The organism is Roseibium sp. RKSG952 (assembly GCF_009711355.1).
The window spans coordinates 1-48,890 of the sequence record NZ_SMMF01000961.1 but is presented as its reverse complement, the minus strand read 5'-3'; the positions used below and the strand labels follow the sequence as shown (position 1 = coordinate 48,890).

Genomic DNA, 48,890 nt, shown 5'->3' with positions numbered 1-48,890 from the left:
GGGTAGGGGTGCACGATCCGGCAGGGCAGTGTCGTGGCGGTGGTCAAGGTAGTCTCCGGCCTCGATATGATCTGCAAACAGGCGCAACTGGCCCACGGTGCGACCACGTTCACCCTGCAAGCGTGCCTCGGGCAGTCCGGTTTCCTGTGTTCCGATTTCGGTGATCGCATCTCCTCGCGCATCAATTTCATCCGCGATTTTTCGCAGCAGCGCAGCGCGCTCGGCGCGGGTGGACCAACCAAAACTGGCAAAGGCATCCTCAGCGGCTTTCACGGCTCGGGCGACAAGCACGGGGGTTCCCAGGGCAAAGTCATGGCTGGGACCATGCGCGGGTTCCGACGCAAAGGTTGCTTCTGCGCCGACCCATTCGCCAGCGATCAGGTGTTTTCCAGTCAACATGTTAGTTCTCTCTTACAGCAGGCCGCGATGGGCGAGGTTTCGCATCAGGTGAGACGCCCCGAAGGTCCATTCGGGGCATTCCGTCGACAGGCGCACCGTGTTTGTCAGCGCCCCAAGTTGTGCGTTGGCAATGGTGACGACATCGCCAAGCTTATGAGTAAATCCACCACCGGGAGTATCGCGGTCCTGGGTTGGGGCGAATAGAGTTCCGAGAAACAGCATCAGCCCGTCAGGATATTGATGATGGCGTCCGATGGTCTGCTTCACAAGATCTACTGGATCACGGCTAATCTGGGACATCGACGAACTACCGTCTAACACAAACCCATCTGGTCCTGTGACGGTAAGCGTTAGTTCGGCCTGGCGTATATCGTCCAACGAAAACTTCTCGTCAAACAGCCTTATCATCGGCCCGATTGCGCAAGAGGCATTGTTGTCTTTTGCCTTGCTCAGCAACAGGGCTGAGCGGCCTTCGACATCACGCAGGTTTACGTCATTCCCAAGTGTTGCACCCTTAATTTCACTTTGCGAAGTCACGGTCAGAACAATTTCGGGCTCGGGATTGTTCCAGGTTGAAATGGGGTGAAGCCCAATATCCGCACCAAACCCGACTGAGGACAAAACCTGTGCTTTGGAAAACACTTCGGCATCGGGGCCAATCCCGACTTCCAGGTATTGGCTCCAGAGATCTTCGGCGATCAGGGCCTCTTTGACCTCAGCGGCATCGCTCGATCCCGGTACGATGTTCGAGAGGCTTTCCCCGATCCGGTCCCCGATACGCGCTCTGATCGCATCTGCCTTGGCAGGATCGCCTGCAGCCTGTTCCTCGATCACGCGTTCGACCATAGACCCGGCAAATGTGACACCGCAGGCCTTTATGGCCTGCAAGTCGCACGGGGCGAGCCATCGGTGGTCAGTGTCCAGCGGGCCGATATCTTGACCTTGAGCTTTTTGTACATAGTCCGCTGTATCGTCGCGTTCCAGGATATCCCGGACAGTTGGTGCCGTATTCGACGTGATATCTACAACTCGCCCATGGCGCAGTGTTACCACGCTGGGGCCGATCCCGGCGCGTTCAACACGCCCGAGCCACAGCCCGTCTGAATCCAGTGTGGGTATATTCATTTCAGTCCCTGAGGTTATAGGCCCGGGCGGCATTCCCACCCATTATTGCTTGGCGTTCTGCGTTGCTCAGTTGGCTTAGCAGCATATCGGTGGTTTCAAGCCAGCGCTGGTAACTGCAGGCCAAGGTGCAAACTGGCCAGTCACTGCCCCAGATCAGGCGCGACGGACCGAAGGTGTTCAGTAAATGATCTACGTACGGACGCAGGTCTTCGGTCGTCCAATCTGCGGCAGCCTCGGTTACCAGGCCCGACAGTTTGCACCAGGCGCAGGTTTCTCGGGCTAATGCTGCCATGTTCTCGAACCAATCACCCAAGATCGCGTCTTTGATCAGTGGCTTCGACCCATGGTCGATGATCACGCGCATATCGGGCCGGCGTTCAAGAAGTTGCCTAAGCGGGCCCAGGTGCTGGGGCAAGGTCAGGGCATCGAATGTCAGGTCATGTCGCTGAATTGCTTCGAAAGCCGGTGTCAGCGTACCGCCCAGCATCCACAGAGGGTCAGCGATGTCCTGTATCATCGGGCGAAGGCCGACCAGTGCTGGGTGTGTGGCCAAAGCGGCGATCTGTGCCGGCGCATCACCGGCTTCAAAGTCAACCCAACCCACAACACCTTTGATGAACGCGTTTTGATCCGCCAGAGAGAGCATGTATTCAGTCTCGGCCGAAGTCGGTGCCGCCTGCACAAGGACTGTGCCATCAATCTCAGCAGCACAGAGCAGAGGCACTATATCGTCTGGAGTAAAATCCCTGTAGATCGCGCCCAGATCGGGCGTCAGCCAACCATAGTCGCCGCGCGCCAGAGCCCAGAAATGCTGATGCGCATCGATCATCATCCGATCACACCTTTTTTCAGAATGATGTTGCCATAGAGTCTGCGCTCGCCTGTCTGGACGATGGCAAAAGCGTTGGTGGCACGCTCGTAGAAAGCAAACCGTTCCATCCCTTGAATCTTTGCTGGAGTGTCCGCGGTCGCGTCGATGATGCGCTGAAAGTCCGCCACAGCGTCAGGAATTGCGTCCGGGTCTCCGACAACCTGCATGGTCAAAGCCGGATCAGGAACGAACGTGTCCAAGGGCATCACGGACAACACGGCCTGCAATATTTCGCTGGCCGAAGACCCATCCGCCCGGATGCATTCCGGCCCACTGCTAGACCCCGGGAAATTCGCATCTGCGATAACGATCTCATCCCCGTGGCCCATGGCCCTCAGGGTATAGAGAAGATCCGGCGAAAGTATCGGGTTGATGTTACGCAGCATCTGCAGCCTCACTTGGTATAGGTGCGTCCGGACGGATCAGGCCCTCGGATTTCAGATCCGACCAAAGACTCGGAGGTATGTCGCGCTCCATCAGCGCAACATTGGACTGCACCTCGGATGCGTTGACGGCTCCGGGTACCACTGTTTTCACACAAGGATGACCCAGAACAAATTGCAGCGCTGCAGCGATCAGCGGAGTTCCGTGGGCTGCGCAAACGATTTCGATCTTGCGGATCCTATCCAGAATGTCCTCGGGCGCGTCCGCGTAATTGTACTTGGCACCGGGCACTGCCCCAGTTGCGAGAATGCCCGAGTTATACGGCCCGCCCAGGATGATCCCGACATCGCGCTGCTCGCAAAGCGGAAGGAAACTGTCGAGGGCTTCCTGTTCCAAAAGTGTATACCGCCCGGCCAATAGGAACCCGTCAAAGTCACCAAGCCCAAGAAGCTTTTCGCAAACCTGCCATTCGTTTACGCCTGCGCCGATTGCGGCGATCTCACCCGCATCGCGCAGTTCGGTCAGCGCTTTGTATCCCCCGCCATCAAACAATTCGCGCACCTTGGCGTCCGACAATTCCTGACTGCCTTGGCTGAAGACACAGACATCATGGACCAATAGAATATCAGAATTGGCGACACCGATCCTGTCGCGGCTGGCCTCGTAAGACCGCATTACCCCGTCATAGGTATAGTCAAACACGATCCTCTTTTGGGGCACGTCGACGAAGGCTTCGGGTGTCACCTCATGCGGTTCGCAATCCAACAGAAGGCGACCGATCTTGGTCGAAAGCTGTATGTTCTCGCGACCGAACCGGGCAATCGCTTCGCCAAACCGGTTTTCGGACCGGCCAAGCCCGTATTGCGGCGCAGTGTCGAAAAAGCGGATGCCAGCGTCATATGCCGCCTGTAACGCCGCTTGAGCGTCAACGTCGGATACTTTGCGGTAAAGGTTTCCCAACGGCGCTCCGCCAAAACCCATCCGGGTCAGCGGAACAGGCCGCGCAGTACGATTGTTCAATGGCTCTGTCTGAGAAACGGTCATCCTGCCTCGCTATCCGGCTGTGGCGTGAGGTTGAACAAATGAGGCTTTTGCCGCTCCAGTTGCTCGATACGCGGCATCAACTGCCCAAGGTGAATGCGCATGGCGTCCTGCGCAGCTTGTTCATCACGGTTGCTGATCGCCTCGAAAATTGCCCGATGTTCGGCCAGTGTTTCAGCGATCCGGCCCGGTGTAGGCAACAGCAGCATACGTGCGCGACTGACCTGCAGGGAAACGGTCTGGGCTACGTCCGCGAGGCGTCGGAAGCCGGTGAATTCCATCAGCAGAGCATGGAACTCTTCATCGGCCTGATAAAAGCCGGGGATGTCCTCATCCTCGATCAACAGTTCTTGCAGGCGCATATTGCGGCTTAACCGTTTGCGCTGATCGTCGGTCAGATCGCGTGCAACCTTGGCGACGGTTGCGAGCTCAAGTGCCTCGCGCAGGAAAACGCCTTCGCGGATTTCGGCCATCGAAAAGTAGGACACGCGGGTTCCAGATTGCGGCACCACATCCACCAATCCTTCCGAGGCCAGTCGTGCAATCGCATCGGCAACAGGGGCGCGCGAAACGCCCAGTCGCTCACACACAGGTGCCTTTCGCAGATTTGCGCCGGGTGGAAAATCCAGCGACAGAATCGCCTGCTTCAGTGAGTGGTGGACCCGTTGAGTCAGCGACCCTTCGGTTGTCGTGATCTCAGGCAGCAAAGCGGCGTCTATGTCTTGTTGTTTGTTCATGCTTGGCAATTTAGCATTCTAACATGTTAGTTGACAAGTAACGATTTTGAGCTTAGCAACATTGGCCATGCAAGCGGGGAAGACATGCAAGCACATAGCGGCATAAGTGTATTGGAGGAGGCGGCGCGCGACGTCGTGAAGCTCAATCCACAAGACAATATCGTCATAGCTTTGCGGGACTTGGAGGCGGGTGAGCAGCCCACTTCTGCTCCAGTGCCGTTAGTCTCTTCAGTCCCCCGCGGTCACAAGATTGCTGTGGCTCCAATTCAGGCTGGCGCGAATATTATCCGTTATGGCCAGATCATCGGGCAGGCCAAGCGCGACATCGCGCCGGGTGAACATATCCATGTGCACAATCTTGGTATGGGGGCGCACCAGCAGGACTATGCGCATGCAAGCGCGAACACGCCGCTGTCTGCTTTGAACGAAGGTCGGACGTTCGACGGTTACCATCGAACCGACGGCAGAGTGGGCACACGCAATTACATCGGCATTTTGACCACAGTGAACTGCTCGGGCTCTGTTGCACGTTTCATTGCCGAAGCTTCTGAAAAGTCTGGGTTTCTGGACTGTTTTCCCAATGTCGACGGTGTAGTTCCAATCGTGCACGGGACCGGCTGTGGAATGTCCGGTAAAGATGAAGGCTATGCCACCTTGTTTCGGACGCTGGCCGGTTACGCGCAGCATCCGAATTTCGGAGGTATCCTGCTGATCGGTCTGGGATGTGAGGTCATGCAAGTGGCCGATCTTGTCGGAGGGCGTCCAATCCGCGCTGACGGGGCGCTTCGCTATATGACCATTCAAAACGAGGGTGGGACGCGCCGCACTATCGAGCGAGGGCTGGAAGAGTTGCGCGGCATCGCGGAACTGGCCAATCAGGCCCAGCGGAAACCAGCACCGATTAGTGCCATCACGGTTGGCATGCAATGTGGGGGATCAGATGGATACTCGGGGATCACCGCGAACCCGGCATTGGGATATGCCTCGGATCTGCTGGTGCGCCACGGCGGCACAACGATCCTATCGGAAACCTCAGAAATCTACGGGGCGGAACACCTGCTGACCCGGCGCGCCGAGACGGTAGAGGTCGGTGAAAAGCTAATCGACCGCATCCACTGGTGGGAAGATTACACTTCCCGCAACGGCGGTGAGATGGATAACAACCCGAGCCCCGGCAACAAGCGCGGCGGGCTCACGACAATTCTCGAAAAATCGCTGGGCGCTGTCGCTAAAGGAGGCACCGCGCCGCTACGAGATGTCTACAAGTTCGGTGAGATGATCGACAAGCAAGGTTTTGTCTTCATGGACAGTCCCGGGTTTGATCCATGTTCGGTGACCGGACAAGTGGCCTCGGGCGCGAACCTGATCGTGTTCACCACCGGGCGAGGATCAGTGTCGGGGTACCAGCCGACGCCCTGTATCAAGCTGGCCACCAATTCCGAAATGTACGCACGCATGGCGGACGACATGGACCTGAATTGCGGCGACATCGTCACCGATGGGGTCAGCATCGAGACTAAGGGCGAAGAACTGTTCGAAATGCTGATCCGCGTCGCCTCGGGGAACAATACAAAAAGCGAGGAACTTGGCTTTGGGGGCGTTGAATTCGTTCCCTGGCAAATCGGCGCGGTGATGTAATCCGCGTTTGGCCCAAGGGAGAGGGGCACATGGGAGGAAGCATGACTAAACTGGTCGAAATGACGGGGATTGATAAATTCTTCCCCGGCGTGCGCGCACTGAAATCCGTGCAGTTCGATCTGGAACCGGGCGAAGTTCACGCGCTTATGGGTGAAAACGGGGCCGGGAAAAGCACGCTGATGAAGATCCTGTCGGGTATCTATCAGCGCGATGGCGGGATCTTGATGATCGAAGGGCGTGAAGTCAGCCCGACAACCCCTCGTGAGGCACAGGATCTGGGTATTGGGATCATTCATCAGGAACTGAGCCTGATGAACGACCTGACCGTTGCTCAGAATATCTTTATCGGACGCGAACCTCGCAAAAGTTTTGGCCGTTTGGACGAGGCGGCACTGAATACGCAGACCGCCGAAATCTTTGCCTCGATGAACCTCAGCCTTGATCCCAAGGCGTTGGTGGGCAGCCTGACCATTGCGAAACAGCAAATGGTCGAGATCGCCAAGGCGCTGTCGTTCCGATCCAAAGTGCTGATCATGGACGAGCCCACGGCGGCCTTGAATGACGCCGAGATTGCGGAGCTGTTCGTGATCATCCGCCGCCTCAAGGCCGAGGGCGTGGGCATCGTTTACATCAGCCACAAGATGGACGAGTTGAAACAGATTTCAGATCGCGTGACGGTCATGCGCGATGGGGAATATGTCGGAACGGTAGGGGCCGCCGAAACCCCGATCAGCCAGATCATCGCTATGATGGTTGGACGTGAGGTCAATGAAGAGCCGCTGGACGTACCTGATCTAGGCGACGCTGAGTTGTCTCTGCAGGTCACCGGACTGAACCGGGACAAAGAAATTCAAGACGTCACCTTTTCGGTCAAAAAGGGCGAAATTCTGGGCTTTGCTGGTCTGATGGGCGCAGGTCGTACCGAGGTTGCACGGGCTATCTTCGGGGCCGATCCCAAGGATAGCGGCGAAATCCGGGTACATGGGCAGGTGGTGTCGATCAAATCACCAACTGACGCCGTCAAAGCGGGGATTGGATACCTGTCCGAGGACCGAAAGCATTTCGGTCTCGCCACCGGTATGAACGTACGCGACAACATCGCGCTTGCCTCGATGGACCTATTCACCGGCGCAGGCGGGGTTCTACACGATAGTGAAATCAGCGACACCGCCAAAAGCTATATCAAGCAGTTGGGCATTAGAACGCCATCGGATGTGCAAGAGGTTCGCCTTTTGTCAGGCGGCAACCAGCAGAAGGTTGTCATAGCCAAATGGCTGCTACGTGACTGCGATATCCTGATTTTTGACGAACCCACGCGGGGTATCGACGTCGGCGCTAAATCCGAGATCTACAGACTACTGGAAGACCTGGCGGGGCAAGGCAAGACGATCATCGTGATCTCATCGGAACTGCCCGAAATCATGCGCCTCAGCCATCGCATCGCCGTGATGTGCGAAGGCCGACTGACCGGCATTCTACCCGGCGGAAAAGACACCACTCAAGAAGACATCATGCATCTGGCCACGCAGCGCGCGGCGGCGATGCAGGTAACAGGGACAGTCCAATGACCACAGCTACGGATATCGACAAGAAGAAACCCCTCGCGGGTCTGTCGGAAAGCGGTGCCTACCAAAAACTGCTGGCGTTCGCGAGTTTGATCGCCCTGCTGATCGGCTTCTCGATCGCGTCGCCGAATTTCATGCAGACCTCGAACATGATCGCGATTTTGCAGGCGACCTCGGTCAACGGGGTGCTGGCGGTGGCTGCGACGCTGATCATCATCACCGGCGGGATCGACCTATCGCTGGGCACATTGATGACCTTCTGTGCGGTGATCGCGGGCGTTGTTCTGACCTATCTGGGGATGCCCTTGCTGTTGGGTGTCGCAGCGGCCATCGCGGCGGGGGCGCTTTGCGGTCTGTGCTCGGGTACGTTTGTGGCCAAGATGAAGATCCCGCCCTTCATTGCGACTTTGGGCATGATGCTAATCCTCAAGGGTATGTCGCTGGTGATCTCGGGCACAAGGCCGATCTATTTCAACGACACGCCGGGCTTTGACCAAATTTCGCGCGGGTCACTGATCGGCGAGGTTTTTCCGTCTCTGCCCATCCCCAATGGTGTGTTGATCCTGTTCCTTGTGGCTATCGCAGCCTCATACATTCTGGGGCGCACGGTTCTGGGCCGGTACACCTTTGCGCTTGGTTCCAATGAGGAAGCAGTGCGTCTGTCCGGCGTAAACACCGACATGTGGAAGATGCGTATTTACGCGCTAGCCGGCGCGATCTGCGGCATCGCCGGCATCTTGATCGCCTCGCGTCTGAATTCCGCGCAACCGGCATTGGGACTTGGATACGAACTGGAGGCGATCGCCGCCGTGGTGATCGGTGGCACGTCGTTGTCCGGTGGGCGCGGGACGATCCTGGGTACGCTGATAGGTGCCTTGATCATGGCCGTGTTGACCAACGGGTTGCGCGTGCTGTCCGTTGCGCAGGAATGGCAGACCGTTGTGACCGGGGCAATCATCATCCTGGCCGTCTATGCCGACATGGCACGGCGTAAGAAAACGGGATGACTAAGGCATTAAAACAAAGACCAAAACGACCAACTGGAGGAGAAAACATGTTTTCACGTCGTTTCATTTTGGGTGCGCTGAGTGCAGTCACCTTGGCAGGGCCCGCCTCGATGGCGGCAGCAGAAGAAATTTACATTCCGCTGGTATCCAAAGGCTTCCAGCATCAGTTCTGGCAGGCAGTGAAGTCCGGCGCGGAACAAGCAGCTGACGAGTTTGATGTCACCATCACATTCGAAGGTCCGGACAATGAAACAATGGTGGACCGTCAGATCGACATGCTGGCTGCCGCTTTGGCCAACAACCCCAAAGCCATTGGTTTTGCCGCTTTGGATAGCCAAGCCGCAATCCCGTTGCTGAAGCAGGCCAATGAAAAGGGCATTCCGATCATCGCTTTCGACAGCGGCGTTGATAGCGATATTCCGCTTTCAACCGCGACAACGGATAACCTGGCGGCAGCCGGGCTCGCCGCTGACAAGATGGCAGAGAAAATTGGCGGCAAGGGTAAAGTCGCGGTTGTCGCGCATGATCAGACCAGCCGCACCGGAATCGACCGCCGCGATGGCTTCGTCAATCGCATGGCTGAGAAGTACCCGGATATCGAAGTTGTCACGGTTCAGTACGGCCAGGGCGACCACCTGAAGTCGACCGAAGTCACCAAGGCAATCCTGACAGCAAACCCTGATCTGAATGGCATTTTCGGCACAAACGAAGGCTCTGCCATTGGCGTTGTAAATGGTGTTCAGGAACTGGGCACCGAAGGTCTGGTCATCATCGGTTATGACAGCGGCAAGGCCCAGAAAGACGCAATCAAGAGCGGCTTGATGGCGGGCGCTATCACGCAAAACCCTGTGGGCATCGGCTATGAGACGGTGAAGGCGGCGGTTGCGGCTCTGAACGGGGAAGAGGTTCCGGGCCTGATCGACACGGGCTTCTACTATTACGACGCCTCGAACATTGATGACCCGAAGATCGCAGCCGTTTTGTACGACTAAGAAATTTTAATTGATTGAGCGGTCCGGCCTGCCTTTTAGGTGGGCCGGATGCTTTGATCTGAAGTCTACCAAGCGAATGGATGCGAAGGCGTACTGGGTAGGTACATTCGGCTTGTCCTTCCGATTTGAATTTTCCAACATGTGGTTTCCGGAAACGGATCGTTTGTCGAACAAATAGGCTCTGCGATGTACACGGTAGAGAGCTCGGGCAATGCCGTTCGCACACTGGGAATTCATCCTTATGTATCTGAGCTCCGTTGCATCTCTTCGAGCAGCACTTGTACCGCTTCCGACAGAGAGACCGCTTGATTTGTGATCAGAAAAACAGTTGCGCTTGGCTCGTTCTCATAAGGCGGAACAGGTCGCCTCTTGCTTCGTAAGGGTCAGCTAAATGAACTGGAAGGAAGCCAATACCCAATCCGCATTCGATCATACGTCTGACTTCGTTCACATGACTGGATTGCCCCTTCAACGGTCAGGCTTGAGCCATTGTGGGTTTCGACCGATGCGTTCGAGTAAGAAGTCCATGAAAACGCGCACTTTGGTCGAGAGAACATTTGTCTGCGGATAGATTAGCCAAAGCGCAGTATCTGCGAAACAAGTGTAGTATGGAAGTACACGAACGAGGCTTCCGGAAGAAAGCTCACTATGGACGCTCCACAAAGAATGTGGTGCGATACCTGCTCCTGAGAGTGTCGCGACCTTGTGGCTATGTCCGTCATCAATGATAAGTTTGCAGCTTCCGGCGTTTGGATCAAACTCAGAAAATGTGCCATCATCTCTGACCAAGCGTTGCGGCGCATCGTTTCCGAATGCAACAAGGTGGTGGTGCCGAAGATCTTCAGGCGTTTCTGGATAGCCGTGTTTTTGCAGGTAGTCCGGCGAAGCACAGAGAATGCGGGTGTCGTCTGCAAGTTTGCGACCACGTAGCGTGGAGTCTTCCAGGACGGCATTGCGAATTGCCAGGTCAAAACTTCCTTCGATCAGATCAAATTGCTTATCCGACAAACGCATATCTAGGCGAAGCTTGGGTTGCTTCGCCATGAAATCCGGCAAGATGGGCGCGATATAGAGCTGCGCGAATGTACTGGGAGCGGTAAAGCGCAGGGTGCCTGATACCTCTGCACGACCTTGTCCAAGGGCCGCCCTGGCTGCGTCTTCGCGCGCAATGATATCTCTGGCGTAGGGCAGAAACTCCAACCCTTCGGTCGACAGGGCGACTTTCCGAGTGGAGCGGTGGAGGAGGTCAGCGCCGATGCTTTTCTCAAGTTTTGTCATCCACGCGCTGGCCACCGAGGGTGCAAGACCAAGCTCGCGGCCGGCTGCGCTGATGTTAAGCTTGTCGGCGGCAAGAACAAACAGTCGAAGGGTGTCCGTTTCCATTTTATATCCAAAACCAGAATTCTGCTTTCAAATTAGCCTCGGTTTTTTCTGGTTTTGCAATAGGGCATATCTCCTTCGAACGACACGAACCTCAAGGAGGCACCCCATGACCTATTATTCCATATTGGCAGTCACACCGTCCAGCGAGGACTGGATTCCCGATTATCTTCCGACAGCGAACAAGTTGGTTGCCAAGCACGGTGGCAGGTATCTGGCGCGCACGGCATCACACGAGCAGGTAGAAGGCAGTGAGCAAGCTGCTGCGTTACGCATCATTCTAGAATGGCCGTCTAAGGAAGCTGCCCTGAGCTTTATGAATGACCCGGAATACAGGCCTCATCTCGACGCTCGCACCAAGGGCTCGGAAAGCTATCATTTTGTGATCGAAGGTAAGGACGACCTGGCCTGATGTGTTGCGCAAGCCTTATTTTTCGAGGAATCTGGAGATGATCCCAAAGGCGACCGTCAACTACCACGTTCACGCACCTGCGCGCCAAGCTTACCACATTGATGCCGGTGGTGTCGTGGGAGAGCTGATCTCGCCCGAACAGGTTGTGACCGAAGTTGAATTACGTGATGTCCGTGCCGGTGCCAGTGTGAACTTCGCAGGGGATAGTGTTGGGTTTTTCAACTCTCGCTCTGAAGTGAGCATCTTTGGTAAAGACCGCGCTTGGCAGCCGGTTTATGATCAGGAGTTGACGGATCTTCTGACCCGTGAGATTGGCGCGAAAGAAGTCATTGTTTTCGACCATACCGTCCGTGTGGATGATCCCAATGCCATCCGGAAACCAGCGCGTAATGTCCACAGTGACTATAGCCCCGCAGGTGCGCAACAACGATTGACCGACATTCTTGGCGAAGAGAAAGCTAGGGAATGGTCAGATGGTCATTATGGTTTCATCAATGTCTGGCGCCCGATCGAAAACCCGATCAACTCAGCCCCCTTGGGCTTTGTACGGCCTTCAAGTGTGCCGGAGGAAGACTGGCTTTTGCTTGATCTGATCTATCCGGATCGGCGTGGGCAAATCATTGGGCTTGTAGCGAACCCGGACCACGAGTGGATTTACCAATCACGCATGACGCCCGACGAATTAGCTGTGTTCAATATCTATGACAATCGGGGCAAGCCCTCGATTGCCCATTCTGCGCTCGACATGGTGGAGGATCCAAAGATTACCACCCCGCGTAAAAGCATCGAAAGCCGCACCTTGGTGCGCTATTGGGGGAAACAATGACAGACCTTCAAACCACGTTTGTCGCAGACGAACCTGCCACGTTCCCGAAGTTGAACCGTGCCTACAACACTGTATTCCAGCCGGGTGCATTGAGCGTTGGGTTGGTTGTCCCGCTGGACGCGTACCACACCGACCCTGTGCCCGATATGGCGCGGCATCTCGAACGGGCGAAGCTGGCTGATGAGCTTGGCTTTGCCGCGCTGTGGCTACGGGACGTGCCGTTCAATGTACCGAGTTTTGGGGATGCGGGGCAGACGTTTGACCCGTTTGTATATCTTGGTCATTTGTCGGGTGTGACCCGTGACATCGCTCTTGGGGTTGCCAGTATTATCCTGCCCCTGCGCCATCCTGCCCATGTGGCCAAGGCTGCGGCATCTGTCGACCAACTGTCTGGTGGGCGTCTTTTGCTGGGTGTTGCCTCTGGTGATCGACCGGAAGAATACCCCGCGTTGGGCATGAGCTTCCCCGACAGGGGTGCACGGTTCCGCGAAAGCCTTGCCTATATCCGTGCAGTGGGCACTGACTATCCGAGCTATAAAGGCGATCATGGTTCCCTGAATGGTTCGATGGATATGCTGCCCAAACCGACAGGCGCACGGGTGCCCATCCTCATCACAGGAGGTTCACAACAATCCCCTGATTGGGTCGCTGCACATGGTGACGGCTGGATGACCTATCCGCGCGATATCGCATCACAGGCGCAGATTGTCCGGGATTATCGTGCGCGCGGTGCGGAGGCAGGCGCGCAGGCCAAGCCGGTAATGCAGTCGCTCTACGTTGATCTTGTCTCAGATGACAAGGCAGAGCCCCGGCCCATACATCTGGGGTTCGGTTCTGGGGTTGCCTTCCTAAAATCCTATCTGTGCGAGTTGCGCGAGCACGGGATCAACCACGTCGCCCTGAACCTGCGGTTTAATCAGGCTGATATTGAAAACACGATGAAGCGCCTCGCCGACGAGGTACTTCCGGAATTTCCAACTCAAGGAAACATGCAATGAGCAAAACCATTCTCATCACCGGATCAACCGATGGCATCGGCTTGCTGACGGCAAAGACCCTTGCCGCCAGAGGTCACCGGGTCATTCTACATGGTCGCAATGCCAGCAAACTGGAGGCTGCTGCCAAAGACATTGGAGGTGAAGTCGCTGCCTACGAAGCAGACTTGGCGTCTCTTGAAGCAACTCGGGAGTTGGCCAGGACAATTGCGGCCAATCACGACAGGATCGACGTTCTGATCAACAATGCAGGCGTTTATAAAACACCCAATCCGATCCTGCTAAACAGGCAGGACGTTCGCTTTGTCGTCAACACCTTGGCACCGCATGTCCTGACCACTGCGTTGCTTCCGCTTCTTCCAAGCGATGCTCGTGTCATCAACCTGTCTTCCGCCGCGCAAGCTCCTGTCGATGTCGCGGCCCTATCAGGCAAAAGACATCTGGATGACATGGGGGCATACGCACAGAGCAAACGCGCAATTGCTCTTTGGTCTGCTGAGATGGCAACGGCGCACCCAACAGGCCCCACATTCATCGCAGTCAATCCCGGTTCACTGCTGGCGTCCAAGATGGTGAAAGAGGGTTTCGGGGTCACAGGGAATGATATGCAAATCGGTGCAGATATCCTGTGCCGCCTTGCCCTGGATGATGACTTTGCCACTGCCTCAGGCCGCTATTGGGATAATGATGTTGGTACCTTTGGCTCCATCGATTTGGGGCAGGCCAAGGAAGTTGTGAAGGCAATTAGTGCCTTAACCATCTAAGTGCCCACTTGGTTGATGAACCAGCCCAACGACTGTTGGCTGACAGTGTATCGCTGAAGATTCGAATTCGTGGCCAGCTGCGGCCAATTCTGTGGTACTAATCCCGTCAGATGATCTGGCCGCAGTTGGAACTGACCCAAGACACGGCCTTGGCAGATAAATGTGAGCCAATTCGTTGCACTAACTCGGCATGATAGCTGTTGAGCCAAGACCGTTCGGCATCGCTCAGTTTGTCGAGCAGCAGCATGTCGGTCTGGATTGGTATCCACGTGAGGTTCGAGAACCCTATGAAACCGTCTTCTGCTTGGACAATTTCGAAAAGGTTCTCGATGCGAATGCCAAATCGGTCTGTCTCATAGTATCCCGGCTCAATCGACAGGATCATGCCCGGAGCCAGATCGACGGGGTTGTAAGGTTTTCCTATACGTTGAGGGTGTTCGTGAACCGATAGCCTATGACCGATCCCGTGACCTGTACCGTGATCATAGTCCAGTCCCAGATCCCACAGCGGTCGCCGACAGATTGCATCAATATGGTGGCCCTGAGTACCGGCAGGGAATCGCAGGGTCGCTATGGCATGAAATGCTTTGAAGACAGCTGTATAAGCACGGTCGTAACCCTCGGGCCTGTGTGTCCCAAAAGCGAAACTGCGCGTTGCATCCGTGGTTCCCGTCTCATATTGCCCACCTGAATCCAGCAGATATGTGCCGTCCGACGAGATCGGCACCTGATTGTCCGGGCCTGTCGCGTAGTGGCACATGGCGGCGTTTCCCGCAGCTGCAGAAATCGTGTTGAAGCTTTCGTAGATAAAACCCGGCTGTTGGCGACGGAAGGACAGTATCTTTTGCTCTGCCTCCCGTTCGGTCACCGGATGACCGGACGTGGCGCGTGCCGGAACCTCGTGTGCCAACCAGGCGCAGAATTCGGTCCAGGCGACCCCGTCCGCTATATGACAAGCTCTTAGGCCTTCGACTTCTATTTGGTTCTTTCTGGCCTTCGCCAGCGTTATGAGACCGCCTTGTGCGTGCTCTTTTGCACCTTTCGTTCGTAATACCGACCGCACAGCTTCAGGCGAAAAGTCGGGATCGAACAGAACACCCTGACCAGCTTGCGCCTTATCAGTGAGCGTTGTCAGGAGTGCTTCCATGGGTAGCAGGTGAACGTGTGCCGGCAAATGATCGGTAATGTCCGCGTTCACCTTACGATCCGCCACAAACCAATACACTTCTCCGGATACATCCACCAACAGGAAGGAAAGTGGTATCGGATTGAAGGCCACATCGGACCCCCGCACATTGAGCAGCCAGGCAATATTGTCGGGCTGGGTTTCAACCAGCAGCGCCGCGCCTTGAGCCCGCATTTCAGAGACCAGTTCTGAAATTTTATCTGCTGCACTCTTGCCCGCGAATTGTAATGGAAATGGCTCGATCTTTCCCATCGGAGGGGCTGGTTGATCAGGCCAGACGACATCGACCGGGTTGGTTTTTGTCGCAACCAATTCGGCACAGGTTTCTGTTAGCGCGGAGAAAAACCGATCATACCAAACTGGTGGCAAATGCATTGCGTCATAGCCAATTTTCCAGTCTGAACTTGCAGCCGATGCCAACCAGTTTTCTGGTGGCTCATTGTGCAAATGATGATGGGAAAAGATCGGATCAGCGCACTGGTTTGCGGCTTGCACCACATAGCGACCATCAACAAAAATTGCGACGGTATCCGGTGTCACAATCGCCATCCCCGCCGATCCGGTGAAGCCTGTGACATGCGCCAGTCGCTCATCATGTGGGGCGACATACTCTGCCTGATGCGCATCATATCTGGGCAGAATAAATGCATCCAACCCCTGTTTGGCCAATTCATCACGCAAAGCTGAGACAATGGTTCTGTGGTCGGGTGCATCAAGCATGGGTATTTATCTCTTCGACATGATGACAGGCAACTTCGCCGCGACCTTCAAAGGGCAGCAGGGCAGGTACCGATTGTTTGCAGACGTCCGTGGCGTGGTGGCACCGGACATGGAATGGGCAGCCTGCGGGCATGTTCAGGGGTGAAGGCAACTCTCCCTCCAGCCGGGCCACTTTGCCCCGATCATCGGGGTTGAGGGTGGGTGCCGCAGAAAGAAGCGCCTGACTGTAAGGGTGGGCCGGAGCTGAGAACAGGGTCTCGCTGTCCCCGATCTCGACGATCCGACCCAAATAGATCACGGCAACCCGATTAGAGACATGGCGAACCAGCCTCAAATCGTGGGCAACGAACAGGATCGTCAGATCCAGTTCTTGCTGCAACTCCAGCAGCAAGTTCACAACCTGTGCCTGCACCGAGACATCCAACGCAGAAACCAGTTCATCCGCAATCAGGACTTCGGGCTCAACTGCCAGCGCGCGTGCGATTGCGATGCGCTGACGCTGACCGCCGGAAAACTCATGCGGAAGCTTGTGCTGTGCATCCTGAGGAAGGCGCACAAGATCCAGAAGCTCGACTACCCGAGCCGGAATCTCGGCCTCGGGGCGCATGTTATGAACGCTTAGTGCTTCGGCCAATATCTGGCCTGTTGTCATGCGTGGGTTGAGCGAAGAATACGGATCCTGAAACATCATCTGGACGCGTCGGTTATACGTGCGATCAGAGCGATTATCGTCTCCAAAAACATCCTGACTTTCGAACTCGATCGTTCCCTCGCTGGGCGCATGTAGCCGCACGATGCAACGTGCCAGCGTGGATTTCCCACAGCCTGATTCACCGACAACACCCAAAGCCTCGCCCTTGATCAAATCCAGGCTGATACCGTTCAACGCTTTGACCACGCGCCCCGGCCGGCCCGCTGCATAGTCCATCAGACTGCGCCCCAGAGGGAAATGCAGATGCAGGTCACATATTCGTAAAACAGCACTCATGCAGCATTTCCTTTGGCGTCGATCACCGGGTTGAAGCAGGCCACATGCCGCGTGTCAGAAATGTGCGACAGATCAGGCCGGCCCTGCACACAAGCCTCAACGCAGGCAGAACAGCGAGGTGCGAAAGCGCATCCCGAGGGCAATGTGTCTAAACTGGGGGGAACGCCCGGGATCGAATAAAGCGGTGTTCGAGGCGGCAAGTTTTCGGGCACCGATCGCATCAGGCCAACGGTGTATGGATGGCGAGGTTCACGCAGCACATCGCGTACTGACCCTTGTTCGACAATACGCCCGGCATACATGACCGATACATTGTCACAGGTCTGGGCCACCACGCCCAGATCATGGGTGACCAGAACGACCCCCATCTCCATTTCTTCAGCCAAATGCAGGATCAGGTCGAGGATCTGCGCCTGAATGGTCACGTCCAGAGCGGTAGTCGGTTCGTCCGCCAGCAGGAGTTTCGGATTTGCGGCGAGTGCTATGGCAATCATAACTCGTTGCCGCATCCCACCGGAAAATTGATGAGGATAGTCTTTCAGCCGTTGTGCTGCCGAGGGGATACCAACCAAATCCAGCATCTCGATTGCCCGGTCTCGCCGCGCCGCACGAGACAGATCGGTATGCGCAAGCAAGTTCTCTTCTATTTGCAGGCCAATGGTCAGCAGCGGATTAAGCGAGGTCATGGGCTCTTGAAAAATCATCGCGATTTCACGCCCCTGTATGTGGCGCAATTCACGATCCGGCATTAGCACCAGATCACGCCCCTGCCAACGCACCTGCCCCGAGACGTCCCCATAGCGACGTGCAAGCCCCATGATCGATCGTAAGGTGACGCTTTTGCCTGACCCACTTTCACCAACCAGTCCAAGTACTTCGCCCCGCGCGACAGAGAAGCTGACCTCCCGTACTGCAGGCAGCGCCTGCCCGTTGCGATAGAAGGTGGTGTTCAGCCCTTCGACTTCGAGGATCGGCGTTTTGTCGTACATACCCATCCCTTATCCCCGCGGCCTAAGCAGATCGGCGAGCCCATCACCCAACAAAGAAAAGCCAAGACCTGTCAGCACGATAGCGATGCCGGGCATCAAACTCAGCCACCATGCGGTTGAGATGAAATTGCGCCCTTCGGCAATCAATACGCCCCATTCCGCCTGAGGAGGTTGCGCGCCCAAGCCCAGATAGCCCAGCGATGACCCGAGCAGGATTGCCAGTGCCATATCGGTCATCCAATAAACGATGACCGGGGTAATCGCATTGGGCAGCAAATGGCGAAAGATGATGCGTCGGTCGGAATATCCCATGACGATCCCGGCAGCTGCATAATCATTGCCCATCTGGGCAATCACCTCGGCCCGCATCAGGCGGGCATAGTAGACCCAGCCGACAACTGTGATGGCGATGTACATATTGATCAGACCGGGGCCCAGTACGGCGACAACGGCGATTACCAACACCAGAAAGGGGAAGGTAATTACCGCATCGACAACCCGGCCAAAGATGAGATCGGCAATGCCGCGATAGTAGCCTACCAGCGCCCCAACCACGACGCCGATAACCAGGGCAAATACGGTGGCAAACACGGCCATCTGCATATTCACCTGATATGCCCAGATCACGCGTGACAGGCTGTCTCGCCCCAACAGGTCGGTGCCAAAGGGATGTGCCCATGATGGAGGTTGCCGCACTGCCAGGTAGTCGATCGCGTTTGGATCATAGGGCGCAAATGCTCCGGGAAAAACAGCGAGCATGATCGAAAACCCGATGATCATCAGGCCGGCCACAAAGCCTGGCTTGCGCAAAGCCTGACGCCATCTGGACGGGTTTTGGGCCACGGAATTGAAGGTTGCATCGCTCATTGCAGGCGCATCCTTGGGTCAAGGCGGCTTTGGAAAAGATCCGTCAGAAGGAAAACCAGCGAAACGAGGACTGCGAATGTCAATGTCAGCCCCTGAATCAACGGATAATCGCGGGCAAAGATGGCCTCGAGCATCAGTCGACCCATGCCCGGCACAGCAAACACGGTTTCAGTCACCAGCGTACCGCTCATCAGATTGCCAATAGACAGGCCTAGCAAGGTAACTGTTGAGATGAGTGCGTTTCGCAGAACATGTCGCCCGAGGATCAGACGCGTGGGCAGGCCTTTGGCACGGGCGAACTGAACGTATTCCGCATCCAAAACTTCGATAATTGCGCTGCGCAGGTTCCGCATGATGATGGCTGAAGTGTAGAGCGCGACTGTGATCGAGGGCAGAAACAGATGGTACAGACGCTCTCCGAACGTGTCGCCATATCCGCCGACTGGAAACAGGCGCAGTTGTGCTGCGAGAAAGGTCAGCAAGACCAGACCGATATAGAAAACTGGCATGGAAAGCCCGATTTGGAACACGGTGCGAATGACGGCGTCCGGCCAGCGCCCTCGGTTGAGCGCGGCAACAAATGCCAGCGGTCCTGCGATCAGCAGGGACAATACGACCGAATAGAGGGTAAGAAACACTGTGATAGGCAATCGATCCGCGATCACGTCAATCACATCCGTACGCATGAGGATCGATCGGCCGAGATCGCCGTGAAGCGTGTTGCTCAGAAACAGCCAAAACTGCACCAGCATCGGCTCGGTCAGACCCAGCCTTTCCCGAATAGCCGCGATATCTGCGTCCGAAGCCCGGTCACCGGCCATCGCGATGGCAGGGTCGCCAGGCAGAAGGCGCACGAGCAAAAAGATGATGACCATGACCAGAAAGAAGGTCGGGATCATCAGCAAAAGCCGTTTCAAAATGTAAGTCAGGCTGGACAAGTCTACGCTCCGCAAAGGGCCCCGCCGCATCCGGCGGCGAGGCAAGAGGTCAGCTCTTAACGGCTGATTGTAGCTTCATCGAAGATGTTATTGCCCAGAGGCGTCTGAACATAGCCCTCGACTGCATTTCCAAGCGCGACTGCAAAGGGTGTTTCATACATGAACAGCAACGGGGCAGCCTCGGCATAAAGCTCCTGCATCCTTGCAAACTTGGCCTCACGCGCGGCCGGGACCATCTCATTTGCGGCTTCTTCGAACAAAGTGTTGAACTCGGCGTTCTCCCAGCCTGTGCCTACGGCCTTAGCGGTGGGGGTATAGCCCAGCCATCCGACAACCTGACTTGGATCGTTCACGTCATTGACCCAGCCATATGTGTGGATGTCGAATTCACCAGAACGGTTCTTGGCCCCGCGGGTTGCTCCGTCCACCTGTTCGACGACCAGATCGATACCCAAAGGCGCCCACATCTGTTGCAGCGCGGCGAAGATCGTCGCATCATCCGCCGAACCGGCCAACGTGGTCAGGGTGACTTGTGTCCCGGGTTCAACGCCAGCTTCGCTGATCAGCGTCTTGGCCTTGTCCATGTCGTAGGTGTAGAGCGGACTCAGATCTGCTGCATACTGTGTCGCTTTCGCCATCAGGGGCGAACTCATGGGCTGGCCGGCACCATGTAGAACGACGCCAATCAGAGCGTCCTTGTTGGTCCCGTAGTTCAGAGCCTGACGAACGCGGGCATCGGCAAGCGGATTGGGCGATCCATCTGCGCGTGTTTCCCGCGTGTTAATCGGCGAGTAGATAATTCGGGTCGAAGGATAAAGCTGCATGCTGATATTCGGATCAGCTTCCAATTCGGCCACACGGCTAAAGGGGATAAATTCGGCAGCGTCGACCTCGCCCGCCTGCAGGCGCAGGATACGTGTCGCATCATCCGGTACAATTTCGAAATGCACGCTTTCGAGATATGGCAGCGGTTTGCCGTCCGACCCCGTGCGCCAGTAATGTTCGTTGGCACAGAAATCCATTGAGGCGCCCTGTTCGAAGCCGCACAGATAGAAGGGGCCGGAACCCACTCCGGCGGCCGTCGCTGCAAAGATTGCTGCTGATTTGTCCTGATCTGTTTCGCCGGATGCGGCATCAAACGCGGCTTTGGAAACAATCGCGGTGTTGAAAGTGGCCAACATCGAGAGGATCGTAGGATCAGGATCATTCAGTGCAATGGTGATGGTGTTTCCATCCGCCGTTACACCACCAATAGATCCCAGCAATCCCGCCCATGGGCTGAGGTCAGGGTTACGCGCGCGATCCAATGAGAAGACAACATCCTCCCCGGTCATGGGTGAACCATCTGCGAATTTGATACCTTCGCGCAGGGTAAGCGTGACACTCTTTCCGTCATCAGAGACCGAATGGCTTTCCGCCAGTCCCGGTTCTACTGAATTTCCATCCGGGCTGCCGCGCAGCAGTGTGTCGAACAGACTGCCCACCATCCAAATGTCCGGATTGCGATCCGCATAGATCGGATCGATCAGGCGCGATCCATCGTAGCGTGCAAAATTGAGCGTACCGCCCCGTTCCTGCGCAAACACTGGCATCGCCAGTGTTGCGGCAACGGTCACTCCCAATACCGTTCTCAGCTTCATCATCTTCTCCTCCCGCAAAGTCTTTGCTTTGTGAGGGGGACAATAAGCGATTCTTAGTTTAACTAAAGTTTTTTTTAGTAATAAGATAAAAAATCTTACTGCCCATCAGATTTGAGGCGGCTGAGAAGCAGAACTTGGAGGGGTCAGCCTGCCTCTGTCATTGGTGATGTGGTCACCCAAAGCTCAACCGCTTCGACCTCGCCAAGTACGACGGAATAATGGCGTACCGAGGTGTCATGGTGAATCACATCTCCTGGCGACAGGATGAACACCTTATCCCCAAGGTGGTATTCCAACTGCCCAGACAGCAGGTAACAGAACGCCTCGCCGCCATGACACATCTTTTCTGACACATGCCCCGGAGGGCGATGCACGATCTGCGGGTGAAACAATGCACCGGCAAATCCAGGGCCCAGCTTTTCGTAGAACCGGCCTCGGGTACCAAGAGAATATGTCTGCCTGGCATCTTTGGCGACATATTCCGAAAACACTTCGGGTACACTCAGCAACTGCTCGATGCTGGTTTGCAGGGCTGCGGCTATAGCCATCAGAGACGTCAGTGAAGGTGAGCTTAGTCCGCGTTCCACTTGCGACAGAAAACCGGTCGTCAGATCTGTTGCCTTGGCAACTTGATCCAGGGTCTGCCCCATGGCCTTACGTCGCCGCCGGATCGCCGCACCCAGTTCGGTAGGCCGCCCTTTGGCTTTGGTCTTGGTATGTGCGGTCGGAGCTTGCATCCGATCTCTCCTGCTTCTTATCCGGCTTGAACCATTCAATAGGAGATTTGCATGAAGATCAAAATTAATTTTAGCCAGAGTAAAAACACGTACGTAACAATCGGTCTTTGGTATTCTCGTACAAGGCAAGGGTCAGCGTGATTGAGTTCAGTGTTTTGGAGGCCGCTCATAGTGCGTTCTTCGCTTTTGCTGCACATGCCACGGTGACCTTCAGGCAGGTCCATTTGTCCTGAGCCCAGGTCCTGACATTCAGATGTTAAGGGTGCTGCCGGTTTTGATTGCATCCATGGCGACATATGTCCTGAATTTCTTGATATTCTCGTTCGCGAAGAACATGCGCCGCGTGAAATCTTCATACGCCGACATGCACTCTACGACCACAACGAGCATGAAATCGATTTCCCCAGTCACATAGAAACACTGCTGCACCTCTGGGGCATCGCGGAATGCGAGCTTCGCGGCATCTATCTCAGTAGGTGTCTCGCTAACCAACTCCACCTCGACAAAGATCGTGAGCGCTAAACCCACCAATGCAGGGTCGACAACCGCTGTATTGGTTCGGATCACACCTTCTGCTTCCATACGCCTGATACGTCGCTGCACCGATGGAGCAGACAGATTTACAGCAGTGCCAATCTTCTGCTGTGGCGTGCGGTTGTCCTTTTGCAGGATGCGGAGGATTGCCCTGTCAAAGTCGTCCAGTTGTATCATGTGAAATATTATTGCGTCAGCTAGCGCAATTTCCAGCGGATTTTTCCCTAGAGATGAAATAAAAACCCTCATCCTCTTAGGAGATATCGAGTTCATCGAATTGGAGCTGCATGAATGGGTGATTTTTCAGAGAATCTTCGTGCCTTACGTCACGAATTTCACGCTAACCCAGAGTTGGGGTTCCAGGAGGAATGGACAAAATCCCGTATTGCCAAGCACTTGCATGATCTCGGGATAGAAGTGCACGAAGGTGTGGGCATAGTCGGCATCCTCCGAGCGGGCAAAGGCAATCGCGCCATCGGATTGAGGGCTGACTTCGATGCGCTCCCCATTACCGAAATCAACGACTTCCCTCACCGTTCCCGAAATGAAGGGATAATGCATGCATGCGGACATGACGGGCATACAACTATGTTGCTTGGCGCGGCTGAGTTACTAGTCAAAGACCCGGATTTCGATGGTACGGTTGTCTTACTGTTCCAGCCCAATGAAGAGCATGGTTTAGGTGCCAAGGCGATGATCGACGAAGGTGTATTGGAGCGCTTCCCAATCCAAGAGGTTTATGGCGCACATAATTTACCCGGCGAACCGGTGGGGCACGTGTCAACACGAGCAGGCGTTATTACGTTTAGCGAAAACTTGTTTGAAATCGAAATCAAGGGGCAGGGTGGTCATGCTTCCATGCCACATGTCGGGCGGGAGACCATAACTCCTGCCTCTGAACTCGTTCTTGCGTTGCAGACCATCGTTTCGAGGAGATTGCCACCCTCGTCCGGCGCGGTGGTTTCAGTGACCGAGTTCATTACGGATGGTCAGCGCAACGTCCTGCCTGGCTGCACGGTATTGAAGGGTGATGCTCGCGCAGCTTCGCCTGAGGACCGGCGCTTGATTGAGGACAGTATGCGCCAGATTGCTGCTGGCATTGCGCTGAGTCACAACGTTGATGTTAATGTGGAATTTCGTACTGAGTTCGTCGAGGCTGTTAACAATGTCGACGCGGCAAACCACGTTATTGCAGCCGCTGAAGCGCTTCAACTTGACACTGACGGCAATCGCCCTTCCATGACTTTCTCAGAAGATTTTGCCAATTTCGCGGCGGCGGTGCCGGGATGTTTCCTGCTTATCGGCAACGGGACAGAAGGGTCTCATGGCCGACCGTTGCATTCTGCGGATTACGATTTCAATGATGAGCTTCTTCCGATTGGCGCAAATTTGTGGGCTGAACTTGTTCGCCAACGGCTACCCAAACGCGGCTAATCTAGGAATACAAAAGTCTCAAATATCTTCCTGCCATTCAGGCAATCCCGATTTCGGCCCGACAGCTCCGTGGGCGCTTGGTGGATTTGCGCGCTCTGAAGCGCGAGACTTCTCGACAGCTAGCCAGAACGTTCCGTCGGAGGGTGTCCGTGAATATCTTGGTCGAAGGTGAGCGCCAGGATCCGCGGGTATCTGCAACGGAGTTGAAAATAATGTCTGGTTCGAAGTCGATGACAGGTGTGACGATATAGGACGCGAGAATGAGATTGGTGAATTCGCTTACGGCCTCTGCCGTTCAAACGGCTCGCTGGCCTAGCTATCTGACTCTGATGTGATCGCTAAACCCACTCACCGTGCTCAAAGTTCTGCAAAGCCTCCGCTTTCTCATTGCTGCTTGATGCCTTGCCACTGCAACACGGCGCAAAACGTAGAAGTACAAAACTGGTCTCTTATGGCTCTGGCTATCCGTCCAAGCGCGTTAACTCAAAACTGTCAGCGACATTAGCTTACTCCGTTCTTCTGTCCTCCAAAACCAAAGTGCTGCATTTCTCGCCGATCATGATCGATGGTGCATTTGTATTGCCGCTGACGATGTCTGGCATGATTGAGGCATCCGCCACACGCAGTCCACGGATGCCATGGACTCGAAGTCGCGGGTCAACGACTGCGCGGTCATCTGTGCCCATCTTGCAGGTCGAGGTGGGATGATAGATCGTCTGCGCCATGTTGCGGGCGGCTTCGAGGTGCTCTTCATCCGTTTCGATTTTGCCTGACGGTACATGTTCACGCACGATGAAAGGCGAAAGGGCGTTGGTCCTCGTCATTGCACGGGCAAATTTCACGGCCCGGATCGCGCAGAGTTGATCGCCGGTTGTCGAAAGATAATTTGGCACGATCTTGGGATAGGCATGCGCATCAGGCGAAGAGATATGGATGTGGCCGCGGCTTTCAGGTCTCAGTTGGCAAACCGAGGAGGTGAAGCCCGAGAACGGATGCATTTCGATCCCCGGTTTGTCAGCAGATAGCGGCTGAAAGTGGAATTGAATGTCTGGCGTCGCCAGTCCTTCCATCGATTTGGCAAAAATTGCGACTTGGCTGGCGCCTAGGCTCATAGGCCCTGTTCGACGCAAGGCATATTCGATGCCGATCCCTGCGCGATGGAAGATATTGTTGATCGCGTCATTCAAAGTGGGGACGTTGACTTCATAGACTAGGCGGATCTGCAGGTGGTCCTGAAGATGCTCGCCAACGCCGGGCAGGGCGTGACGAACGTTTACACCAGCGGCCGTCAGGACATCTGGGTCTCCGATGCCCGATAACTCCAGCAGCTGGGGTGAACCGATAGCGCCGGCAGACAAGATGACTTCACCGCCCGGGTTCAGCATCGCTTGTTGTGCGGCGCCTTTGACGTCGTAGGAAACTCCCGCCACCTGCTTTGGTGCGTCAGAGGCAAAGATGAGGTTGGTGGTATGTGCGTGCGTGACAACGTCAAGGTTTCTCCGCTTGCCTTTGATGGGCGTTAGGAATGCCTTGGCCGAAGAGCAGCGGAAACCTTTGCGCGCGGTTTGGTGAAAATAACCTGCGCCCTCTTGTTTCTCGCCGTTATAATCGTTGGTTCGAGGCACGCCCATTTCGACGGCGGCCTCGATGAAAGCCTCGGATATAGGGGATTTGGCACGGATCAGAGATACCGCCAATTCGCCATCTTTACCGTGCAGATCGGGGTCTGCATCTTCGTGACATTCTGATCGCTTGAACAATGGCAACACATCATCCCAAGACCAGCCGGTGTTCCCCAATTGCGCCCAGCGATCATAGTCCTCTTTCTGGCCCCGCACATAAAGTAAGCCGTTGATCGAAGACGACCCACCAAGGGTCTTTCCGCGCGGCCAATCCAGTGCGCGCCCGTTCAGACCGGGATCGGGGTCGGCCCTGTAGCACCAATCGGTGTTTGGATTATGCAGGGTTTTGAAGTACCCGACCGGAATGTGAATCCAGGGATTTGTATCCTTTCCCCCGGCCTCGAGAAGCAGAACCCGGATTTTCGGGTCGGCGGACAATCTGTTTGCGATGACGCAGCCAGCAGAGCCTGCGCCAACGATAATATAATCATACGACATTTTTATACTCGGTCAGGCTTGGCTGGAGCCACATAGGGAAGGCGCGCGCGCGCTTTAGTATCCGCAGCACCAGCATTCCGGATATAGCGTTCATCGTCGTCTTTGCGGACGGTGTATACGTAGGTGGGATCGCCTTCGGTTACCTTGTGTATGGCAAGGCGACGGACTTGGCTGGCACGGATCGTGTCGCGCAGTTCGTCCGGATTCCAACCATCAAACAAGATCGCTTCAAGTTCGGCTCTGATATCCGCACATTCCGGATCGGCGGCGCGGTTGGTTACTTCGTTGGGATCTTCTTCAACGTTGTAAAGAAGCGTATCGACCCCTTCGAGCCACATCAGTTTCCATGGACCCTTTCTAACCATGCGGCTGGGGCCGGTGGACCCGTCTGCGGCGAATTCCGAGATCACAACATCTGACAGTCCAGACGTGTCACCGTTCAGGGCAGGAACCAGAGACTGGCCGTCGATAGGAGCAGCATAGTCCTCGAATGAACCCTCAGCTGCGAGGTCCGTGAGTGTCGGCAGAAGATCTATGAGTGAGATATTCTCCTTCACTCGTGCCGGTTTGAAACGATCCGGCGCGTATACGATGAAGGGCACGCTGGAGGCCCACTCGAAGAAGTGTTGTTTGAACCACATGCCGCGCTCACCCATCATCTCGCCGTGGTCGGCGGTCAGTATGACGATGGTGTTGTCGATCTGGCCGGTCTTTTCCAGAACATCCACAAGGCGACCGACTTTTTCGTCTATATACGAGATCATTCCGTAATAGCCGTGGCGGGCTTTGCGGCGGTCTTCGGGTGTGACCGTGAACTCGTGCCGGGACTGACAGTAGTGCAGGTTGCGGCTGAGATGATCCATCTCATTCAATTCCAGAGGTGGGACCGCAGGGTATTCGATCTCATCATGATCGTAGAGGTCCCAGTACTCTTGCCCAATTACGAAAGGTGAGTGCGGAGACGTGAAGGACACCGTCAGCATAAAGGGGCGGTCGTCACCTTTGCGGGCCAGATCATACAGGGCCTGAACGCCGTGGTATTCGACCTCATCGTCATAATCCATTTGCATGGTACGGATCGCGGGGCCACTTTCCAGGATCGGGGCCATTGTCAGGTTGGTGGGCTTGTATTCGCGGCCCTTGGACCAATCTACGGTCCAGGCAAAGTTGGCCGGGTAGATTTCGGTCGTGTGACGTTTGTCATAACCGTGTAGCTGATCGGGGCCCACAAAGTGCATCTTGCCAGACATCTCGACCCGGTAGTCCATGCTACGCAGGTAGTGTGCGAATGTCGGGATGTCGGCGTGGAATTCACTGGCGTTGTCATACATGCCAATCGAGAACGGAAGCTTGCCTGCATGCATTGACGCGCGGGACGGTCCGCACATAGGCAGGTTGCAATAGCAGTTTTCAAACACCACTCCATTTTCCGCAAGCCGGTCAATGTTGGGCGCTTTGACGGTCTTGTTGCCATAGGCCGCCAACGCGTTCGCCGCAAGCTGGTCCGCCTGAATGAATAGGATGTTTGGACGTGCCATATTCGTTTCCTGAGAAATAAGGAGATTAAGCCCGGGCGGCGATAAGAGGGGAGGACCGCCCGGGACGCCGAGGTTGTTACTGGATTACCATTCCCAACTTGTCGGCTGTGTCGCTGAAGGTTTTAACCTGACCTTCAACGAATGCTTTTGTGTCGTCTGGTGACAGAACTGTTGGGACTGAGCCCAGTTTTTCTGTGGTCTCGACCCAGCTTTCATCAGCTGCAATTGCCCCAAGCACCTCGACCCATTTTGCCACGACATCCTCAGGCAGGTCTTTGGGTCCCCAGACACCTGTCCAGCCGACAACATTTTCCAAGTTAGGGTGCCCCAGTTCCTGTGCGGTTGGCGTGTCAGGAATGGCTGCAAAACGTTCGGGTGTGGTGGTCAGCAGGGGGCGGATCTGGTCAGATTCGATCGCACCGGACAGGCCCGAGAGATTGTGGAAGATCAAGTCGGCATGCCCGCCCACCACGGCTGCGGTCGCCTTGCCGCCGCCTTTGAACGGGACATGGATCAGCGCTTCGGAGTCGACGCCGAGATCATCCAGCATGATGAGCATCGCCATGTGCAGGAGGGTGCCAACACCGGCAGACGCATAGGACAGGCGCTCACCGTTTGCGATCGCTGTCTTCAGCTCATCAAAGCTCTGATACGGCGAGTCCGCGCTGACGCCCAATACAAACGGGTTCTTTTCGATCAGACCCAGAAAGGTAAAGTCGTCCCACTTGTACGGAATTGTGCGGTTAATCGCCGGAACGGTGGCCTGAGATCCAACGCGCGCCATCAGGAGGGTGTAGCCATCGGGGCGTGATTTGGCGACCTGAGTCGAGCCAACAACACCTCCCGCACCGGTCTTGTTTACCACTAGAATGTTCTCGCCCAAGTAGTCCGGCGCCTCAGTGCTGAGGGTACGCGCGGCCAGATCAGCAGCGCCGCCGGGGCCATATGGCACCACTAAAGTCACTGGTTTACTTGGATAATCTTGCGCGGACGCTCCCATCGGGATCGCGAGCAGAGCAAGGCTGCTCAGCGCTGCGGTTACTGTGTTTCTGACTGTCATTTGTTGCGTCTCCCTGAATCGAGTGGGACTCACCATAATAAAATACTTGCAGTAAGTAAATAATTAAGTAAAGATACATTCAGGAGGTGCAAAATGGCAGGTTGGTCACAGGAAGAGATCGGTCGCGGGAACCGGCAAAGGGTTCTGGGTGAGATACTGGGATCAGGCACGATTTCGCGAACGCAGATCGCAGATAACCTCGCGCTGAATGCCGCTAGCGTTTCGAGAATTACGCGAGAGCTGATCGAAGCGCGGCTGGTTCAGGAGGTTGGCGTGTCCCAACCCGAAGGGCGCAGGGGGCCAAGAACTAAAAAACTGACCATGGACCGATCCGGGGGTTATGTGATCGGAATCGGTATCAATGCGTATCAGCAGGTAGTCACGCTTGCCGATCTGTCGAATAATCGCATCGCATCTTGGGATGCGGGCGGGGCGGGTCTAACCGACGGCACCAGTTTCATAAGGGCTTGCTGTAAGCAGGCAAAAGCCTTGATTGAAGAGCATGTCCCAGAAAAGGATCGGCTTTTTGGGGTTGGCCTGACGATCGCCGGCAATCTGGACAAAGCCCGCGGGATTGTCATTTCCGCGCCCACACTCGGCTGGGCAGAAGAAACCAATGTTTGCGGGATCGTGAGACAAGAGCTTGGTGTTCCAGTTGCGCTTGAAACACCAAGTGCTGCGATCTGCCAATCCGAAGTTGCTTTTGGTGCTGCGCGGAACATCGAAAATGTCGCTGTGATTTACTGCGCAATGGGTTTCGGTATCGGGCTACAGGTCAACGGCCAGCCCTATAGTGGGATTGGTCGGGTTGGTGGCGTTTTAACCGAGGCCAGGACCACTGAAGGAGTGGGATCCAACTCAGCCGTTTCTCTGTCTGATCTGTGTGGCGGAAAGGCGTTGTTACGTCAGCTGCTGACACCAAAGATATTTGATGCGCTGTCCGATCAGGAGAGAGCCCAGAAAATCCGGGATGTTGTTTCAGCGGCCAATGACGCGGATGGAGAATATAGATCTGTCGTGGAAGATTTCGGGGCCAGGGCGGCAAACTGCTTTTCGCTAAGCCTGACGGTTCTGCAGCCTGAACTGGTTTTGCTCGCCGGCCCTTTGGCGCAGTCGCCATACTATCTGGAGGCATTTCGAAAGCAGATCGACAATCTGAAAGCCGACCTGCAGCAGCCGATCAAAATCAAATCCAGCGCGATGACCCACATGGGGGCGGCACGTCTGCTGTCGCTTCACGAAAACATCGCAAACGCAGAGCTGGATCTGAATCTGCTAAAGGGAGGAAGCTGACAGTGGATAGTTCAAAGAAACTCGACCTGTTTGCAGGGGCGTTATTCCTTGTCCTGGGCATTCTGACGCTGATTGTGCTTATTCCCGTAGGTGTCGATTCACCGGGGTCTGTTGAAATTTCAGCATTGTCGCCGGAATTCTGGCCAAGAGTGATCGCTATTGCGGTTGTGGTCGTCGCGCTATGTCTGATGGCCGAGTCCTATTTTTTGAAAGTACCTGAACCCGATGCGGACGAAGATGCAGAAGCTGATGCTGTCTATAAGCTGGACACGCTTCCCGGGACTCTGCGGACGATCATCCTGATCTTCGCGTTGTTCCTGTTTTACTTTGCTTTGACGACCCTGGGCGTGGTTGCAAGCTCGATCGTTCTGATGCTCGCCATGATGCTCTTTTTTGGCGAACGCAAGTGGTACTACATCGTCCCGATCAGCATCATTCTACCTATTCTTCTGTACCTGTTCTTTCTGCACATCGCGGGTGTGCCGATGCCGCTTGGCATGTTCGAAACGCTAGGCTGAGGAGACCTTGAGCATGATCGAGAATATTTCTACAGCTTTTCAGCTATTCCTTAGCTTTGAAAACATTCTGGTGATCGGCATCGGTGTTTTGATCGGCACCATCATTGGTGCAATACCGGGGATGACCACACCTATGGGTGTGGCTCTGGCCCTGCCGTTTACATTCACGATGCAGCCAGTGACCGGCATTCTATTATTGTTGGGTGTTTACAAGGGCGGTTTGTATGGCGGGTCCCTGACCGCAATCCTGATCAAGACACCCGGGACTCCGGCTGCGTCCTGTACCATTCTGGATGGTTATCCACTGGCGCAGAAGGGGCAGGCGCGAAAGGCGTTGGATATTGCGCTTTACGCATCCTGTGTGGCCGATTTGATCTCAAACATCGCTCTGATCATGTTCGCTGGTTTTCTGGCAACCTTCGCATTGCGTTTTGGGCCGCCGGAGTTCTTCACTCTGATCGTCTTTTCCCTGACGATCATCGCCGGTGTTGCGGGACCCAGCCTGACCAAAGGTATCCTGTCCGCCTGCCTGGGCCTGATGCTCGCCACCGTTGGACTTGATCTCATCTACGGTACGAACCGGTTCATCTTTGGCAATTATGAACTGATGTCCGGGCTGAACTTTATTCCGGTGCTCATCGGCCTGTTCGCGATCCCTGAAATCCTTGACCGCGCCACGCGTCGGCCTCGCCCTCCGGGAGCGCAACGTCAGGAACTGGGTAGCGGTGCAAGCTTTGCCGAGTTTCGCAAGACTCTGAAATCGGTCATCCGTGGCAGTTTCATCGGTGTAATTCTGGGGGCCATTCCCGGTATCGGTGGCGCCCCGGCCGCTTTCCTGAGCTATAGCGAAGCGCGCAGAAACTCAAAGCACCCGGAAAACTTCGGTAAAGGTGAGCCAGAGGGCGTCGCCGCAGCAGAGGCGGGGAACAACGGCGTGGCCGGCGCGACGATGATCCCGCTGTTGGCGCTGGGTGTTCCCGGTGACGTGATCACGGCAGTGATCCTGGGTGCGTTCATGATCCACGGGTTGCGTCCGGGACCCATTCTCTTCGCTGAGAACCTCCCGATGATTTACGCGCTGTTTATGGGTATCCTACTCAGCTCGGCCTATCTGTTCATCGTGGGCAAGGTTGCCATCAAGACTTTCAGCCGTGTTGCCCTGATCCCGAACCGCATCCTTTACCCGATTGTCTTCACGCTGTGTGTCTATGGCGCTTATGCGGTGAACAACAACCTGTTCGATATTCTGGTCATGCTGTGCATGGGCCTCGTTGGTTTCGCGATGCTTCGGTTGGATATCCCGGTCGCGCCGTTCTTGATCGCCTTTGTTCTTGGACCGCTTCTTGAGGACAACTTCCGCCAATCGTTACTGTTGTCTGACGGGAGCCTGTCGATCTTTGTCAGGAACGCGATTTGCTGGCTTTTCTGGTTGCTCACGGCCTTGTCGATCTTTGTGCTCATTCGCTCCCGTATACGTGCCTCACGCACGGGACAGGTATCAGTGCTGACGACTGGCGGATAATCTCAAAGACAAGGACAAGACCATGGCTAACGCAGACAATGCTGGTCTGGGGCGCTTTGCATACAGTTTTGCAGTGATATCGGATACGCATGTCAATCCGGATGAAGACAAGTGCAATTCGCCTTTTCCGGTAAACGCACGCGCCAATAGACGCTTTCGTTATGTCATCGCGGACATCAATCGCAGAGAGGTGGACTTTGTCGTCCACCTCGGCGATCTGCTTCATCCGGTCCCCGAAACCGGAGCGCTGTATGCGCAGGCTGCCAATGCCTACCGCGCGATCGTGTCTGACCTGACGATTCCGATCCATGTGCTGCCGGGCAATCACGATATCGGAGACACTCCGATTAGTGGCGGGCCGGCAAGCCCGACCACGTCGGCGATGATCAACGCATGGGAAGGTGAGTTCGGCGCACATTACCAAAGCTTCGAAAAGGGTGGCGTTCGCTTCATTCTATTGAATGCGCAGTTGATAAATTCCGGTCTGCAGGCAGAGGAAGATCAAAAAAACTGGGTCGAGACCGAGTTTGCGGCCGCACAAGGTCAGCGCGTCATGCTGATGCTCCACCACCCGGCCTATCTGTGTTCCCCGGATGAGCTTGACCATTATGACAACACCGATCAGCCGGGCAGGAGCTGGCTGTTGGGTTTGCTCGAAAAGCATGGGGTCGAGGCCATGTTCTCGGGTCATGCCCATAACTTTTGGTATGACCGCTACGGCGAGACAGATTTCTACCTTGCCCCGGCGACCAGCTTTGTCCGGCAGGATTACTCGGAAATGCTGCGCGCCATTCCGCCCGATGGCAGCGAATTCGGCCGCAATGATGCGGCCAAGCTGGGGTACTTTGTGGTGAACGTTTACGAGAACGGACACGTCACCAAGTTTGTTCGGACAAATGGGTCGGAACTTGCTCGGGGTGAAAAACCCGTAGGCAAGATGTTGAAGCTCGCGCCGGAACCACGGGAAAACACCAACCCGCTGATCGGTTTCGACCTGCGTCAGAATTGGGCCGAAATCTCGGAAGTGCTGCCCAGTGGTGGACTGGATGAGTTCGATCGAAAACCTGTGCGCAACGACTACCACCTGCTAGCTCTGCAAGAGATGGGTGTGCGCGATATTCGTATCCCTCTGCACGACCTTCTCGATCCTGCACGACGAGCACGGATTGGTGTGCTGAAGCATCTTGGGTTCCGGATTACTCTGTTCGGATTTGGTGTTCCGGAGAAACACCTGGATATGATCACTTCCGAAGCGGACAAACTGACCGATTGGGAAATCACGTTGAACTGGAGCGATGTGGGGCCAGCGACTGATGCACTGGTCAAAGCTCACGCCGCGACTGGCCTGCCAATCTACATATCCCGGATGCGTAAAAAGGACGATATCAAGGCCGAAGGTACGTATTTCCATGTTATCAATCACGGGTTCAACGCCCAGGAATCCGAACAACTTGCCTTCCTTGCTGCGCTACCAAAGCCTTGCGGCGTTGTCGGCGCTGTTTTTCGTCTCGGCAACAGTGATCCGGTCAGCCAGAAGTTGGATACTGCAGATCGCGCAGTCGCGGCCCTCGGCTTGAAAGCATCGGTGCACCTGAGGGTCGCCGGCGACAACCCAGCCGTACCGCACGTGGATGATAACGCAACGGTTGCGCGGGTCCTTGAAGCGATGGACACCCGCGCGAAGCTCAGGAATACGCGTGTTTTCTGTGACACTCTGGTTGATGTGGATCGGGGGTATTTCGTGCGCAACGGAGCCATTGATCGCTGTAATAATCCACGGCCACTGCATGATGCTGTTCGTACGCGGCATGCACGGAATGCCTGAAATCCTCAAGACTTGGCCCTCGCCTGACTTTCCGGTGAGCTCTTCTTCTTGGGGTGCCGCCTCGCTGAACCCGCTCCCACGGGTCAACTCTCGGTTTCAAGCCTAGGTAGGACTATGTAATGGAGACCTTCGGCCTTACGACAGAAATGATTGTCGTATTGATCCTGTTAGGCGTAACCGTCTTCCTCTTCGTCTCTGAGATCGTTCGGGTCGATGTGGCAGCTATATTGATCATGGTCACCTTGGGAGTGCTTTCGGCCATACCCGGACTGCAGGGTCTTGCCGATCCCCGGCATCTGTTTGACGGCTTTGCAAGTAACGCGGTGATTTCAATCATTGCCGTCATGATCATCGGCGCCGGGCTGGATCGGACCGGTGTCCTGTCACATGTGGCCCGCTGGATCATGCGCGTGGGCGGTGCAACAGAGACCCGGATCATGTTGCTGATTTCGTCGATTGTGGGCGCAATCTCATCCTTCATGCAGAACGTCGGCGCCGCGGCCTTGTTTCTGCCGGTCGTGTCGCGCATTTCGGTGCGATCCGGCCTGTCAATGTCGCGGCTTCTGATGCCGATGGGGTTTTGCGCCATTCTGGGCGGGACCATGACAATGGTTGGATCGTCACCCCTGATCCTGCTCAATGATCTTATCCTGACTATCAACAACTCGCTGCCTGCTGAGCAACAGATGGAGACCTTTGGCCTGTTCGATGTCACGCCAGTGGGTGCAGCATTGGTCGTGACCGGACTTGTTTATTTTACCGTGATTGGCCGCTTTCTGTTGCCGACAAGGCAGGATGTTGGCGGTGCCGAGGGTCTCAGCGTCGAAGACTATCTCAACGCAACCTACGGGATTGTTGGAACAATCCATGAATTGACGCTGCCAGAAGAACACGAACTTGCGGGGCAGACGGTCGATGAAATCCAGCGCAGCAACCATATCCAGATCATTGCTGTTCAACAGGGTGCAAACACCATCATGGCACCGCCGCGCGACATGGTTATCGAAGTTCCAGGCGCGTTGGCGGTCATTGCGGATGCTGAAACGCTGAAACAATTCACGGCGCGGTATGGTCTTTCCGCGCTGAAAAAGCTGGATCGGTTTTCAGATGCTTTGGAGCCGGGTAAAGCAGGTATTGCCGAGGTCGTGATTCCTCCGGGGTCCGGTATGATCGGCGAAACGGGGCGGTCAAGCTGGCTGCGCAAAGTCTATGGCTTGGCCCCGCTGGCGATTTACCGGGGCGGTGAGACGCTTTCCAGCGACCAGGAAGATATTGGTGAAATTCCGTATCTGGCTGGTGACACGCTGGTGTGCCACACGCCGTGGGACGCGCTTGTGAGGTTAGAAAAGAACCGGGATTTTGTTGTCGTGACCTCGGATTTTCCACACGAGGAACTGGTTCCTCAGAAAGTAGGTTGGGCTTTGTTGTTCTTTGCGATCACACTTGGGCTGGTACTATTTTCGGATTTGCGGTTGTCGATCTGCCTGCTTGTCGGGGCCGCGGGTATGATCGTCAGTCGCGTTCTGACGATAGATGACGCTTACAGCGCCGTCAGTTGGAGCACGGTGTTCCTGCTGGCCAGCCTAATACCTCTCGGGGTCGCCGTGCAGTCGACAGGAACGGCTGAGTGGATTGCACAGCAAGTGCTAAAACTTCTTGGCGACGCCCCGATCTGGGTGTCTCAGGCCGCGATTGCTGCGCTTGCGACCGTGTTCACACTGTTGATGTCCAATGTCGGCGCAACAGTTCTTCTGGTGCCTTTGGCAGTGAATGTCGCAATCGGTTTGGGCGCCGATCCCGCGCTATTTGCAATTACCGTGGCGTTGGCGACCTCAAATTCGTTCCTGATCCCAACCCATCAGGTCAACGCACTGATCATGGGACCGGGTGGATACTCTGTTGCAGACTTCTCAAAAGTGGGCGGTGTCATGACACTGCTGTTTCTGATTGTTCTAGTGATCGCCGTTTAACGAGTTCGATCAGCTAGGCTGGACATGGCTGAGCGCGGGTGAAACCGAGCATCGAGCGGAACCGATATTTGGTGTTCGGGTTTCAGTCCTTTACATCTGCGTCGGCATCCTAGGCGGGTCTTGAAATCGCGCACGTGATCCGAAACCCGGATACATTTGAGCGTTCATCATCCGATATAACGGGTTCTTCAGTAAGCTGTAGTGATAGCTTTGAGGACGGGCGTGATCTCATGGCGAGGATCACCCACAACAACTCTTTCCCTCTTGGATCGGTGGGCAGGCGACGGTCCCATAAGAGCAGAAAACGCAGCAATCCCCGGGCAACGGCTTCAAAATGGTGCGGCAAGCAGCGCACTCGTAGAACCACTGGCACGCATCGGTAGGCATGGTTTCGACGGTTGAATGGCCGCACTCAGAACAAGTGATTTTACTTTCTAGGGTCACATTCAGGTCATTCATATTGTCACTTTGGAGATACGAGACAGACGTGAATACGGGCTTCGTAGAACACGATAATCTAGGTCAAGGCAGTTGGTATACTGGTTTCAGTGAGCGTATCCATTTAGATGCGCCAATGTTTTCTTTATGTATTTCCAATACTCAAGCAATCAGCACCATGATAAAGACTATGGCGAGCAGGTAGGAATTCGCTGCCGCAATCTTTCCGAACACATCCAGCCAACCTCTGCCCTGGCCGATGATCTAAACGGCAATAGGCGACCTGCAGTGAGAAGGACGCACAAGTGCAAACAGGCCCATTGCGCCAATCAAGGTGCAGCTTGAGCCCGTGGCGCTTGCTCCCATTCGTGCTGCTATGCATCCCCTAGTAGCTGAGGGTTGATATGAAAAATGTTCGCATAACCGCGGTTGGTGAAGCATCAAGGCATGGCGGGGCACCGATAGAGACAATCCGCTACTACAAAAGAATTCTGTCATGCCGCCTAACTCAATTTCTCTTTTGCTCGGCTCCTTACCCAATCAGCGAATAGGTTGGCCATTGGTTGAGCATCAGAGTTAACCTCAAGCCGGTAGCCCCGGTTGGAGCGGACAGACTTTGTTCCTACGTGAACGAGCCGCCCTTGTTCGAAGAACTTGTCAACAAACGGTAAAAATCCGATCGCAACCCCCCGCCCAAATGCTGCAGCTTCGAGAACGATGTGTGGTTCTTCCAGTACTTCCCCGCGTTCAGCATATTCCGCTGGAGCACCTGTAGCAGAAAGCCAGTGGCGCCATGCGGTGCGATCACGGTAGTGAATTGGTGGTAGCTTACCTTCCCAGAAATTTTCACCGACGTTCAGACCGGGTGCTGCAACAGGGACAGCTTTGGTGTTAAAAAGCAGAGTTGTTCCGGTCGCAGGATCATCCAATTGGGCCCATGTGATCGAAACATCTGCCAAGCGCACATCCGGCTGCCCGATCACATGGATCAAATCCACTCGCAATCCGGGATGCTGGGCCTCGAACGCGCCGATCCTCGGTAGCAGCCACTGCGATGACAGATAAGGTCCAACCGAGACGCGCAGCACCTCCTGGGTCGTTAATTTGCCAGTGATTTCTTTGAGTTCATTCCAGATCACTGCGGTAGCACGCGCCAGCTCGGCGCCATCCTGCGTGAGTCTGACTTCTCGCACGCGACGCTCGAACAACCGTTTTCCAATGGCGTTTTCAAGCGCCGTAATGCGGTGGCTGACAGCCGAGGGTGTCACGTTCAGGATTTGAGCCGCGCGGGAAAAGCTCAGGCTTTCGGCGGCATGATGAAAATAGACCAAGGCACCTAGATAAGAGGGGTCTTTGGGATCGGCCAGCATGTGAATTCCATAAGTGAGCTTAGCTCAATCTTCCTGTGTTGAATTCGAATTTGTCAAACAAAATCGAAGTAGTCCTTATTGCAGACAGGAAACCCACAGGGAACAGACCAATGCCAACCGCCCGCCACAGCATTCGCTCCGCCGCCACCGAAAATGGCCATTTGAACGTAGTCTGGGAAGACGGCCACGAAAGCCGGTTTCATCCCATCTGGTTGCGGCATCAATGTTGGTGCCCGGACTGCGGCACTCCGGAGACCGGTGTTCGCGGGATTCGTCTACATCACATCGACGAAGGGATCTCGATCCAGAGTGTCGGGGTGGAGGGCAGTTCCGTTCACGTGATCTGGCCAGACGGACATCGATCCGAATATGGCGCGCGCTGGCTGCGCAATCACTGCTACTCTGACGCCGAGCGTGCCCGCAGGCGGGTGCAGCCAATCCTGTGGGACAGAACTCTTGGCGACAATCTTCCGATTGGATCGCTGACCGAGGCCGAGGCTGATTCGACCGCCCGTTTGAAAATCCTTGAAACTGTGCGGGACTATGGGTTTTGCAAGATCGTGGACGCGCCCACCGATCAGGCCGAAAGCCAGCGAATGATCCAACTGGTAGGGGCGCAGCGACAAACACATTACGGCACCTATACGCTGAAAAAGAAAAAGACCGTGACCAATGTTGGTGATACTAGCGGTCCGTTAGATCCGCATGTGGACGAACCGTATCGCTATGCCGCGATTGGCATCACTGTGTTTCAGGTTCTGCGACCCAGTTCGAACGGAGGCGCTTCGATGCTGGTTGACGGGTTCGAAGCCGTCCGGCGCCTGAAGGAGAAGTGGCCCGAGGACTTTGATCTGCTCTGTAACATGCGGGTGACGTGCCAGCGCTTTGACCCCGGTGACAACAGCCATGGCAACATGCGCTGGTACAAATCCCGTTTACCGATCATTCAGCGGGATGATCAGGGTGAGGTTTGCGGTGTACGGATGAACGAGCGGCAAATCTCTCCGCTGGATGTTCCCGCGGATCAGGTGGCCCTGGCGTACCGCGCTCTGAAGAGGCTCTTTGACCTGCTGTATAGTGACGATCTGCGCCTCACGCTGGATCTGAAGGCGGGAGAAGGGCTGTTGTTTGACAATCAGCGGCTGTTGCACGGTCGAACCGGGTTCACGCCTGAAACGCCGCCGCGTGCAGTCCTGACATCATCGGTCGATCTGGACGACTTTCATTCCAGCCTGCGTCTGCTTCAGCGGGACCTGGACTCCGATGCCATGCATATGGTGCTGCAGCAGGGGATGGCGGGATGAATGGCCCATTCAAGGTGCTCGCTCTTGGCGGTGACCACATTGGCCCCGAGGTTGTCGCCAGCGGGCTGGAGGTGTTGCGCCAGGCTGCCAATCAATTCGATGTCGCGGTCGACATCGGCGAAGATCTTCTTGGCGGTGCGTCCTGGGACGTGCATGGAACGTTCTGCACGGATGCGGTCGTCGCCAAGGCGCGGGCCGCGGACGCTATTCTGGTCGGCGCAGTGGGCGGGCCGGAATGGGACGACATCAGGATTGACAGACCCATTACCGAAACCGATGGCCTGACCCGTCTGCGGATCGAATTGGACGTGTACAACGCCCTGCGTCCTGTGCGTGCCTGGTCGGCGCTCTTGCCGCAGACACCGTATCGGCCAGAGGTCGTGGAGGGGGCTGATCTGCTGGTTGTTCGGGAAAATTCAGGCGGCATCTACTATGGTGAACCTCGCGGGCGCGAGGTGCTGAATGACGGCCAAGTCCGCGCTTTTGAGATCAGCGAGTACCGCACGGCAGAAATTGAACGCATCGCCCGCTGTGCCTTTGAGGCAGCGCGCGGACGGCGAGGGTATGTGACCTCTCTGGACAAGTCCAACGTGATGGAGAGCGGCAAGCTCTGGCGTGAAACGGTGGCGCGGATCGGGCACGACGAATATCCCGATATCGAGCTCAACCATTTGTTGATGGACTACGCACTCTTTGCTGTGGCGCGCGCGCCTCGGGACTTTGACGTACTGCTGGCCGACAACCTGTTCGGGGATCTCATCTCGGATCTTATCGCTGTGGTTTCCGGATCGCTGGGGATGCTGCCTTCTGCGACGCTTCCTGCCGCTGTTCGGGCTGGACATCCGGTCAAGGGAGGGCTCTACGAGCCGACCCATGGCAGCGCGCCGGATATCTCCGGACGAGGTATCGCTAACCCGATCGGCGCGATCCTGTCTGTGGCGATGATGTTTGAGCACGGCTTTGGGCATCTTCACGCAGCGCGTGCGATAGAGCGAGCAGTGGATAACGTTTTGTCAGCTGGGCTGCTGCCGCCGGACTTGGGTGGGGTGGCCGACACGGCCGCTATTACGCAATCGGTTTTGAGTAGTTTGAGGTCTAACACTTAATGACCGGAACGGCCCGATTGGTCGTCATTACCAGCCAGAGACAGGCTGATCCCGTCCAATCAGAGTAGATTGTACCATGAATTGCAGTTTGCTAACTTCATGCACGCGCTGGGGAGGGCGTGCATACCATAATGTTGGACTATTCGCATAACGCGTGGCTCGTGGCGGCCTCATTGGCCGTGGCGCTGATGGCTGGGTTTACCGGCCTCTATCTGACACATGGCGCGTCCAAACTTGATAACCAAAAGCGAAAGTTCGTTGTTGCGCTTGCAGCCGTCATTCTGGGCGGGGGCATCTGGTCGATGCATTTTGTTGCGATGCTGGGATTGCAGCTGCCGATCCTGTTCTACTACGACGCGTTGGTTACCCTGATTTCAGCTTTGGTTGCCATTCTGATGGTTGGTTTGGCACTATTGCTATTACATTTCCGTCCCAGAACCATGCCAACCATTGTGGGGGCCGGTGTTATTGTCGGGCTGGGCATCGTGGTAATGCACTATGTCGGAATGGCGGGGATGGAGCTTTGTCGACCGGTCTACAATGCGCTCGACGTGGTAATTGCGACCCTCGCCTCTGTAGTGCTGTCCGTGCTTGCAATCTGGGTTGCTTATGACAACCGGACACAGCGCAATATTCTGCTTGGAACGGTCTGTTTTGGTTTGGCCGTGTTTACTATGCATTTTGTGGCGACCGGTCTGACTGATTTTGTTGCCAGTGATAACGCCAGTGGGGCCGGACCTGCGCTGAACAACCAGGTTCTTGCCATGGGCGTTACTATTGCAGTTTTCCTGATCTGCGGGGCGTTTCTTCTGACAGGTGTTACCTTCCTTGGATTTGAGACAGAGGTAGCAGCACAACCTGACACGTCTGAGCCGGAACCCAACGCGCCAGTTCAGATGCGTGCGGGTGTCCCTTTCGAGCGAGAAGGGCAAACGTTCTTTAGTGAATCCGGCAAGATCGCGGCCATCCGCGCCGAGGGGCACTATACCGTTCTTTATATCGGGTCCGAGAAGCTGTTCTGCCCCTGGTCGATTACCGAAGCCGAAAGCCGCCTGAAACCGGATGGCTTCCTGCGGGCGCATCGTAGTTATCTGGTAAACCCGAAACATGTGACAAGTTTCGAGCGACACAAGGATAATGGCACCTGCTATTTCGACGGAATCGACGCGTTGACAAAGGTTCCGGTCAGCCGATCCCGTCTAACGGATGTCCGAGAGGCACTGGGTCTCTGATCGTAACTCGTGCAGCTTATTCGCAACTCGTGAAACAAGCGACGCGCCCCGTTCCCGCCTGCTGGAACGGCTGATCTCGTCGTCTTTTTCTTACCCTAGGTCCCCCAAGGCATTTCGTCCGGACCCAGGGAGGAAAAACATGATACCAGCCGGTTTTGAGTATCACCGGCCAGGCGACATCGCCTCGGCCATAGGTATTTTACAGGAACACGGAGATGAAGCGCGTGTGATCGCGGGCGGGCACAGCCTGATCCCGATGATGAAGCTGCGCATGGCCGAGATGGGTCATCTGGTTGATCTGCAGGCCATTGAGGAACTCAAGGGCATCGAGGTCGGCGCTGATACCGCGACACTTGGCGCGATGGTGACCCAGCATGAACTGATCACCCATGACGGTCTGGCTTCGGCCATTCCGTTGATCCGAGAGGCGGCATTGCAGATCGCTGACCCTCAGGTGCGTTATGTGGGCACAGTCGGAGGCAACGTCGCCAACGGCGACCCGGGCAACGACATGCCAGGGCTGATGCAGTGTTTGAACGCGACATTCGAGCTTTCCGGTCCTGATGGCAGCCGCAGTGTTGCGGCTCGGGAATTCTATGAGGCCGCTTACTTCACTGCGCGCGAGGATGAGGAAATCCTGACCCGGATTTCGATCCCCGTGCCAGGCTCCGGGGTGGGTCAGGCGTACGAGAAGCAGAAACGCAAGATCGGCGATTACGCGACGGCCGCAGCTGCGGTGATGGTTGGCAACGGTCAGGCCTCGGTCGCGATGACCAATCTTGCGGACACGCCCGTCTGGTCCGAAAGCGCAAGCAATGCGCTGGCCGACGGAGACGTCAGCGGCTGCGTCGCCGCGATGCTTGAAGCAATCGACCCGGTGGCCGACAATCGCGGCCCAGTCGAATTCAAAAAACACGTGGCCGCTGTGATGCTGCGCCGTGCCATCGACCGTGCGCAAAGCCGCGCGAGTTGAGGGGAGGAACAACAATGTCAAAAATGCACGTCAAACTCACCGTGAACGGCAAACAGGTCGAAGGTCTGGCCGAGCCGCGCACGCTGTTAATCCACTTCCTGCGGGAAGATCTGAAAATCACCGGCCCCCACATCGGGTGTGAAACCAGTCATTGCGGCGCCTGCACCGTGGATATTGATGGCAAGTCGGTCAAATCCTGTACGACATTCGTGGCGCAGGTGAACGGAGCCGATGTTACCACTGTCGAAGGCCTGACCAATGACGACGGCAGCCTTGGTGTTCTGCAAGAGATGTTCCGCGAACATCACGGGCTGCAGTGCGGTTTCTGCACGCCGGGCATGATCACCCGCGCGCATCGCCTTCTGCAGGAAAACCCGAACCCGACCGAGGAAGAAATCCGCTTTGGTATGGCTGGAAACCTGTGCCGCTGCACCGGATATCAGAACATCGTCAAGGCGATCTCGGCCTCGGCTGACATGCTGAACGCTCAGAAGGAGGCTGCGGAATGAACGATCAAACCATGACCCCCGAAGAACGCGCTGCAAATCTCAAAGGGATGGGCAGCTCGCGCAAACGCGTCGAGGATGTGCGCTTCACCCAAGGCAAGGGCAACTACGTCGATGACATCAAACTGGACGGGATGCTTTTTGGCGCGTTCGTCCGTTCGCCTTACGCCCACGCTCGCGTTGTCAGTGTGAACAAGGACGCCGCACTGGCCGTGCCGGGTGTGGTTGCCGTGTTGACCGCCGAAGATCTGGCTCCGCTGGGTCTGCATTGGATGCCGACGCTGGCAGGTGACAAGCAGATGGTGCTGGCCGATGGCAAGGTTCTGTTTCAGGGCCAGGAAGTCGCCTATGTCGTCGCCGAAAATCGCTACATCGCGGCCGATGCGGCAGAACTGGTCGAGGTTGAGTACGAAGAACTACCCGTCCTGACCGACCCGTTCGAGGCGCTGAAATCGGACGTTGTCCTGCGCGAAGACCTTGCGGGTCAGACCGAGGGCGCGCACGGGCCGCGCAAGCATCACAACCACATTTTCACTTGGGAACAGGGCGACAAAGATGCGACGGAAGCCGTGCTGGGTGAGGCCGATGTCGTGGCCGAAGAGATGGTTTATTACCATCGGACCCACCCTTGCCCGCTGGAGACCTGCGGCTGTGTCGCTTCTATGGATAAGGTCACCGGCAAGCTGACGCTCTATGGCACCTTCCAGGCCCCACACGCGATCCGGACGGTTGTGTCGCTGATCTCTGGCCTTGCCGAACACAATATCCGGGTGATCAGCCCCGATATCGGTGGTGGCTTCGGTAACAAGGTTGGTGCCTATGCCGGCTATGTCTGCTCGGTCGTCGCCTCGATTGTCACCGGCCAACCGGTGAAATGGGTCGAGAACCGGATGGAAAACCTGATGTCCACCGCCTTTGCGCGTGACTACTGGATGCAGGGCAAGATCGCGGCGACCAAGGACGGCAAGATCACTGGCCTCTGGTGTCATACCACGGCGGATCATGGTGGATTTGACGCCTGTGCCGATCCGACCAAATTCCCGGCCGGATTCATGAACATCTGCACTGGGTCATATGACATCCCGACTGCTTATCTGGCTGTGGATGGGGTTTACACCAACAAGGCACCGGGCGGTGTTGCCTATCGTTGTTCCTTCCGCGTGACCGAGGCGGCCTATTTCATCGAACGGATGATCGAGGTTCTGGCCATCAAACTGAACATGGACGCGGCCGAGCTGCGCCGGATCAATTTTATCCGGAAAGATCAGTTCCCGTATCAGTCCGCGCTGGGTTGGGAATATGACTCGGGCGATTATCACACTGCGTGGGACAAGGCGCTGAAGGCCGTGGACTATGAAGGTCTGCGGGCGGAACAGGCGCAACGGATCGATGATTTCAAGGCTGGCAAGACGCGTAAACTGCTGGGGATTGGCCTAACGCACTTCACCGAAATCGTTGGGGCCGGACCGGTCAAGAACTGCGATATCCTCGGTCTGGGTATGTTCGACTCCTGCGAAATCCGCATCCACCCGACCGGCTCCGCCATCGCGCGGCTGGGGACGATCAGCCAGGGTCAGGGCCATGCCACGACCTTTGCCCAGATCATCGCCAGTGAGATTGGCCTGCCTGCCGATGACATCACGCTGGAAGAAGGCGACACTGATACCGCGCCTTATGGTCTTGGCACCTATGGGTCTCGGTCGACACCTGTGGCCGGTGCGGCAACGGCGATGGCCGCCCGCAAAATCCGCGCCAAGGCGCAGATGATCGCGGCTTACCTGCTTGAGGTCCACGATGACGACGTCGAATGGGATGTGGATCGCTTCGCCGTCAAAGGCGCGCCCGAGCGGTTCAAGACCATGAAGGAAATCGCTTTCGCTGCCTATAATCAGGCGATCCCGGGGCTGGAACCCGGCCTTGAGGCTGTCAGCTACTATGACCCGCCGAACATGACCTATCCGTTCGGGGCCTATATTTGTGTCATGGAGATCGACGTGGATACCGGTGAATGGGACGTCCGGCAGTTCTATGCGCTGGACGACTGCGGAACCCGCATCAACCCCATGATCATCGAAGGGCAGGTCCATGGTGGCGTGACCGAGGCGCTGGCCATCGCGATGGGTCAGGAAATCGCCTATGATGAGATGGGCAACGTGAAGACTGGCACTCTGATGGACTTCTTCCTGCCCACGGCATGGGAGACGCCCAACTACACCACCGATCATACGGTGACGCCGTCTCCACATCACCCGATCGGAGCCAAGGGCGTGGGCGAGAGCCCGAATGTCGGCGGAGTGCCCGCGTTCTCGAACGCGGTGCATGATGCATTCCGCCCATTTGGCCTTGTTCAGAGCCACATGCCGCATGACCATTGGCGTATCTGGAAGATCGCCAACGGTTTGGGAATGCACGTCTAACAGGAAAAGCCGCCGCGTCGAAACTTGGTGCGGCGGCAATCCGGGAGAATGGCATGAGCTTGCATGACATACAGCAAGGCCTCGCCGAGGTGGGCTATGTTGCCGACGACCGATTGGCTATGGCGTTGCATCTGGCGCAGACGCTTGGGCGTCCATTGCTGCTGGAAGGCCCGGCTGGGGTCGGTAAAACCGAGGTCGCCAAGGCGTTGGCAGCAAAGCGCGCGGCGCGGTTGATCCGGTTGCAGTGCTATGAAGGGCTCGATGCCAGCCACGCGATTTATGAGTGGAACTATCAGCGCCAGTTGCTGGCTATTCGCGCAAGCGAGGCACAGGGCGGCACCAGCGAGGCGCAGTTATTCACTGATGATTATCTGCTAAAGCGACCATTGTTGGAAGCAATCAGCGAAGAAGAACCGCCTGTTCTGCTGATCGATGAGATCGACCGCGCGGATGAGGAGTTTGAGGCTTACCTGCTTGAGATTCTGTCTGACTTTCAGATCACCATTCCTGAACTCGGCACCATCAAGGCGCGTTCGCGGCCCATCGTGATCCTGACGGCGAATGGCACTCGAGACCTGTCGGACGCGCTGCGGCGTCGGTGCCTGTATAGTTTCCTCGACTACCCGTCGCGGGAAACGGAAATGGCGATTCTGAAAGCCCGCATGCCCGAAGTCGAAGGGCTGCTGGCGCGCCAGATTGTTGGCGTCGTGCAGGCGCTCCGCAAAGAAGATTTGGAAAAGACCCCCGGCATCGCCGAGATGCTGGACTGGGCGGCGGCCCTTTCGGGGCTGGGTGTCAACGATATGGCGCAATCTCGTGAAGAGGTTCAGGCGACCCTTGTTTGCCTTCTGAAAACTGCCGCGGACTATGACGCTGCCCCGCCCGAAGTGATGGATCGCCTGATCGGAAAGGTGGCATAATGCAGTTCACCCGTTTCCCCTCTCGTGCGTCTGGTTTGGCGGATCGCATGTCCGGCTTCATCGCACATTTGCGTATGAACGGAATGCGTGTGGGACCGGCTGAAACGGCGGATGCGTTGGCTGCGCTGGCGGCGGTTGAGGCAACGGACGTCAGACAGGCCCAGCAGGCACTTTGCGTGTTGCTGGCTGGCGACGCCGACGATTGGCGGCGGTTCGATGACCTGTTCGAAGCCTATTGGTACAATTCAGAGAAGCAACGCACGGGAACCGCCCAAACGACTCATGTACGGGTTCAATCCGCAAGGCCGATGATCTGGCAGCAGGAAAACCAGGATGCTCAGGAAACCGAGACGGGTACGGACCAGGCCGCCGCACCTGATACCGATGATGGGGAGGCCGTGGGGAGAGACGGGAAGCTTATCGCAACCCGTACGGCCAACCTGTCGCGCCGGGATTTGCGTGAATTGATGGATGAAGACGCGCTGCGTCAGGCCGAACAAGCCGCAACCGCCATCGCACGCGCTATTCGCGACCGGCGCTCGCGCAGGCGCAAACAGGCGCTGCGAGGCCCTGCTTTGGATATGCGTCGCATACAGCGGGCCAGCCTTGCGCGGGGCGGAGAACCTATGGACCTGTACCGTCTCGCCCGACCTCCTCGTCCGATGCGGATCGTGGCACTGTGCGATGTCAGTGGATCGATGACGGTCTATTCGCGGGTTTTTCTGGCCTTCCTCAAAGGTCTGATTGGCAGTGGAACAGAGGCGGACGCCTACCTCTTCCACACCCGCTTGATGCGCGTCACGGATGCGCTGCGCGATCACGACTCCATACGTGCGGCAGGGCGGTTGTCGCTGATGGCCGAGGGATTTGGCGGCGGCACGGACATTTCGGGCAGTCTTGAGCACTTTCTGAACGGATACGGCGCGCGGGCTTTGAACGGCCGTACTATCGTGCTGATCCTGTCCGACGGGTATTGCAGTTCTGACCCGCAGGCCTTGGGAGATGTTTTGTCCCGGATACGGCGAAAAGCGCGACGGATCGTTTGGCTGAACCCGCTGAAAGGCTGGCGCGACTATCAACCCATCGCAGCTGCGATGCAGGTGGCTGAGCCCTATTTAGACGCGCATCTGCCCGCCAACACGCTGGCAGCGTTGGCGGCGTTGGAAACCGAATTCCGAAAACTGTGAAAGGACATGGCCATGGCAGGTTTCGATATTTTCGACACGATTGAGGAGTTACGCAGCAAAGATGACGCCTTTTGTGTGGCAACGGTCCTCCGTACAGCCGATGCCACCTCGGCCAAAGCTGGCGGTAAGGCGGCAATCACGCGAGATGGGCGGATATTGGGCCATCTGGGCGGTGCATGCGTACAGCGCGCCGTTCGTGCATCCGCACAAGAAGCATTTGCGAGTGGAACTCCGAAAATGATCCGCGTGAAACCCTCGGACAAGGTGGTGGCGATGGCAGATTCCGATGGTGTTCAGACTTTCAAAAGCGGGTGCCCATCAGGTGGCACAGTCGATTTGTTGATCGAGCCATATCAACACGCTCCGCGCCTGGTTATTTTTGGAGAATCTCCGATAGCCCGTGCTCTCGCGTCTCATGCAGTGTTGACCGGATTGCGCGTTTGTTTGCCTGGGGGTTCTGAAAGTTCGGTAGATTTTGTCAGCTTTGATCCTGACGATGTAACCGCATTGGGCGTCGAACCGCGCGACTTCGTTGTTGTCGCCTCGCAGGGGCAGGGGGATGGCGCTGCGTTGAAAGCTGCCTTGGAAACTCCGGCACGCCGGGTGTCCATGGTTGCAAGCCGCCGTAAGGCTCAGGTGTTGTGCGATAGACTGGTCGCACAGGGGTTGGCCCTTGAAAAAACCAAACGGCTCAAATCACCGGCAGGTCTCGATATCCGCGCCATCGATCCGCATGAGATCGCACTGTCGATCCTTGCGGAAATTATCCTCTGGCGAAATTCAGACAAATCCGAGGAGACTTCGCATGATGAAAAAATGGCGTGATTGGTTGCGCGCCTTCAGGGCTGCGCAACCCAAAATGACCCCGGAAGAAGCGACCGAAGCTGCGCTTCGCGTTTATCCCAGATGTTGTTGAGAAAAGGACCCTCAGATGGAACTAAATGACGAAATCCGCATCGCTGCCCCGCGAGATGTCGTGTATCGCGCATTGAACGATCCGGATGTGTTGCGGGAGTGCATCCCTGGTTGTGAGGAATTGATACAGCATTCTCCCGAGCATCTTGAGGCCAAGGTCGTGTTGAAGATCGGCCCCGTCAAAGCACGCTTCAGCGGGGAAGTGACATTGGACAACTCCAAAGCGCCAGAAGAGTTTTCCCTGACTGGTGAAGGAAAAGGAGGTGCAGCGGGATTTGCCAAAGGCGGTGCTGATGTTTCTCTCTCTCCGGATGGGGAAGAAACTGTGCTGTCTTACACAGCGAAGGTTGAAATCGGCGGAAAAATTGCACAGCTGGGCAGTCGATTGATTGCGGGTACGGCGAAGAAGCTCTCGGCCAAGTTTTTCGACAGGTTTGGTGAAATAGTCGCCGAGCAATTTGCCGACTAGAAGAGCTTGCCTTGCATTGTCTTGGACCATCGGCACAT

At 56.0% G+C, this 48,890-nt stretch carries 44 protein-coding genes; 24 read left to right on the top strand and 20 right to left on the bottom strand.

The genetic code is table 11. The features are described from left to right. From E1297_RS42870 to E1297_RS42845, 6 genes are all read right to left on the bottom strand, one after another. A partial coding sequence (locus tag E1297_RS42870) for an aldehyde dehydrogenase family protein (protein ID WP_155149660.1) occupies window positions 1-399 on the bottom strand: 399 nt, incomplete at its 3' end. A gap of 12 nt (window positions 400-411) precedes the next feature. After that, window positions 412-1,524 (bottom strand): fumarylacetoacetate hydrolase family protein, encoded by a 1,113-nt coding sequence (locus E1297_RS42865; RefSeq protein WP_155149263.1) that lies wholly within the window; start codon window positions 1,522-1,524, stop codon window positions 412-414. Between the two features lies 1 nt (window position 1,525). Then, the gene (locus E1297_RS42860; protein ID WP_155149260.1) at window positions 1,526-2,356 is read right to left on the bottom strand and encodes an amidohydrolase; all 831 of its coding nucleotides are present in this window, start codon (window positions 2,354-2,356) and stop codon (window positions 1,526-1,528) included. After that, window positions 2,353-2,781: an RbsD/FucU family protein gene (locus E1297_RS42855; protein ID WP_155149259.1), complete on the bottom strand. Its 429-nt coding sequence runs from the start codon at window positions 2,779-2,781 to the stop codon at window positions 2,353-2,355. Before E1297_RS42855 ends, E1297_RS42860 begins: the two co-directional genes overlap by 4 nt. Beyond that, entirely contained in the window at window positions 2,771-3,823 is a 1,053-nt protein-coding gene (locus tag E1297_RS42850) for an aldo/keto reductase (RefSeq protein ID WP_155149257.1), read from the bottom strand. The genes E1297_RS42855 and E1297_RS42850 overlap by 11 nt, the downstream gene beginning before the upstream one ends. Next, a complete protein-coding gene (locus E1297_RS42845; protein WP_209016337.1) occupies window positions 3,820-4,557 on the bottom strand; it encodes a GntR family transcriptional regulator in 738 nt (245 codons plus the stop codon). Before E1297_RS42845 ends, E1297_RS42850 begins: the two co-directional genes overlap by 4 nt. Window positions 4,558-4,641: 84 nt before the next feature. Here E1297_RS42845 and E1297_RS42840 point away from each other — a divergent pair, with 84 nt between their 5' ends. From E1297_RS42840 to E1297_RS42825, 4 genes are read left to right on the top strand one after another with little or no spacing between them, the layout of a single operon-like run. Continuing rightward, window positions 4,642-6,195, top strand: coding sequence for a UxaA family hydrolase (locus E1297_RS42840; RefSeq protein WP_155149255.1), 1,554 nt, complete (start codon window positions 4,642-4,644; stop codon window positions 6,193-6,195). A 41-nt stretch (window positions 6,196-6,236) separates the two neighbouring features. Continuing rightward, a complete protein-coding gene (locus E1297_RS42835; protein ID WP_155149253.1) occupies window positions 6,237-7,763 on the top strand; it encodes a sugar ABC transporter ATP-binding protein in 1,527 nt (508 codons plus the stop codon). Continuing rightward, window positions 7,760-8,767, top strand: a complete 1,008-nt coding sequence (locus E1297_RS42830; RefSeq protein WP_155149251.1) for an ABC transporter permease — start codon at window positions 7,760-7,762, stop codon at window positions 8,765-8,767. Before E1297_RS42835 ends, E1297_RS42830 begins: the two co-directional genes overlap by 4 nt. Window positions 8,768-8,814: 47 nt before the next feature. Next, the gene (locus E1297_RS42825; protein WP_155149249.1) at window positions 8,815-9,759 is read left to right on the top strand and encodes an ABC transporter substrate-binding protein; all 945 of its coding nucleotides are present in this window, start codon (window positions 8,815-8,817) and stop codon (window positions 9,757-9,759) included. 468 nt (window positions 9,760-10,227) lie between these two features. Here the strand turns inward: E1297_RS42825 and E1297_RS42820 are convergent, their stop codons facing one another. Further along, on the bottom strand, window positions 10,228-11,142 hold the full coding sequence (locus E1297_RS42820; protein WP_155149247.1) for a LysR family transcriptional regulator: 915 nt from the start codon (window positions 11,140-11,142) through the stop codon (window positions 10,228-10,230). A 106-nt stretch (window positions 11,143-11,248) separates the two neighbouring features. On the opposite strand from E1297_RS42820, the gene E1297_RS42815 reads away from it, so the two are divergent. From E1297_RS42815 to E1297_RS42800, 4 genes are read left to right on the top strand one after another with little or no spacing between them, the layout of a single operon-like run. Further along, window positions 11,249-11,551, top strand: a complete 303-nt coding sequence (locus E1297_RS42815; protein WP_155149246.1) for a DUF1330 domain-containing protein — start codon at window positions 11,249-11,251, stop codon at window positions 11,549-11,551. Between the two features lie 37 nt (window positions 11,552-11,588). Continuing rightward, the gene (locus tag E1297_RS42810; RefSeq protein WP_155149244.1) at window positions 11,589-12,377 is read left to right on the top strand and encodes a CmcJ/NvfI family oxidoreductase; all 789 of its coding nucleotides are present in this window, start codon (window positions 11,589-11,591) and stop codon (window positions 12,375-12,377) included. Then, on the top strand, window positions 12,374-13,375 hold the full coding sequence (locus E1297_RS42805; protein WP_155149242.1) for an LLM class oxidoreductase: 1,002 nt from the start codon (window positions 12,374-12,376) through the stop codon (window positions 13,373-13,375). Before E1297_RS42810 ends, E1297_RS42805 begins: the two co-directional genes overlap by 4 nt. After that, window positions 13,372-14,136: an SDR family NAD(P)-dependent oxidoreductase gene (locus tag E1297_RS42800; protein ID WP_155149240.1), complete on the top strand. Its 765-nt coding sequence runs from the start codon at window positions 13,372-13,374 to the stop codon at window positions 14,134-14,136. Before E1297_RS42805 ends, E1297_RS42800 begins: the two co-directional genes overlap by 4 nt. A 106-nt stretch (window positions 14,137-14,242) precedes the next feature. Here the strand turns inward: E1297_RS42800 and E1297_RS42795 are convergent, their stop codons facing one another. From E1297_RS42795 to E1297_RS42760, 8 genes are all read right to left on the bottom strand, one after another. After that, entirely contained in the window at window positions 14,243-16,042 is a 1,800-nt protein-coding gene (locus tag E1297_RS42795; RefSeq protein ID WP_155149239.1) for an aminopeptidase P family protein, read from the bottom strand. Beyond that, complete coding sequence (locus tag E1297_RS42790) at window positions 16,035-17,030, bottom strand: ABC transporter ATP-binding protein (protein ID WP_155149237.1); 996 nt, start codon at window positions 17,028-17,030, stop codon at window positions 16,035-16,037. The genes E1297_RS42795 and E1297_RS42790 overlap by 8 nt, the downstream gene beginning before the upstream one ends. Then, window positions 17,027-18,019, bottom strand: a complete 993-nt coding sequence (locus tag E1297_RS42785; RefSeq protein ID WP_209016336.1) for an ABC transporter ATP-binding protein — start codon at window positions 18,017-18,019, stop codon at window positions 17,027-17,029. The genes E1297_RS42790 and E1297_RS42785 overlap by 4 nt, the downstream gene beginning before the upstream one ends. Before the next feature lie 9 nt (window positions 18,020-18,028). After that, window positions 18,029-18,886 (bottom strand): ABC transporter permease, encoded by an 858-nt coding sequence (locus E1297_RS42780; protein WP_155149233.1) that lies wholly within the window; start codon window positions 18,884-18,886, stop codon window positions 18,029-18,031. After that, window positions 18,883-19,824: an ABC transporter permease gene (locus E1297_RS42775; protein WP_155149231.1), complete on the bottom strand. Its 942-nt coding sequence runs from the start codon at window positions 19,822-19,824 to the stop codon at window positions 18,883-18,885. The genes E1297_RS42780 and E1297_RS42775 overlap by 4 nt, the downstream gene beginning before the upstream one ends. Before the next feature lie 56 nt (window positions 19,825-19,880). Further along, a complete protein-coding gene (locus E1297_RS42770; RefSeq protein WP_155149229.1) occupies window positions 19,881-21,467 on the bottom strand; it encodes an ABC transporter substrate-binding protein in 1,587 nt (528 codons plus the stop codon). 140 nt (window positions 21,468-21,607) lie between these two features. Beyond that, the gene (locus E1297_RS42765) at window positions 21,608-22,201 is read right to left on the bottom strand and encodes a helix-turn-helix domain-containing protein (protein ID WP_155149228.1); all 594 of its coding nucleotides are present in this window, start codon (window positions 22,199-22,201) and stop codon (window positions 21,608-21,610) included. Between the two features lie 249 nt (window positions 22,202-22,450). Further along, the gene (locus E1297_RS42760) at window positions 22,451-22,912 is read right to left on the bottom strand and encodes an Lrp/AsnC family transcriptional regulator (RefSeq protein ID WP_155149227.1); all 462 of its coding nucleotides are present in this window, start codon (window positions 22,910-22,912) and stop codon (window positions 22,451-22,453) included. A 114-nt stretch (window positions 22,913-23,026) separates the two neighbouring features. Between E1297_RS42760 and E1297_RS42755 the strand changes: the two genes are divergently transcribed. Beyond that, the gene (locus tag E1297_RS42755) at window positions 23,027-24,169 is read left to right on the top strand and encodes an amidohydrolase (RefSeq protein ID WP_155149225.1); all 1,143 of its coding nucleotides are present in this window, start codon (window positions 23,027-23,029) and stop codon (window positions 24,167-24,169) included. A gap of 506 nt (window positions 24,170-24,675) precedes the next feature. On the opposite strand, the gene E1297_RS42750 is transcribed toward E1297_RS42755, so the two are convergent. From E1297_RS42750 to E1297_RS42740, 3 genes are all read right to left on the bottom strand, one after another. After that, window positions 24,676-26,289: a GMC family oxidoreductase gene (locus E1297_RS42750; RefSeq protein WP_155149223.1), complete on the bottom strand. Its 1,614-nt coding sequence runs from the start codon at window positions 26,287-26,289 to the stop codon at window positions 24,676-24,678. Between the two features lie 2 nt (window positions 26,290-26,291). Then, window positions 26,292-27,827, bottom strand: coding sequence for a choline-sulfatase (gene betC / locus E1297_RS42745; RefSeq protein ID WP_155149221.1), 1,536 nt, complete (start codon window positions 27,825-27,827; stop codon window positions 26,292-26,294). Between the two features lie 76 nt (window positions 27,828-27,903). Next, the gene (locus tag E1297_RS42740; protein ID WP_196223550.1) at window positions 27,904-28,887 is read right to left on the bottom strand and encodes a tripartite tricarboxylate transporter substrate binding protein; all 984 of its coding nucleotides are present in this window, start codon (window positions 28,885-28,887) and stop codon (window positions 27,904-27,906) included. A 93-nt stretch (window positions 28,888-28,980) separates the two neighbouring features. On the opposite strand from E1297_RS42740, the gene E1297_RS42735 reads away from it, so the two are divergent. The 5 genes from E1297_RS42735 (at window position 28,981) to E1297_RS42715 (ending at window position 36,015) form a co-directional block, all read left to right on the top strand. After that, entirely contained in the window at window positions 28,981-30,180 is a 1,200-nt protein-coding gene (locus E1297_RS42735) for an ROK family transcriptional regulator (RefSeq protein WP_155149216.1), read from the top strand. Between the two features lie 2 nt (window positions 30,181-30,182). Continuing rightward, complete coding sequence (locus E1297_RS42730) at window positions 30,183-30,698, top strand: tripartite tricarboxylate transporter TctB family protein (RefSeq protein ID WP_196223549.1); 516 nt, start codon at window positions 30,183-30,185, stop codon at window positions 30,696-30,698. 13 nt (window positions 30,699-30,711) lie between these two features. Next, window positions 30,712-32,220: a tripartite tricarboxylate transporter permease gene (locus tag E1297_RS42725; protein WP_155149212.1), complete on the top strand. Its 1,509-nt coding sequence runs from the start codon at window positions 30,712-30,714 to the stop codon at window positions 32,218-32,220. Window positions 32,221-32,242: 22 nt separating this feature from the next. Further along, window positions 32,243-34,045, top strand: a complete 1,803-nt coding sequence (locus tag E1297_RS42720; protein WP_155149210.1) for a metallophosphoesterase — start codon at window positions 32,243-32,245, stop codon at window positions 34,043-34,045. 119 nt (window positions 34,046-34,164) lie between these two features. Next, window positions 34,165-36,015 (top strand): SLC13 family permease, encoded by a 1,851-nt coding sequence (locus E1297_RS42715; RefSeq protein WP_155149208.1) that lies wholly within the window; start codon window positions 34,165-34,167, stop codon window positions 36,013-36,015. A 240-nt stretch (window positions 36,016-36,255) separates the two neighbouring features. Here E1297_RS42715 and E1297_RS50595 read toward each other — a convergent pair whose 3' ends face one another. Both E1297_RS50595 and E1297_RS42710 read right to left on the bottom strand, forming a co-directional pair. Beyond that, window positions 36,256-36,474 carry a GDCCVxC domain-containing (seleno)protein gene (locus E1297_RS50595; protein ID WP_244328095.1) on the bottom strand — a complete coding sequence of 73 codons (219 nt, stop codon included), beginning with the start codon at window positions 36,472-36,474 and terminating at the stop codon, window positions 36,256-36,258. A gap of 482 nt (window positions 36,475-36,956) precedes the next feature. Continuing rightward, complete coding sequence (locus E1297_RS42710) at window positions 36,957-37,823, bottom strand: LysR family transcriptional regulator (RefSeq protein WP_155149207.1); 867 nt, start codon at window positions 37,821-37,823, stop codon at window positions 36,957-36,959. Between the two features lie 110 nt (window positions 37,824-37,933). On the opposite strand from E1297_RS42710, the gene E1297_RS42705 reads away from it, so the two are divergent. From E1297_RS42705 to E1297_RS42660, 10 genes are all read left to right on the top strand, one after another. Further along, on the top strand, window positions 37,934-39,127 hold the full coding sequence (locus E1297_RS42705; protein WP_155149205.1) for a TauD/TfdA family dioxygenase: 1,194 nt from the start codon (window positions 37,934-37,936) through the stop codon (window positions 39,125-39,127). Further along, the gene (gene leuB, locus E1297_RS42700) at window positions 39,124-40,233 is read left to right on the top strand and encodes a 3-isopropylmalate dehydrogenase (RefSeq protein WP_155149203.1); all 1,110 of its coding nucleotides are present in this window, start codon (window positions 39,124-39,126) and stop codon (window positions 40,231-40,233) included. Before E1297_RS42705 ends, leuB begins: the two co-directional genes overlap by 4 nt. 131 nt (window positions 40,234-40,364) lie before the next feature. Continuing rightward, complete coding sequence (locus tag E1297_RS42695; protein WP_155149202.1) at window positions 40,365-41,465, top strand: MHYT domain-containing protein; 1,101 nt, start codon at window positions 40,365-40,367, stop codon at window positions 41,463-41,465. A gap of 139 nt (window positions 41,466-41,604) precedes the next feature. Then, on the top strand, window positions 41,605-42,438 hold the full coding sequence (locus E1297_RS42690) for a xanthine dehydrogenase family protein subunit M (protein ID WP_155149200.1): 834 nt from the start codon (window positions 41,605-41,607) through the stop codon (window positions 42,436-42,438). A 14-nt stretch (window positions 42,439-42,452) separates the two neighbouring features. Beyond that, window positions 42,453-42,947, top strand: coding sequence for a (2Fe-2S)-binding protein (locus tag E1297_RS42685; RefSeq protein WP_155149197.1), 495 nt, complete (start codon window positions 42,453-42,455; stop codon window positions 42,945-42,947). Continuing rightward, entirely contained in the window at window positions 42,944-45,361 is a 2,418-nt protein-coding gene (locus E1297_RS42680; RefSeq protein ID WP_155149196.1) for an aerobic carbon-monoxide dehydrogenase large subunit, read from the top strand. Before E1297_RS42685 ends, E1297_RS42680 begins: the two co-directional genes overlap by 4 nt. A 53-nt stretch (window positions 45,362-45,414) precedes the next feature. After that, window positions 45,415-46,281, top strand: a complete 867-nt coding sequence (locus tag E1297_RS42675; RefSeq protein ID WP_155149195.1) for a MoxR family ATPase — start codon at window positions 45,415-45,417, stop codon at window positions 46,279-46,281. Beyond that, the gene (locus tag E1297_RS42670) at window positions 46,281-47,468 is read left to right on the top strand and encodes a VWA domain-containing protein (RefSeq protein WP_155149194.1); all 1,188 of its coding nucleotides are present in this window, start codon (window positions 46,281-46,283) and stop codon (window positions 47,466-47,468) included. Before E1297_RS42675 ends, E1297_RS42670 begins: the two co-directional genes overlap by 1 nt. Window positions 47,469-47,480: 12 nt before the next feature. Continuing rightward, a complete protein-coding gene (locus tag E1297_RS42665; protein WP_155149193.1) occupies window positions 47,481-48,293 on the top strand; it encodes an XdhC family protein in 813 nt (270 codons plus the stop codon). A 106-nt stretch (window positions 48,294-48,399) separates the two neighbouring features. Beyond that, window positions 48,400-48,852, top strand: coding sequence for a CoxG family protein (locus tag E1297_RS42660; protein WP_155149192.1), 453 nt, complete (start codon window positions 48,400-48,402; stop codon window positions 48,850-48,852). Window positions 48,853-48,890: the final 38 nt, after the last annotated feature.

Coding starts and splice junctions, on each gene's coding strand:
- E1297_RS42740 (WP_196223550.1), bottom strand. CDS start 28,887: ATGACAGTCAGAAACACAGTAACCGCAGCGCTGAGCAGCCTTGCTCTG.
- E1297_RS42825 (WP_155149249.1), top strand. CDS start 8,815: ATGTTTTCACGTCGTTTCATTTTGGGTGCGCTGAGTGCAGTCACCTTG.
- E1297_RS42790 (WP_155149237.1), bottom strand. CDS start 17,030: ATGAGTGCTGTTTTACGAATATGTGACCTGCATCTGCATTTCCCTCTG.
- E1297_RS42725 (WP_155149212.1), top strand. CDS start 30,712: ATGATCGAGAATATTTCTACAGCTTTTCAGCTATTCCTTAGCTTTGAA.
- E1297_RS42720 (WP_155149210.1), top strand. CDS start 32,243: ATGGCTAACGCAGACAATGCTGGTCTGGGGCGCTTTGCATACAGTTTT.
- E1297_RS42665 (WP_155149193.1), top strand. CDS start 47,481: ATGGCAGGTTTCGATATTTTCGACACGATTGAGGAGTTACGCAGCAAA.
- E1297_RS42795 (WP_155149239.1), bottom strand. CDS start 16,042: ATGCTTGATGCACCCGACCACAGAACCATTGTCTCAGCTTTGCGTGAT.
- E1297_RS42860 (WP_155149260.1), bottom strand. CDS start 2,356: ATGATGATCGATGCGCATCAGCATTTCTGGGCTCTGGCGCGCGGCGAC.
- E1297_RS42675 (WP_155149195.1), top strand. CDS start 45,415: ATGAGCTTGCATGACATACAGCAAGGCCTCGCCGAGGTGGGCTATGTT.
- leuB (WP_155149203.1), top strand. CDS start 39,124: ATGAATGGCCCATTCAAGGTGCTCGCTCTTGGCGGTGACCACATTGGC.
- E1297_RS42755 (WP_155149225.1), top strand. CDS start 23,027: ATGGGTGATTTTTCAGAGAATCTTCGTGCCTTACGTCACGAATTTCAC.
- E1297_RS42680 (WP_155149196.1), top strand. CDS start 42,944: ATGAACGATCAAACCATGACCCCCGAAGAACGCGCTGCAAATCTCAAA.
- E1297_RS42705 (WP_155149205.1), top strand. CDS start 37,934: ATGCCAACCGCCCGCCACAGCATTCGCTCCGCCGCCACCGAAAATGGC.
- E1297_RS42815 (WP_155149246.1), top strand. CDS start 11,249: ATGACCTATTATTCCATATTGGCAGTCACACCGTCCAGCGAGGACTGG.
- E1297_RS42780 (WP_155149233.1), bottom strand. CDS start 18,886: ATGAGCGATGCAACCTTCAATTCCGTGGCCCAAAACCCGTCCAGATGG.
- E1297_RS42690 (WP_155149200.1), top strand. CDS start 41,605: ATGATACCAGCCGGTTTTGAGTATCACCGGCCAGGCGACATCGCCTCG.
- E1297_RS42760 (WP_155149227.1), bottom strand. CDS start 22,912: ATGATACAACTGGACGACTTTGACAGGGCAATCCTCCGCATCCTGCAA.
- E1297_RS42765 (WP_155149228.1), bottom strand. CDS start 22,201: ATGCAAGCTCCGACCGCACATACCAAGACCAAAGCCAAAGGGCGGCCT.
- E1297_RS42685 (WP_155149197.1), top strand. CDS start 42,453: ATGTCAAAAATGCACGTCAAACTCACCGTGAACGGCAAACAGGTCGAA.
- E1297_RS42830 (WP_155149251.1), top strand. CDS start 7,760: ATGACCACAGCTACGGATATCGACAAGAAGAAACCCCTCGCGGGTCTG.
- E1297_RS42670 (WP_155149194.1), top strand. CDS start 46,281: ATGCAGTTCACCCGTTTCCCCTCTCGTGCGTCTGGTTTGGCGGATCGC.
- E1297_RS42785 (WP_209016336.1), bottom strand. CDS start 18,019: ATGTACGACAAAACGCCGATCCTCGAAGTCGAAGGGCTGAACACCACC.
- E1297_RS42660 (WP_155149192.1), top strand. CDS start 48,400: ATGGAACTAAATGACGAAATCCGCATCGCTGCCCCGCGAGATGTCGTG.
- betC (WP_155149221.1), bottom strand. CDS start 27,827: ATGGCACGTCCAAACATCCTATTCATTCAGGCGGACCAGCTTGCGGCG.
- E1297_RS42840 (WP_155149255.1), top strand. CDS start 4,642: ATGCAAGCACATAGCGGCATAAGTGTATTGGAGGAGGCGGCGCGCGAC.
- E1297_RS42850 (WP_155149257.1), bottom strand. CDS start 3,823: ATGACCGTTTCTCAGACAGAGCCATTGAACAATCGTACTGCGCGGCCT.
- E1297_RS42770 (WP_155149229.1), bottom strand. CDS start 21,467: ATGATGAAGCTGAGAACGGTATTGGGAGTGACCGTTGCCGCAACACTG.
- E1297_RS42865 (WP_155149263.1), bottom strand. CDS start 1,524: ATGAATATACCCACACTGGATTCAGACGGGCTGTGGCTCGGGCGTGTT.
- E1297_RS42810 (WP_155149244.1), top strand. CDS start 11,589: ATGATCCCAAAGGCGACCGTCAACTACCACGTTCACGCACCTGCGCGC.
- E1297_RS42710 (WP_155149207.1), bottom strand. CDS start 37,823: ATGCTGGCCGATCCCAAAGACCCCTCTTATCTAGGTGCCTTGGTCTAT.
- E1297_RS42715 (WP_155149208.1), top strand. CDS start 34,165: ATGGAGACCTTCGGCCTTACGACAGAAATGATTGTCGTATTGATCCTG.
- E1297_RS42735 (WP_155149216.1), top strand. CDS start 28,981: ATGGCAGGTTGGTCACAGGAAGAGATCGGTCGCGGGAACCGGCAAAGG.
- E1297_RS42855 (WP_155149259.1), bottom strand. CDS start 2,781: ATGCTGCGTAACATCAACCCGATACTTTCGCCGGATCTTCTCTATACC.
- E1297_RS42800 (WP_155149240.1), top strand. CDS start 13,372: ATGAGCAAAACCATTCTCATCACCGGATCAACCGATGGCATCGGCTTG.
- E1297_RS42750 (WP_155149223.1), bottom strand. CDS start 26,289: ATGTCGTATGATTATATTATCGTTGGCGCAGGCTCTGCTGGCTGCGTC.
- E1297_RS42695 (WP_155149202.1), top strand. CDS start 40,365: ATGTTGGACTATTCGCATAACGCGTGGCTCGTGGCGGCCTCATTGGCC.
- E1297_RS42820 (WP_155149247.1), bottom strand. CDS start 11,142: ATGGAAACGGACACCCTTCGACTGTTTGTTCTTGCCGCCGACAAGCTT.
- E1297_RS42835 (WP_155149253.1), top strand. CDS start 6,237: ATGACTAAACTGGTCGAAATGACGGGGATTGATAAATTCTTCCCCGGC.
- E1297_RS42845 (WP_209016337.1), bottom strand. CDS start 4,557: ATGAACAAACAACAAGACATAGACGCCGCTTTGCTGCCTGAGATCACG.
- E1297_RS50595 (WP_244328095.1), bottom strand. CDS start 36,474: ATGAATGACCTGAATGTGACCCTAGAAAGTAAAATCACTTGTTCTGAG.
- E1297_RS42805 (WP_155149242.1), top strand. CDS start 12,374: ATGACAGACCTTCAAACCACGTTTGTCGCAGACGAACCTGCCACGTTC.